Source organism: Shinella zoogloeoides (assembly GCF_030733845.1).
Taxonomy (GTDB): Bacteria; Pseudomonadota; Alphaproteobacteria; order Rhizobiales; family Rhizobiaceae; genus Shinella; species Shinella zoogloeoides_C.
In genome coordinates this window covers 377843-435513 of the sequence record NZ_CP132312.1, presented here as the reverse complement: position 1 = coordinate 435513, position 57671 = coordinate 377843, and the positions used below count along the sequence as shown (strand labels likewise).

The 57671-nt window shown below is 64.0% G+C and carries 42 protein-coding genes and 1 pseudogene (2 of these 43 running past the window's edge); 22 read left to right on the top strand and 21 right to left on the bottom strand.

Going from position 1 to position 57671, the window contains the following annotated elements:
- Both Q9316_RS22390 and Q9316_RS22385 read left to right on the top strand, forming a co-directional pair.
- On the top strand, window positions 1-3492 hold the 3' portion of the coding sequence (locus tag Q9316_RS22390; RefSeq protein WP_306035521.1) for a MupA/Atu3671 family FMN-dependent luciferase-like monooxygenase. 1131 nt of this gene lie to the left of the window's left edge; 3492 of the gene's 4623 nt are visible here — the last part of the coding sequence; the start codon falls outside the window, past its left edge; the stop codon is at window positions 3490-3492.
- A 1-nt stretch (window position 3493) separates the two neighbouring features.
- Window positions 3494-4144 (top strand): 4'-phosphopantetheinyl transferase family protein, encoded by a 651-nt coding sequence (locus Q9316_RS22385; RefSeq protein ID WP_306035520.1) that lies wholly within the window; start codon window positions 3494-3496, stop codon window positions 4142-4144.
- A 14-nt stretch (window positions 4145-4158) separates the two neighbouring features.
- Here the strand turns inward: Q9316_RS22385 and Q9316_RS22380 are convergent, their stop codons facing one another.
- Window positions 4159-4953 carry a WecB/TagA/CpsF family glycosyltransferase gene (locus Q9316_RS22380; RefSeq protein WP_306035519.1) on the bottom strand — a complete coding sequence of 265 codons (795 nt, stop codon included), beginning with the start codon at window positions 4951-4953 and terminating at the stop codon, window positions 4159-4161.
- A gap of 247 nt (window positions 4954-5200) precedes the next feature.
- On the opposite strand from Q9316_RS22380, the gene Q9316_RS22375 reads away from it, so the two are divergent.
- From Q9316_RS22375 to Q9316_RS22340, 8 genes and pseudogenes are all read left to right on the top strand, one after another.
- A complete protein-coding gene (locus Q9316_RS22375; RefSeq protein WP_306035518.1) occupies window positions 5201-6400 on the top strand; it encodes a glycosyltransferase family 2 protein in 1200 nt (399 codons plus the stop codon).
- Window positions 6401-6782: 382 nt separating this feature from the next.
- Window positions 6783-8222 carry an exopolysaccharide biosynthesis polyprenyl glycosylphosphotransferase gene (locus tag Q9316_RS22370; protein WP_306035517.1) on the top strand — a complete coding sequence of 480 codons (1440 nt, stop codon included), beginning with the start codon at window positions 6783-6785 and terminating at the stop codon, window positions 8220-8222.
- 179 nt (window positions 8223-8401) lie between these two features.
- Window positions 8402-8626 carry a hypothetical protein gene (locus Q9316_RS22365; RefSeq protein ID WP_306035516.1) on the top strand — a complete coding sequence of 75 codons (225 nt, stop codon included), beginning with the start codon at window positions 8402-8404 and terminating at the stop codon, window positions 8624-8626.
- Between the two features lie 243 nt (window positions 8627-8869).
- A complete protein-coding gene (locus tag Q9316_RS22360; protein WP_306035515.1) occupies window positions 8870-9982 on the top strand; it encodes a Gfo/Idh/MocA family protein in 1113 nt (370 codons plus the stop codon).
- A complete protein-coding gene (locus tag Q9316_RS22355) occupies window positions 9970-10902 on the top strand; it encodes an NAD-dependent epimerase/dehydratase family protein (protein ID WP_306035514.1) in 933 nt (310 codons plus the stop codon). Before Q9316_RS22360 ends, Q9316_RS22355 begins: the two co-directional genes overlap by 13 nt.
- Window positions 10899-12086, top strand: a pseudogene (locus tag Q9316_RS25835) (glycosyltransferase family 4 protein); the annotation flags it as partial. The gene Q9316_RS22355 and the pseudogene Q9316_RS25835, both read left to right, overlap by 4 nt.
- The gene (locus Q9316_RS25830; protein ID WP_443096513.1) at window positions 12060-13106 is read left to right on the top strand and encodes a glycosyltransferase; all 1047 of its coding nucleotides are present in this window, start codon (window positions 12060-12062) and stop codon (window positions 13104-13106) included. The pseudogene Q9316_RS25835 and the gene Q9316_RS25830, both read left to right, overlap by 27 nt.
- A 38-nt stretch (window positions 13107-13144) precedes the next feature.
- Window positions 13145-15208 (top strand): NAD-dependent epimerase/dehydratase family protein, encoded by a 2064-nt coding sequence (locus Q9316_RS22340; RefSeq protein ID WP_306035513.1) that lies wholly within the window; start codon window positions 13145-13147, stop codon window positions 15206-15208.
- 4 nt (window positions 15209-15212) lie between these two features.
- On the opposite strand, the gene Q9316_RS22335 is transcribed toward Q9316_RS22340, so the two are convergent.
- The 5 genes from Q9316_RS22335 to Q9316_RS22315 all read right to left on the bottom strand — a co-directional run bounded on the left by Q9316_RS22335 (window position 15213) and on the right by Q9316_RS22315 (window position 21579).
- Window positions 15213-16181, bottom strand: a complete 969-nt coding sequence (locus tag Q9316_RS22335; RefSeq protein ID WP_306035512.1) for a glycosyltransferase family 2 protein — start codon at window positions 16179-16181, stop codon at window positions 15213-15215.
- A 48-nt stretch (window positions 16182-16229) separates the two neighbouring features.
- Window positions 16230-17021: a hypothetical protein gene (locus tag Q9316_RS22330; protein WP_306035511.1), complete on the bottom strand. Its 792-nt coding sequence runs from the start codon at window positions 17019-17021 to the stop codon at window positions 16230-16232.
- 63 nt (window positions 17022-17084) lie between these two features.
- Window positions 17085-18557 (bottom strand): hypothetical protein, encoded by a 1473-nt coding sequence (locus Q9316_RS22325; protein ID WP_306035510.1) that lies wholly within the window; start codon window positions 18555-18557, stop codon window positions 17085-17087.
- A gap of 43 nt (window positions 18558-18600) precedes the next feature.
- A complete protein-coding gene (locus Q9316_RS22320; protein ID WP_306035509.1) occupies window positions 18601-19818 on the bottom strand; it encodes a polysaccharide biosynthesis/export family protein in 1218 nt (405 codons plus the stop codon).
- 234 nt (window positions 19819-20052) lie between these two features.
- Window positions 20053-21579: a hypothetical protein gene (locus Q9316_RS22315; RefSeq protein ID WP_306035508.1), complete on the bottom strand. Its 1527-nt coding sequence runs from the start codon at window positions 21577-21579 to the stop codon at window positions 20053-20055.
- Window positions 21580-21827: 248 nt separating this feature from the next.
- Between Q9316_RS22315 and Q9316_RS22310 the strand changes: the two genes are divergently transcribed.
- Both Q9316_RS22310 and Q9316_RS22305 read left to right on the top strand, forming a co-directional pair.
- On the top strand, window positions 21828-23357 hold the full coding sequence (locus Q9316_RS22310; RefSeq protein ID WP_306035507.1) for an O-antigen ligase family protein: 1530 nt from the start codon (window positions 21828-21830) through the stop codon (window positions 23355-23357).
- Between the two features lie 80 nt (window positions 23358-23437).
- Window positions 23438-24826 (top strand): glycosyltransferase family 4 protein, encoded by a 1389-nt coding sequence (locus Q9316_RS22305; RefSeq protein WP_306035506.1) that lies wholly within the window; start codon window positions 23438-23440, stop codon window positions 24824-24826.
- Window positions 24827-24831: 5 nt separating this feature from the next.
- On the opposite strand, the gene Q9316_RS25730 is transcribed toward Q9316_RS22305, so the two are convergent.
- Window positions 24832-27123 (bottom strand): SDR family NAD(P)-dependent oxidoreductase, encoded by a 2292-nt coding sequence (locus tag Q9316_RS25730; protein WP_371878049.1) that lies wholly within the window; start codon window positions 27121-27123, stop codon window positions 24832-24834.
- Window positions 27124-27230: 107 nt separating this feature from the next.
- Window positions 27231-29354: an acyltransferase family protein gene (locus Q9316_RS22290; protein WP_306035505.1), complete on the bottom strand. Its 2124-nt coding sequence runs from the start codon at window positions 29352-29354 to the stop codon at window positions 27231-27233.
- A gap of 1080 nt (window positions 29355-30434) precedes the next feature.
- Here Q9316_RS22290 and Q9316_RS22285 point away from each other — a divergent pair.
- Window positions 30435-31193, top strand: a complete 759-nt coding sequence (locus Q9316_RS22285; RefSeq protein ID WP_306035504.1) for a response regulator transcription factor — start codon at window positions 30435-30437, stop codon at window positions 31191-31193.
- A 279-nt stretch (window positions 31194-31472) separates the two neighbouring features.
- Here Q9316_RS22285 and Q9316_RS22280 read toward each other — a convergent pair whose 3' ends face one another.
- The 3 genes from Q9316_RS22280 to Q9316_RS22270 all read right to left on the bottom strand — a co-directional run bounded on the left by Q9316_RS22280 (window position 31473) and on the right by Q9316_RS22270 (window position 35808).
- Window positions 31473-33230, bottom strand: a complete 1758-nt coding sequence (locus Q9316_RS22280; protein ID WP_306035503.1) for an ABC transporter ATP-binding protein — start codon at window positions 33228-33230, stop codon at window positions 31473-31475.
- A gap of 103 nt (window positions 33231-33333) precedes the next feature.
- Window positions 33334-34926, bottom strand: coding sequence for a gamma-glutamyltransferase (gene ggt, locus Q9316_RS22275; protein WP_306035502.1), 1593 nt, complete (start codon window positions 34924-34926; stop codon window positions 33334-33336).
- A gap of 27 nt (window positions 34927-34953) precedes the next feature.
- A complete protein-coding gene (locus Q9316_RS22270; RefSeq protein ID WP_306035501.1) occupies window positions 34954-35808 on the bottom strand; it encodes a LysR family transcriptional regulator in 855 nt (284 codons plus the stop codon).
- An 89-nt stretch (window positions 35809-35897) separates the two neighbouring features.
- Between Q9316_RS22270 and Q9316_RS22265 the strand changes: the two genes are divergently transcribed.
- On the top strand, window positions 35898-36884 hold the full coding sequence (locus Q9316_RS22265) for a bile acid:sodium symporter family protein (RefSeq protein ID WP_306035500.1): 987 nt from the start codon (window positions 35898-35900) through the stop codon (window positions 36882-36884).
- Between the two features lie 36 nt (window positions 36885-36920).
- Here Q9316_RS22265 and Q9316_RS22260 read toward each other — a convergent pair whose 3' ends face one another.
- The 10 genes from Q9316_RS22260 to Q9316_RS22215 all read right to left on the bottom strand — a co-directional run bounded on the left by Q9316_RS22260 (window position 36921) and on the right by Q9316_RS22215 (window position 48443).
- The gene (locus Q9316_RS22260) at window positions 36921-37850 is read right to left on the bottom strand and encodes an XdhC family protein (protein WP_306035499.1); all 930 of its coding nucleotides are present in this window, start codon (window positions 37848-37850) and stop codon (window positions 36921-36923) included.
- Window position 37851: 1 nt separating this feature from the next.
- Window positions 37852-38439: a UbiX family flavin prenyltransferase gene (locus tag Q9316_RS22255; RefSeq protein WP_306035498.1), complete on the bottom strand. Its 588-nt coding sequence runs from the start codon at window positions 38437-38439 to the stop codon at window positions 37852-37854.
- Window positions 38440-38442: 3 nt separating this feature from the next.
- Window positions 38443-39816: a UbiD family decarboxylase gene (locus Q9316_RS22250; RefSeq protein WP_306035497.1), complete on the bottom strand. Its 1374-nt coding sequence runs from the start codon at window positions 39814-39816 to the stop codon at window positions 38443-38445.
- A 62-nt stretch (window positions 39817-39878) separates the two neighbouring features.
- Window positions 39879-40826 (bottom strand): amidohydrolase family protein, encoded by a 948-nt coding sequence (locus tag Q9316_RS22245; RefSeq protein WP_160786443.1) that lies wholly within the window; start codon window positions 40824-40826, stop codon window positions 39879-39881.
- Window positions 40827-40842: 16 nt separating this feature from the next.
- On the bottom strand, window positions 40843-41766 hold the full coding sequence (locus Q9316_RS22240) for an amidohydrolase family protein (RefSeq protein ID WP_306035496.1): 924 nt from the start codon (window positions 41764-41766) through the stop codon (window positions 40843-40845).
- 399 nt (window positions 41767-42165) lie between these two features.
- Window positions 42166-43329: a CobW family GTP-binding protein gene (locus tag Q9316_RS22235; RefSeq protein WP_306035495.1), complete on the bottom strand. Its 1164-nt coding sequence runs from the start codon at window positions 43327-43329 to the stop codon at window positions 42166-42168.
- Window positions 43326-45632, bottom strand: a complete 2307-nt coding sequence (locus Q9316_RS22230) for a xanthine dehydrogenase family protein molybdopterin-binding subunit (RefSeq protein WP_306035494.1) — start codon at window positions 45630-45632, stop codon at window positions 43326-43328. Before Q9316_RS22230 ends, Q9316_RS22235 begins: the two co-directional genes overlap by 4 nt.
- Entirely contained in the window at window positions 45629-46111 is a 483-nt protein-coding gene (locus tag Q9316_RS22225; RefSeq protein ID WP_306035493.1) for a (2Fe-2S)-binding protein, read from the bottom strand. The genes Q9316_RS22230 and Q9316_RS22225 overlap by 4 nt, the downstream gene beginning before the upstream one ends.
- Window positions 46108-46971, bottom strand: coding sequence for an FAD binding domain-containing protein (locus tag Q9316_RS22220; RefSeq protein WP_306035492.1), 864 nt, complete (start codon window positions 46969-46971; stop codon window positions 46108-46110). The genes Q9316_RS22225 and Q9316_RS22220 overlap by 4 nt, the downstream gene beginning before the upstream one ends.
- 77 nt (window positions 46972-47048) lie before the next feature.
- A complete protein-coding gene (locus tag Q9316_RS22215; RefSeq protein ID WP_306035491.1) occupies window positions 47049-48443 on the bottom strand; it encodes a nucleobase:cation symporter-2 family protein in 1395 nt (464 codons plus the stop codon).
- 161 nt (window positions 48444-48604) lie between these two features.
- Between Q9316_RS22215 and Q9316_RS22210 the strand changes: the two genes are divergently transcribed.
- The 8 genes from Q9316_RS22210 to Q9316_RS22175 form a co-directional block, all read left to right on the top strand.
- Entirely contained in the window at window positions 48605-49501 is an 897-nt protein-coding gene (locus Q9316_RS22210) for a LysR family transcriptional regulator (protein ID WP_306035490.1), read from the top strand.
- A gap of 168 nt (window positions 49502-49669) precedes the next feature.
- Window positions 49670-50470 (top strand): aldolase, encoded by an 801-nt coding sequence (locus Q9316_RS22205; RefSeq protein WP_306035489.1) that lies wholly within the window; start codon window positions 49670-49672, stop codon window positions 50468-50470.
- Window positions 50471-50691: 221 nt separating this feature from the next.
- A complete protein-coding gene (locus tag Q9316_RS22200) occupies window positions 50692-52002 on the top strand; it encodes an amidohydrolase family protein (RefSeq protein WP_306035488.1) in 1311 nt (436 codons plus the stop codon).
- A 51-nt stretch (window positions 52003-52053) separates the two neighbouring features.
- Entirely contained in the window at window positions 52054-53046 is a 993-nt protein-coding gene (locus Q9316_RS22195) for a BMP family lipoprotein (RefSeq protein WP_306035487.1), read from the top strand.
- 40 nt (window positions 53047-53086) lie between these two features.
- Window positions 53087-54067, top strand: a complete 981-nt coding sequence (locus Q9316_RS22190) for a BMP family protein (protein ID WP_306035486.1) — start codon at window positions 53087-53089, stop codon at window positions 54065-54067.
- 106 nt (window positions 54068-54173) lie between these two features.
- The gene (locus tag Q9316_RS22185) at window positions 54174-55235 is read left to right on the top strand and encodes an ABC transporter permease (protein ID WP_306035485.1); all 1062 of its coding nucleotides are present in this window, start codon (window positions 54174-54176) and stop codon (window positions 55233-55235) included.
- Between the two features lie 71 nt (window positions 55236-55306).
- Entirely contained in the window at window positions 55307-56239 is a 933-nt protein-coding gene (locus Q9316_RS22180) for an ABC transporter permease (protein ID WP_306035484.1), read from the top strand.
- 5 nt (window positions 56240-56244) lie between these two features.
- Window positions 56245-57671: the 5' portion of an ABC transporter ATP-binding protein gene (locus Q9316_RS22175; RefSeq protein WP_306035483.1), read on the top strand. Its footprint extends 118 nt past the window's final position; 1427 of the gene's 1545 nt are visible here — the first part of the coding sequence; its start codon is at window positions 56245-56247; the stop codon falls past the right edge of the window.

The following is a 57671-nucleotide window of genomic DNA, read 5'->3' as shown; positions in this document are numbered from 1 at the left end:
AAAAAATTCGATCTCGCCTATACCAGCGACGAAATCCTCGACCTCTGCGCCCGACATCCCGGCCATTTCGCTGGCTCCACACCCTTGCGCGTCGAGGCCGCCGAGGGCGTTATGGTCGCCGACTTCAAGAATGCCGTGCAGGATGCCCTCGACAAGGCGAGGACGCGGAAAACCTGTCTCGGCGACATCGTGGAACGTTATCCGCACCTGCGGGAGCCGCGCCTTTCCGTCGGCATCATGGATGGTGAAAGTGCCAATGGCAGCGAGCCACTGGGCACATGCGCCCTCGTCTTCCACTTCGGCGCGGAAGGCAGCCGACTTGTCTATGACGCCACCCGTCTCAGCGAAGAGCGGGTAGCGGCCCTTGCGCGGCGTCTCGGCGTTCTCGCCGCACATTTCGACGAGGGCTCCACGCAAATAGCCGAACTGCCGCTTCTGTCATCGGAAGAACGGCAGAAAATCCTCTACGACTGGAACAGCACGGACTGCACCTATGAGCGCACCGCCTGCGTGCATGGCCTGATCGAACGGCAGGTCGATCGCATGCCCGAGGCGGCCGCCCTCTGCTTCGGTGACCGCTCCCTGACCTATCGCGAAATGGATGAACGGGCGAACCGCATCGCCCATGCGCTCATCGCGCGCGGCGTAGGGCCGGATGTCCCGGTAGGGCTGCACCTGCCGCGCTCACCCGATCTCGTGATCGGCGCGCTGGCGATCCAGAAGGCGGGCGGGGCCTATGTGCCGCTCGATCCCGATTTCCCCGCGGACCGGCTCGCCTTCATGGTCAAGGATTCCGGCGCGAAGATCGTGCTGACCGAGCGCAGCCATGCCGGTTTCGCGGCGCTTTCCGGCGTGGATACGCTCTGCATCGAGGACGTGCTGGCAAGCGAGCGGCGGACAGAGCGTCCCGCGGGCGGCGCGGCGCCGGAGAACCTTGCCTATGTGATCTACACGTCCGGCTCGACGGGCCTGCCGAAGGGCGTGATGGTCGAGCATCGCAACGTCGTCAATTTCTTCGCCGGTATGGACGAGCGCATCGCGCGTGGCGGCGATCGTCAGGACGTATGGCTGGCGGTAACCAGCCTCTCCTTCGACATCTCGGTCCTGGAACTCTTCTGGACGCTGGCGCGGGGCTTCAAGGTGGTCGTCCACGTCAACGAGGCAAGCCGCGGCAAGGCGGCGCGCTCGCCCCGCACCGCCGCCGGCAGGCCCATGGACTTTGGCCTGTTCTACTGGGGCAACGACGCGGGTGCGGGCCCGGCGAAATATCGCCTGCTGCTCGAAGGCGCGAAGTTCGCCGACCGCAACGGCTTGCAGTCCGTCTGGACGCCCGAGCGGCATTTCCACGCCTTCGGCGGCCCCTATCCGAACCCTTCCGTCACCGGCGCGGCCGTGGCCGCCGTGACGAGCAACCTTTCGATCCGCGCCGGCAGCTGCGTCCTGCCGCTGCATCATCCCTTGCGCGTCGCCGAGGAATGGGCGGTCATCGACAATATCAGCAACGGCCGCGTCGCCCTTGCCTTCGCCTCCGGCTGGATGCCCGAGGATTTCGTGTTGCGCCCCGAAAACGCCCCGCCGCACAACAAGGCGAGCATGATCCGCGACATAGAAACGGTGCGCAAATTGTGGCGCGGCGAAAGTGTCGATTTCGATTTCGGCACCGGCCAGGTCGGCGTCGTCACCCAGCCGCGTCCCGTCCAGAAGGAATTGCCGATCTGGCTGACGACGGCGGGCAATCCGGAAACCTATCGGGAAGCCGCCCGCCTAGGCGCCAATGTCCTGACGCATCTTCTCGGCCAGTCCATCGACGAGCTGGCGGACAAGATCCGCATCTACCGTGAAACGCTCGTCGAGGTCGGGCGCAACCCGGCGAACCATAGCGTCACCGTCATGCTGCACACGCTTCTCGGGGATGACCGGGAGGAGGTGCGCGAACTGGCGCGCGAGCCGATGAAGGACTACCTGCGCAGCGCCGCCGCGCTCATCAAGCAATATGCCTGGGCCTTCCCCGCCTTCAAGAAGCCGCAGGGCGTTTCCCAGCCGATGGACATCGACCTCCAGTCGCTGGCGCCGGAGGAGATGGACGCCATCCTCGAATTCGCGTTCCTGCGCTATTTCGAGGACAGCGGCCTGTTCGGCACCGTGGAGGATGCAAGAACGCGCATCGAGCAGATGGCGGCCATCGGCGTGGACGACATCGCCTGCCTGATCGATTTCGGCCTGCCGTCCGATGTCGTGCTCGAACGGCTGGAACCGCTGGCACAGGTGGTCAGAGACGTCCGCGCGCCGCGCCATGAGGACGCGGAGGCCGCTGTGCCCCTGTCGGAGCAGATCGGCAGGCATGGCGTGACCCACCTGCAATGCACGCCCTCCATGGCGCGCATGTTCATGATCACGCCGGAGGATCGCAAGGCGCTGGGTGGGGTGGAACACCTGTTCATCGGCGGCGAGGCGTTGCCCGGCTCGCTGCTGGCGGAACTGGCCGATGTCACCGATGCCGACGTCGAGAACATGTATGGGCCGACCGAGACGACCATATGGTCGTCCACCGGTACGGCGAAGCCGACGGACGGCGTCGTGCCGCTCGGCAGGCCGATCGCCAACACCCAGCTCTACGTGCTGGACGAAGCGCGAAACCCGGTTCCGCCAGGCACGCCTGGAGAGCTTTACATCGGCGGTGACGGGGTGACCCGCGGCTACCTCAATCGTGCGCAGCTGACCGCCGAGCGCTTCCTGCCCAACCCCTTCGCACCCGGCCGCATCTACCGCACCGGCGACCTCGTGCGCTTCACCGATGACGGGCAGTTGCAATTCCTCGGCCGGGCCGACCATCAGGTCAAGGTGCGCGGCTACCGTATCGAGCTTGGCGAGATCGAGGCGAAGATCGCCGCCTTCCCCGGCATTCTCGAAACGGTGGTGATGTCGCGGGAGGACAAGGCGGGCGACGTGCGTCTCGCGGCCTATCTGCGCACCGCATCGGGCACCGTCGATGACGAAGCCCTGCGGCAGCATCTGGCGGCGTCTTTGCCGGACTACATGATCCCCGGCCATTTCATCACGCTTGCGGAATTCCCGCTGACGCCGAACGCCAAGGTGGACCGCAAGCAGCTTCCGAGGCCCGAGGATGTCAGCAAGGCATCGACGGCGGCGATCTTCACCCCACCCACCGATGCCTTGCAGCAAACGATTGCCGAGACCTTCCGGCGGGCGCTCGGGCTTGAGCGCGTCGGCATTTTCGACAGCTTCTTCGCGCTTGGCGGCCATTCGCTGCTCGCCGTCCAGGTCCATCGCGACCTGAAGGCGAACGTCGCGCCTGACCTCACCATCACCGACATCTTCCGCTTCCCGACCGTATCGGCGCTCGCCGCCCATCTTTCCGATCGCGGCAAAGCCAGCGAAGAACTCAGCAAGGTCGCGGATCGCGCCGCCATGCGCCGCAACGCGCTCGGTCAGCGCCGTGCGGATCAGCAGCGCATCCGCGATATGGTGTGACATGCTGCTAAAGGGTATGTTCTCCGCGGCAATCCGCACGGACGAGCGTGAGATCGCCGCCGTGGAGGGAACGCCGTTTCCGGAAGAAGAGATCGCCATGGCGGGCGCCATCGCGCGCCGTCGCCATGAATTCGCAACGGGCCGGGCCTGTGCGCGCGATGCCATCGGGCAACTCGGCCGGCCGCCGATGCCGCTGCCGATGGGCAGAGACCGGGCACCCCTCTGGCCGGACGGCCTTGTCGGCAGCATCAGCCACAGCCGTTCCCATTGCGCGGCGGCGGCGGCCCTGCGATCCGACGGTTTCCTTGCGCTTGGCCTCGATATCGAGGAGGCCGAGCCGCTGGACGAAGACTTTGCCGAGGAAATCTGCACGCCGCAGGAACGCGCCTGGCTGGCCGGGCAACCCTCCCACCACCGCGGCCTGCTGCTGAAGGCGCTCTTCAGCGCGAAGGAATGCGCCTACAAATGCCAGTATGCGCTCAGCGGCGCCCTGCTCGATTTCCAGGATCTCGCGGTCGATATGGATCTCGGCGAGGAGCGCTTCACGGCACATTTCCTGAGAGATGTACCGCCCTTCAGGCGCGGCGACCGCCTGGCCGGCCGCATTCGCCTACGGAGCGCCCACATCGTGTCGGCGATGTCGATCGCCTGAACAGCGCTTCCGGCCTATCCCGGCCGTTTCGGCCGCCCGACGAGTTCGCCCGTGAACAGCATAAGCAGCGGCAATACCGAGGACGCATAGCGGTGCCAGAGGCGCGCGGGATCGGACAGGAGCCGGTGCATCCATTCAAGCCCCACCCGCCGCATCCAGAGCGGCGCGCGTCTCTTCGATCCCACCAGGAATTCCAGTGCGGCGCCGACGCAGAAGGCCGTTCCGCTCGCATCCGGCCGCAAGGCGAGCGCGGAAGCGATCTTCTCCGATTGCGGCGAACCGATGCAGATGAAGATGAATCGCGCCTCGTCGCCGGCGACGAACTCCACGCAATCGCGCAACGCCTGCTCATTGGTGAGGACGCCCGAAGGCGGCACGAAAGAGCGGAACCGGATGCCGGGATAGGTCCGTTCCAATGCCCGCATCAGGGCCTGATTGGGGGCGATGACGCTGATGACGTCGCCGCTCTCGATCACTGACCTGAACAGGGTAGCGGTCAGGTCGGACCCCGTCACCAGCGGCAGCCGGACGGAAACGAGGCGGCCGAGCGCCGCGATCGGCCGGCTGTCGCACAGGGACAGCCAGGCCTTGTCATAGTATCGGCCCAGTGTGCGATCCTTGTTCAGCCGCACGACATGATCGACATTGGGTGTCACCACGTAGCGGAAGCGGACGCCCGGGCCCGAGGCCTTGAGGAGATCCACGACGGTTTCGGACGTGAGCGGATCGAAGGGCGCGCCGAGGAACGAGATGCGCTCCCGTTTACCGGAAAACGCCATGGCATGCGGATGCGTCTCTACGATTGCCATCAACCAGACTCCCCGACCTGCGGCCCGCCGCCGCGTTCGATAAAAGTCTAACTTTCGGGGTGGCCGGCTCAATTCTCCCGGGCCGCATCAAAACGGGTGAGCAAGGCGCAACACGCACCGTCACCGACAAGAAAGCACTAGCTTCGCTTCACCCGAAGGTCTTAGCCGGGAGCATTGAGGGGTATTTTCGCATCCTCTTACACTCTCCTTCGTGGAACCCGCAGAACCATGCGGGCCGGGGGTTCGTATGCTGGATGCTCTCCTCAACACCGTCGCCGTTTTCCTGTCGGCGTCCCTGTCCGTTCCGACAATGGTCTACGCCGCCGAATGTACCGCGGCGGTTGCCCTTCCCCGCAGGCCTGCCCCGAGAGCGGGCGACCGCCCTGCCGTGGCCGTGGTCGTGCCTGCCCATAACGAGGAGAGCGAGATATGCCGGACGCTGGCGAGCATCCGGCCGCAACTGCGCGCCGAAGACCGGCTGGTCGTCGTCGCCGACAACTGCGACGACCGCACGGCGGTGCTGGCGCGCGGCGCCGGGGCGCGGGTCATCGAGCGGCAGGACCTGGTGCATCGCGGCAAGGGCTATGCGCTCGCGGCCGGAATTAGCGCCTTGGCCGAAGCGCCGCCGCCGGTGGTCATCCTGATCGATGCCGATTGCCGCGTCGGCCCGGATGCAATCGACATATTGGCACGCGCGGCGCTGGCTTACGGTCGACCCATTCAGGCCCGTTACCTGCTGACGGCCCCTCCCGGGGCTTCGGTCCGGCAGGCGGTCGCAGCCTTCGCCTTCCTCGTCAAGAACCGGGTAAGGCCACTGGGGCTGAAGGCGCTCGGTTTGCCTTGCCAGCTCACCGGGTCGGGCATGGCCTTTCCCTGGGCGGTGCTCGCCAAGGCCCGGCTTGCCAATGCGCATCTGGTCGAAGACATGAAGCTCGGGCTCGATCTGGCCCGCGCAGGCCATGCACCGCGCTTTTGCGACGATGCTCAGATCACCAGCCAGTTTCCGGCGTCGCTGAAGGGAACGCAAACCCAGCGGCAGCGCTGGGAGGCCGGACATCTCGGCATGGGGCGCTTCGCGCTCATGGCCCTGCTGGATGGGACCACCTACCGAAAGCCAAACTATTTCGCCATGCTGCTCGATGTGATCGTGCCGCCGCTATCGCTTCTCGCCCTGCTTCTCGCCGCCGTGCTGCTTGCCACAGCCGGACTGGCGATGATGGGCTTTTCGCTGGCGCCGCTGGCGATCGCCGCCTTCAACCTGGCCCTGCTTCTCGGCGCAACGGCGCTTGCCTGGTCGGCATTCGGCCGCAAGACGCTGCCCGCCCGTTCGCTGCTGTCCATTCCGGCCTATGTCTTCGGGAAAATAGGCCTCTATCCACGTCTCATGCTGGGCCGGGTTCGGGACGGCTGGATCAGGACGGACCGCGCGCGGCACGATGGCCGCTGAGAGGCCGGTTATCGTCCACTCCCCTGTGGAGCGGGCGCCGCGCCTTCTCGACAAGTGCCCGGTGGAACGGGAATAGACCGCACATAGCCGCCGCGCGCGCCCTCAAACACCGGCGCATAGCTCTCTTGACGGTGGTTTCCTTCGGCGCAGCTACCTCGGAAGTAGCAATTTCCTGCAGGCCGTGGGGCGCTTCTTCTCCTTTTGATATTGCGCGGCATCCTGCCATCCACCGAAAGCCTGATCCTGCCCTCCGCCTCCGTAGAGGCTGAGCGCCTCGTGCTTCCCAGCAAGGTAAACGTCGCCCCTTAAGGCGTAGCGCTCGCCGCGTTGTTGGCCCTCCAGAGCCCATGATAATCTTGGCTTCGAGTGTGGGGGTTAATAAATGGTTATGCATATCGACCCTGTAGCAGGGCTTCCCTATTCGTCGCTCCGACAGCTGCGCGCACGGCGCGCGCTGAGCTACGAGGCTATTGCCTACATCGCCGCCGCGGTTGATTTCATATGGCTATTCGGCGCCAGCACGCTCGGTTACTTCACCTACGAATACCTTGCCTTCGGCATCTATGAAGACTGGTCGCTGCATGTCGGGATCGGACTGGTGGTCGCCACCATCTTTGTCCTCGCCATGAGCTGCGCGCAGGCCTATCAGCCCGAAAAGCTGATCGTGCCGGGACAGCAGATCTTCAGCATCTGCGTGCTCTTCACCGGCACGCTGGCTTTCCTGTTCACCGTCCTCTTCTTCCTGAAACTCGGCGCGACTTTTTCGCGCGGCGCCACGCTGTTCGGCGCATCCGGGGCGCTGGCGGGTCTCGTGTGCATCCGCTATCTCTGGCACTACCGCCTGCCGCATGCGATCGCCCACGGCACGTTCCTGATGAAGCAGGTGCTGCTGGTCTGCCGCAGCGATTTTTCCGTCGATGGTCTGGAGAAGAAGGCTGCGGAGAGCGGACTGGCGATCACGCAGATCATTCGTCTTTCAGATGAGGATGCGGCAAACCCTGTTCCCGGCGAGATTCTCCGGAGCGTCGGCTCGGGCGACATCGACGAGATCCTGATCGTCTGGAGCGAGGCCGACAGCACGGCGTTGGAATCCTGCCTGACGGCGCTCCGGCGCTCGAGCCTTCCCGTCAACGTGGTCTTCGACGGCATTCTCGGCGGCATCGTGTGCTACGGCTGTGAGCGTATCGGCGGCATGGCGGCCTTCCAGACGCAGCGCCCGCCGCTGACATTCCTCGAACGCTGCCTGAAGAGGAGCTTCGACATCGCCTTCGCGCTGGTGTCCCTGATCGCCCTTTGCCCGATGCTTCTCATCGTGGCGCTGGCGGTCAAGATCGAGAGCCGCGGGCCGGTCCTGTTCGTCCAGTCCCGTAACGGACACGGCAACCGTCCTTTCCGCATCCTGAAATTCCGCAGCATGACCGTGATGGAAGACGGCAGCGAGGTGCAGCAGGTAACGAGGAACGACAAGCGCGTGACCCGGATCGGCCGGTTCATCCGCTCGACCAGCATCGACGAACTGCCGCAGCTCTGGAACGTGCTGCGCGGCGACATGTCCGTGGTCGGTCCTCGCCCGCATGCCCTTGCCCATGACGATCTCTACAGCAGCCTGATCGAGCAATACGCCTTCCGCCGGCATGTGAAGCCGGGCCTCACCGGCTGGGCCCAGGTGAACGGATGCCGCGGCGAGACGCCGACGGTCGACCGGATGGAGCAGCGCATCAACCATGACCTCTGGTACATCAACAACTGGTCGTTCTGGCTGGACGTGAAGATCATCTGTCGCACGGTCGTCTGCATCCAGGACATCAGCAAGGTCTACTGACACTCCTCCGAAACCCGGCCCTGCGGCCTTCGCAAGATCATCCATGCAGGCTGCCGAATGATGGCGGTTCCCCGATGCTCGACGCAGGCGACGTATTTCATAACCCTATGTTAACCAAACGGCCTATAGAGATAGAGGTACGGCACGTGCCAAAGTCAGCAACTCTACCGGCTAACACGATGTTCCTCGCCTTCCTCGTTGGCATGTTGACTGGCTTCTATTTTGCGCCGATCGCGCTCGTTCCGGTTTCCGCTACATTCCTTGCGATAGCAGCAGGCCTCTGGGCCCTCGCCGACGATCTCGACATGGAAAAGCTCATGCTTTCCGCCCTCTACCTCGTCATCCTGAATGTCAGCTACCTTCTCGGCGCAATGGTGCGGCGCTGGTGGTCCGCCCGTCGGTAAGGCTCCGCCGCGGGTAGGCATCCACCTTTGAGGGAGCCCGGCACGGCCGCCTTACCCTTTTGTGCAGCCCCCCGCCGTCACGGCGTTTTGGTATACATCATTTAATCGAGAACCGAGACGGGGCTACTGGTCTGGGGCAGCGTTCAGCAGGTGCGTCGGCCCCACGCCATCATCCCGATCATCGGTTCCGCAGGGGTCACAAGAGTGGGGTTCATGCAGAACGGGCGGGCGCGCAAATCTGTCATGTTGACCGGCTGCGGCTTCGTCGCCGACCTCTACATGCGCTCGTTCGCAAGTTTTCCGGACATCGTTCCGCTCGGCGCCTATGACCGGCAGCCGGAGCGGTTGGCCGCCTTCTGTCGGCAATGGAACATCCCGCCCTTCGCAACACTCGAAGATGCCTTTGCCGCGGCAGACGAAAAGACCGTTTTCCTCAATCTCACGAACCCCGCCGAGCATTATGCGGTGAACCGCGCCATTCTCGAAGCCGGGTTCGCCTGCTGGTCGGAGAAGCCGCTGGCAATGGCCATGCCGGAGGCAGAAGCGCTCCATGCGCTTGCCGAAAAGAAGCGGCTCATGCTCGCTTCCGCCCCCTGCTCCGTGCTGGGCGAAGCGGCGCAAACCCTCGGCCACGCCCTGCGCCACGATCTCGCCGGCCAGCCGCGCCTCATCTATGCCGAGCTGGACGACGGCTTCATTCCCCAGGCCCCGCTTGAGAAGTGGCACAGCGAAAGCGGCGCGCCCTGGCACTATCAGGATGAATTCAGGACGGGCTGCACGCTGGAACATGCGGGTTACTATCTCAGCTGGCTCATCGCGTTCTTCGGGCCGGTCGAGAGCGTCACGGCCGCTTCGGCTACCACCCAGCCGGACAAGCGGGGCGTGAGCGATTGCGCCCCCGATTTCTCGACGGCGACGCTCTTTTTCAAGGACGGCATCGTCGCGCGGCTGACCTGCTCTATCACGGCGAGCCACGACCACCGGATCAGGGTCTTCACCGACAAGGGCGTGCTGGAACTCGACCGCGCCTGGGACAATTCCGCTCCCCTCCGCTTTCGCCGCCGCTTCGCGCTGCGCCGGCGGCTGGTGGAGAGCCCGTTTCGCTCGCGGCTGCGGCTGAAGGGCCCGACCCATCCCAAAGTCGGGCGTCGCGGCGCGGCCTCGATGAATTTCGCACTCGGGCCCGCCGAGATGCTGGCGGCGCTGCACGAAGGGCGGCCCTGCCGCCTCACCGCCGACTTCGCCCTGCATCTCAACGAGGTCACCCTTGCCATCCAGTCGGCCGGCCAATGGGGCGGGGCGAAGAAGATGCAGACGAGCTGCGCGCCGATGGAGCCGATGCCATGGGCGGTCTGAAGGTCTGCATCACCGGGGCGGCCGGTTTTCTCGGGCAGGCGGCGGTCAGCGAGGCCCGGCGGCGCGGCCATGGCGTGTGCGCCGTCGTTCGCCACATATCCCAGGTTCCACTTGCATGGGCGGCCGATCCGGCGATCAGGGTCGTCGAGGCCGATCTTTCAAAACCCGGAAGGTCCGTGCAGCAGGCTGTCGCGGAAGCCGACAGCCTGCTGCATCTTGCCGCCCGCATGCGGGGAGACGATGCGCAAATGCGCGCGGGCACGCTCGCGCCCACCCGCGCCCTGCTTGCCCTGCAGCCCCGCCGTTTCGTTCTCGCAAGCTCGCTTTCGGTCTACGACGCCACGGCACTGCCGCCGCACGATGCGCTTGACGAAACCTGCAGGACCGAGCGGAGGCCAAACCTGCGCGACGCCTATTGCCGCGCGAAGCTGGCGCAGGAGACCCTTGTCCTGCAATCCGGGACCAATGCCTGGATTTTACGGATCGGCATTCTCTACGGACAGGGCCGGCTCTGGAACGCCCATCTAGGCCTCCGCCTCGGTCGGCTCGTCATCGGCCCTGCCGGCGGACAGTTGCCGCTCTGCCATGTGCGAACGGCGGCCGCCGCGCTGGTCCGGGGTGCCGAACAGGCCCCGCGCGGCATCGAGATCGTCAACGTTCTCGACGATCAGTTACCGGAGCGCGGGGTCTATATCGCCGCGCTGAGGGCGCGCGGCGACGTCAGCCGTCATTTGCCGGTCGGATGGAGCGTGCCCTATTTTCTCGCAGGCCTCGTGCGGGACCGCGGCCCCGGCCTGTTGCGGCGGCCGGTGGTCGCCGCCCGACTGAAGCCCCTCACCTATCCCAACCGGCGCATGCAGGCGCGGCTCGGCCCCCTCTCCACCGCCGACTGGCACGCCGCCATGGAGGAGCCCGCATGACCGCCGTCATCGCCTTCCTGACCGGGGAATATCCCCGCGCCACCGATACCTTCATCCAGCGCGAGGTGGCGGCCCTGCGCCACCACGGCCTCACGATCCGCACCTGTTCCATCCGCCGAACGGGCCCCGAACATCTGGTCGGGCCGGAGCAGAAGGCCGAGGCCGAAGGCACCTTCCATGTGCTGGAAGCCACTTCGCGTCCCCTGACGCTCCTCAAGGCGCATCTTGCCGCCCTGCAGCATCCGCTGCGCTATGTCCAGGGTCTGCGGCTGGCTTGGGAGACAGCGCCCAAGGGCGTGAAAGGCCGCCTCTACAATCTGATCTACTTCGCCGAAGCCGTCGTGCTGGCCGAGTGGATGGCGAAGAACGGCGTCACCCATCTGCACAACCATATCGCCAAATCGAGCTGCACCGTCGCCATGCTGGCGAGCGCGATTTCCTGCATTCCCTACTCCTTCACGCTGCACGGACCGGACATCTTCTTCGAACCCTATCACTGGCGGCTTGACGCGAAGATCGCACGCGCCCGCTTCGTGGCCTGCATTTCCGAATTCTGCCGGTCGCAAGCCATGCTGTTTTCGGCTTCGGAACACTGGGACAAGCTGCATATCGTTCATTGCGGCGTCGATCCCGCGCGCTACGAACGATCAAGGGCTACTTCCGGTCGTGAGCTGCTGTTCGTCGGCCGCCTGGCGGCGGTCAAGGGACTGCCGGTGCTGCTCGAGGCGATGCGCCGGCTCCCGGATCTCGACGGCCTCCGCCTGACGGTGATCGGCGACGGGCCGGACCGCAAGGCACTGGAGGCACAGGCGGCGGGCCTGCCTGTGCGGTTTCTCGGCTACCGCTCGCAGGACGAGGTGGCGGACGCGCTGGCCGAGGCGGATGCCTTCGTGCTCGCCTCCTTCGCCGAAGGGCTGCCGGTCGTGCTCATGGAGGCTCTGGCGGCACGCCTGCCGGTCATCGCCCCGCAGATCGCCGGCATTCCGGAGCTCGTTCAGGAAGGCGTGACCGGCGCCCTGGTGCCGCCGGGCGATGCCGCATCGCTCGCCGCCGCCATCCGGCGCGTTTTCGCCGACGGCGCCGAAGCGCGCCGCATGGGCGAGAACGGGCGCAAGCGCGTGGCGCAGGACTTCAACAGCGTGACCGAGGCGGCAAAGATGATGCGCCTTATCGAGGCGAGCGCCGCCACGACAGAACTTGTGGAACAGCCCGTACCGGACACGAACCGCGCCGAAGACCTGACGCTGGGCGCCGTGGTGATCGGCCGGAACGAAGGGGAGCGGCTGAAGGCCTGCCTCACGTCGCTGGTGCCGCTCTGCCGGCGCGTGGTCTATGTCGACAGCGGCTCCAGCGACGACAGCACCACCTTTGCCCGCGATCTCGGCATCACGGTCGTCGAACTCGATCCGGCAGCCCCGTTTTCCGCCGCAAAGGCGCGCAATGCAGGCTTTCAGGCCCTCCTTGCAGGCGGGCCGATCGATCTCGTGCAGTTCGTCGACGGTGACTGCGTGGTGATGGCGGAATGGCTGAAGGCCGGTGCGGCGGCCCTGGCCGAAAACCCGCAACTGGGCCTCGTCACCGGCTGGCGCTCGGAACGGTATCCGCAGGCGAGCGTCTACAACGCCATGTGCGAGGTCGAGTGGCACCGGCCCGCCGGCGAGATTTCCACCTGCGGGGGCGACATGATGGTGCGGACGCAGGCGTTCACCGCCATCGGCGGTTTCAACCCGGCCGTGATCGCGGCGGAGGACGACGAATTCTGCCTGCGGCTCGGCAAGGCCGGCTGGCGATTGCAACGCCTGCCCGTCTCCATGACGCTGCACGATGCGGCCATGAGCCGGTTCGGCCAGTGGTGGAAGCGCTCGGTGCGCAACGGTCACGGCTTCGCCCAGCTCGGCGACATGCACCCGCCGCATCTCCAGCGGGAAAGGCTGCGTGTCTGGCTCTACGGCCCGATCCTGCCGCTGGTCTTCCTTTTGGGCTATTTCACGACGCCGTGGCTGTCGCTCCTCGCCCTCTCGGCCTATGCACTCTCCTTCACCAAGACGGCCCGCGACCTCAACCGGAAGGGCCTCGGCCGGAGCCTCGCGATCAAGCAGGCGGCTTTCCTGACCTTGTCGAAACTGCCCAATCTCCTGGGAATGCTCACCTACTACCGGCGCAGCTGGGCCGGGCGAGACATGCGCATCATCGAATACAAATAGGAACGCCCATGCCCGCCCGGACAGCAATCAGAGTTGGAATGATCGGCGCAGGATATATCTCGACTTGGCATGCCGATGCCATTCGCGCGACCGCCAGCGCACGCCTTGCCGCCGTCTGCGACCCGGCCGAGGATGCCGCCGGGCAGATGGCCCGTACCTACGGCGTGCCCGCCTTCACGGATCTGGATGCGATGATCGCCTCCGGGGTGTGCGATGCGGTGCATATCCTGACACCGCCGAATCTGCATTGCGACCTCGCCGTGAAGTGCCTCAAGGCCGGGCTGCATGTGCTCGTCGAAAAACCGGTCGCCTTGTCTGCGGGCGAAGTGGAAACCATCGCCGCCGCCGCGCAGGCGGCGGGCCGCAGCTTCGGCGCCAGCCACAATTTCCTCGGCCTTCCCGCCTATGAAAGGCTGCAACGGCTGAAGGAGGCGGGAGAGCTCGGCCTTGTCTCCAGCGCCCAGATCAACTGGTCGCTGCCGCTCGCGCCGCTGCGCTCTGGCCCGCACGGCATCTGGCTCATGCGCGACACGCGCAATCTCCTGCTGGAACTCGGGCCGCACCCCTTCTCCTTCGCCGTCGACCTCTTTGGCTCGCTCGACATCGAACATGTAAGCCTCGGGCAATGGATCACGCTGCCGGGCGGCGAGCGCAGGCCGCAAAGCTGGCGGATCCTGGCGAAAGCCGGCAAGGTCGACGTCACCATCGCGCTGTCCCTCGTGGAGACGGTGGACGACCGGTCGGTCACGGTGCGCGGCTCTTCCGCCATAGCCCGCCTCGACTATGCGGCCGATACCCTTGTCGTCTCGGCCGACAACACCGCCGATCTCGTGGCGAACGCCTTCCTTAAGGAGATCGGCAAGGCCGGATCCCATTTGCGCGAGGCCTTCGTCAACGGTTTGCGCCAGACCGCCTCGCTCAACCGGAAAAGCCCCTACGGACTGAGCTTCCGCAACACGATCGAGGCCTTCTACCAGGGGGTTCAGCGCGGCGTGCCGGACAGGCGCTTTTGCCCGGAGGCGGCCCTGAAGGTCATGCAGGCAATCGATGCCAGCCTTGAAAAGCTGCCCGCCGCGCAGGCACCGGTCCCGGCCTCTCCGCACCGGCCCAACCCGAGCGTCCTCGTCATCGGCGGCACCGGCTTCATCGGCCGCAATCTGACCCGGCGTCTCGTGCAAAGGGGGATCGATGTGCGCGTGCTGTCGCGCGGCAGGCTCGGCCCCTTCGCCGATATCGCCGACCATGTCGAAACCGTTGGCGCCTCGCTGAGGGACGAGGATGCGCTGGTGCGCGCGATGGAGGGCATCACATGCGTCTTCAACCTTGCCAAGTCCATGGACAAGAGCTGGGATGCAGCACTCGAAAACGACGTCGGCATCGCCCTGCGCGTGGCCCGCGCGTGCCGGAGAGCCGGCGTGGCCCGCCTGGTCTATACCGGCACCATCGCGTCCTATGACATGTCCGAACAGCAGCGCCCGATCACCGAGGACACGCCCTTCGGCGACCTGTCTTCGCGCAATCTCTACGCCCGCTCCAAGGCGGAATGCGAGCGGCGGCTCATGGAAATGCGGCACACGGACGGGCTGCCGCTCGTCATCGCCCGCCCGGGCATCGTCGTCGGCGACGGCGGGCCGTTGCAGCACTGGGGCATCGGCCGCTGGCATGGCCCCGGTGCCGTGAAGCTTTGGGGGAACGGCACCAACATCCTGCCCTTCGTACTGGCCGACGACGTCTCAGATGGTCTGATCGCCATGATGGAACGGCCGGAAGCCATCAACGAGAGCTTCAACCTGACCGGCGAGCCGCTCTTCACCGGCCGCGATTATTTCGCGGCCATCCATCGCCGCGCGGGTGCGAAGCTCAACGTCAAAGAGTCCAGCCTTACCGCCCTCTGGCTGGCGGATGGCGGCAAGTATCTGCTCAAGCGATATGGATTGCGGCGCAAGGATGCCGTGCGCCCCTCGCTCGCCGACTGGAAATCGCGCGGGCACCTCTCGCCGTTTAACAATGAAAAGCCCAAGCGCCTGCTCGGCTGGCGGCCAGAGGCCGATAGGGAGGCCTTCCTGCGCCGCGCCATCGACGAGGCGCATCTTTTCTGGTGAAGGGTCAGGGCGCTTTCGGCAGGCCGAGATGGCGCAGGAAATCGCTGAGGAGATAGGGAGGATCGGTGACGGGTCTGCGCTGGATCCATTGCCGCACCTGCCACAGGAACTGCCCCCCGATCCAGGCCAGGTCCGCACCCGCCGCATAAAGGCGGCCGTGATGCTTGGCGTAATAGCGGCGGCGGGATTCGAACCAGTAGGGCGGACGACGCGGCCGCTTTCCGTGACGGAGGGTCACGCCGGTCGACTGCCCGACGAGATGCACCACGCGGCTCTGCGGCACATGCCAGCATTCCCATCCGCGCTGCGCGGCACGCCGGCAGAAATCCAGTTCCTCATAGTAGAGGAAGAAATCCTCGTCCATGACGCCGATCTCGTCGATCACCTGCATGCGCACGATCATGCTGGCGCCAGACACCCAGTCGACGGCGATGGGTTCCTTGCTGAACTCCCGCACGACGCGCCAGCGCTGGAAAAGCCGGGTCATGGGGCCGAAACGGATCTGGCTCTCGAATTCATTTATCGGCGAGGGAAACCGGAAAGCGCATGCCTGCTGCGTTTCGTCGGGATCCTCCAGCCGGCTCCCGGCGATGCCAGCCCGCGGTGAAGCGTCCATGAATGCGACGAGCGGCGCCAGTCCGCCGGCGCGCGGCACCGTGTCGGGATTGAGAAACAACACGTAATCCGGCCGGCCGAACCGGGCGATGGCATGTTCCAGGCCGCGGTTGTTGCCATAGGCGAAACCGCCATTGACGGAAAGCGGCAGGAAGCCGACCCGATCCGACCAGCCGTTCCGCTGGATGGCGGTCGCGATGATCTCGCAGGAATCGTCCCCCGAGGCACCATCGACGACAACGACCCCCGTATTGTCAGGAACGGTTCCGGATACGGCGAGCGCGGCGAGACAGTCCACCACCATGGACGCAGTCCGGTAGTTGACGATGACGACAGCCAGTTTCGGAGAGGAATTCATGAGACCTCCGCAAGTTGGGTCGATGCCCTAGCGAACCACTTGTGGCGCTCAAAGCCCATGTTTGCCGCTCTTGTTCAGCACGAACTGGATGTTCTTCCTGGCCCCGAGCAGTGTTTCGCAGACTTCGATATCGGAAAGTTTCGAACCGCCCGTCGCCAGCACCATGACGATGGAATCGGCCTCCAGAACGAGGGGAACCGTTTCATCCGTCTCCAGCACCGGCGCGACGTCGAAAATGATCATCGTCGGCTTCAGAAATTGCTTGGCATGCTCGATCTGCGTCTTGAAGCGCTGCAGGGCAGCAGCCGCGGACAAGCGTCCGTCTCCCCAGCAGGGAAGCAGGAAATGCGTTCGCATATTGCCGAATTCCAGCGTGGTCAGCATGCCCGTCATTGCCTCGTCGTCGGCCAGCCTGGTGATCGGAGAAGGCAATCCCAGCAGGCGGCCCAGCGCCGGGTCGCGCATGTTGGCGTCCACGAGAAGCACGTTGGCATCGGGAATACGGGCAAAACTCAGTGCGAGATTGAAGGCGGAAACCGTCGTGCCGCAGCCGGCCGTGGGCGATGTGACGGCGATCGTGTATGGCGGCTGCCCCTCGGCATTGTCCCGCAGCAGATTACGCAGCATGTCGTAATAGCGCGTCATCCGGTGGCTGTTGTCGAAGGCAATCACCCGCTGGGATTTCAGGAAGGTCACGGACGGCCGCGTGATCTCGGGCGCGCCGCGCCCCACGGGCGAACCGTCCGTTGCGACGAGAGCCCCGAAACCTTCGGTATTGGTTGCCCCGAGCCGGGCAAAGTCGGTCTCCGCCGACAGCGATTCCAGTCTGGGCCGAAGCAAGATTTTTGTCGTCGTGTCCATAAATCCGCACTCCCGGATCAAGCGGAATAACGCATTGAACGCTCATATGCCTCGCGGTGCGCGCTTGCCGCCGAACCAAGACCGAAACAGGCCCGGTCGCTTGGGATCCCATTCCGGTATCAGCACGAGAGCCCGCCCCTGGAGCAACTCTTCAAGATCGAACGCGCCGCGCACCGTTTTGCGCATGGCGTCCGCGAGATAGAGGCCGGCAAGGCCCGCAAGGCCCGCCAATCCCAAAACGACGATGGCCACCACCCGCCAGGAATTGGTCGAATAGACCGGCACGTAGGGCGCCTCGATCAGTTCGATGGGTGAAGCCGTCTCGCTTTGCTCCAGCCGTTCACCGAGGCGGGCCGTTTCATACCTGTTGGTCATGTCCTGCAGGCTGCGCGACAGGCTTTCCTTCTCGGCGCGGATCGTGTCGAACTGGGCCCCGACTTCCGGCGCGCGCGCGACGGATGCATTGAGTTCGGCGATGCGCGCGACCAGGCGCTGGCGCTGTTCGTTCAACGCATCCTGTCGGATGCCGGTGTTGCTGACCCGCTCGGCGATCAGTGCCAGCGCCTCCGGCAGATCCGATACCTGCGCGTTCGTGGGCAGAACCGGCTCCTCGCCCGGCTTTTCCCGGCCGACCTGGATTTCCAGCTCCATTGCCTTCTGCTTCAGAGCGACCAGTTCGGGGTGGGTCGGCGAGTAGGTCAGCGATTTCTGCGCGATTTCCTCCTGCACGGCGACAAGCTGCGTGCGCGCGCGGGACGGCAGGCTGGATTGCTCTATGCCCAGCCGCAACTGTCCCTCCAGAAGGCTGCGCTCCGCATTGAGCGCGGAGATCGATTGCTCCAGCGTGGTCAGTTCCTGGCCCTTGGCCTGCAACTCGACCAGCACGGCGGAAATCCTGTTCGGCAAGGCGTCCTGATTGGCCGTCAGGTAGCGCGTCCACTCGGCCTCCCGCGCCGCCATACGGGCGCTGAGCTTCTTCACCTCCTGTCCGAGGAATTCCACGGCCTCGGCAGCACGCGCCACGCGGGCACGCCTGTGCTCGTCGATGATGCGATCCGTCAGGTCTTTCGCCACATTCGCCGCGACCTGCGGATCATTGTAGTTGAAGCCGATGCGGATCGAGGCGCTGCCGCCATATTGCGCCGTCGCTTCCGCGACCATCGTGTTGAGGACGAGGTGGTCGCGCACGAGTTCGGCCACCTTGACCTTCGGAAGCGTCGCCCGTGCCTCGGGAAAGAGATTGAACTTGATCGCAAGGGAAAGCAGGCTCTCGCGCGTCAGCAGGCGCTGCTCGATGAGTTGCAGCCGCTCATTCGCCACCGTGGGGTTGACGAGCGTGGTCGGCATCTGCTGGAATTCCATGCTCAGCAGACCTTCGGAATAATAGTTCCGCGACATATTGGACATGAAGAATGCGCCCGCAGCGAGAACGACCGCGACCGGCAATATGAAATACAGAGGCCGTTTGATAGCCACTTCGATATAGTAGTAGATGTTGCGGACTATCTCGTTCATGCAAGCCTCGCCTGATCCCGTAGTCTGAAAAGCGAAAATCGTTCTACTGTGTCTTCGACGTATCGACCGGTTCTGCGCTTGCGGTTCCCAACGTCCCGTCCGATTGCGCCCCGACCTGCTGACTGGCTTCGCCGACGCTCATGTAATGCACCCGCACAAGGTCGCCGGCTTCGACCAGGGTTGTCTCTGCGGCCGGGAACTCCGTTGTCTTCCCGTCGATCGAGCGAATGATGCTATAGGCGAGCTCCTGCGTTACGCCTTGCGAACCCGAGCCCGACCCCGCGCTCTCGCCATAGATTCCCAGGATGCCTTCGTTGTTGATGATGCCGGCGCGCGTTTCCTCCATCAGGCGGCGCGCCTCCTGAATTTCGACAAGCAGCTGCGTCTGCCGCTCTTCCATCCGTGTCTTGAAAAGTGCTTCCTCGGCGGCGATCGTACGGTCGGCGGTCGCCATTTCCGCTTTCAGCTGGCTGAGCCGGCCTTCCAGTTCGGCGACCTCGCTTTCCCGCTCAATCAGCCGGGAAGCCTCCATTCCACCTTTTGCGATCAGTTTCGCGGTGGTGTCGTAGCGCTGCTTGGCCAGGCTAATCCGCCGCTCGACCGCTTCGATCTGCTCGCGCAGCGCGGCATTGCCTTCACCGCCCAATCGCCCTGCAAGCTGGCGGGCATCCTCCTGCGTAGCCAGGGCCTGGCGGCGGGCATCCATCAGCATCTGCTCCTGCATCAGCAACGGATCGCTGCTTCCCGACTGGCTGATAATGGAGGTCTCCCCTCTGATCTCGGCCTCCAGCCGCATGATCCGGGCGCCAAGCATCCGCTCCTGCTCGCGGGCCACCTCGATCGCGCGACGGACGGTCACCACCCGGTCCTGATCCGTTGCCGACACGACAGCGCGATAACGCCCGCCGGCGACGCTGATCGTGTGCAGCACCGTCATGCCCGCGCGATAGGGATAGGAGCCGGGGGTCATGACGTCTCCCACGACATAGATCGTCTGGAGATGCTGCGGATTGGGTTGCAGCATGATCGTCAGGTTCACCGAATTCTTGAAATAGACGCGCAGCCTATCGGAAAGGGCGACTTCCAGTTCTTCCAGGGAAAGCCCTTCCCCCTTCAGGTGGCCCGCCAGAGGGAAAGACAGCCAGCCATCCGGGCCGACGACGACCTGCCGGCGAAGGCCTTCCTGCTCGGATACCCAGATTGCGATCGTGTCGCCGGGTTGCAGACGATAGGCACTCTGGCCGCTCGCACTCGCCGTCATCAGACAGAGAAGCATTCCCGCCAAACCTAGCATCCAACGCATAGCACACCCCGGATCAGCCATCTTTCCCGCTCTAGAGCCTGGATAGGCACATCTAGATCGTATGTCCGTCTGCCGTCCCTGAAAACAAAGCCCAATGGCGTAGGTTCAGGTCCTCAGGAAGCGGTACCGCGCGGCCGCGCGGTGAATAGGCATCATCCTTTCGAACAGCATTCGCATGCCGGCAATCCGCCATCACCGCAGGAAGGAACGTGCCGCCTCCCATTTCACATGGGAGCCACCTTCATATTCCAGAAGTCCCCAGCTTCCCCATTTGCTCGGTTCGGACATGGAGGAGAACAGGGCATATACGCCGCCGCCGGCATTCCACCAGTTCTCGAGATGGGCGGCGTAGAGCACGCCCATGCGAGGATCGCGATTGGCCGCGATGAAGAGCGCAGTCAGCCTTTCATCCTCTTCCGCGCCGCCGAACCCGGCCAGATGCTGTCCACCCTCATAGGCGACCAGTTCGACACCGAATTGCCGCGCAATGCCGGCCTGGGCGTGGATCAGGCGTTTGTTTTCTCCCGCCACCTCCTGGGTGAGCGCGTCGAACAGCGTATCGAGCGACCATGCGCCGACCTCCCGGACCCGCTCTGGCGCGCCCAGTCCTGCCCCGAAATAGGGCGCGATCGCCAGAACGTCGGCATGGTCTTTCACGCCCTCGAAGGACAGGATCGTCGTGCTCGTCCACTCGTTGGCGGAATGCGCCGCGTAGACACCGATCACACGGTCGCGGGCCGCGCCGAAGACATCCTCCCAGATGGAAAGAATTTGCGTCGTCCGCCGCGCGTAGAACCTCAGTTGCGCCTCGTATGCATGGGGCGACAGCCCGAGCTTCAGGCCCTGCTCGGCGGCATAAGCGGCCTGCGGGAACATCGAATTCCACAGCTCGTTCGAATATTCGACATAGACCGAAAGGTTAGGGTCGAGCTTGTCGCGAACCAGTTCGGCGAAACCACGGATATAGCCGTCATCCGCCAGATGGGGCATGTTGAACCAAGGGCGGGCCTGCTGGAGATTGCACAGCTCCACCATGTCCTCGACGGGAACGCCAAGTTCGTCCACGTGCCCGAAAACCCCGCGCATCGGACGTTCTCGCCAATCGCGCTGCTTGGATTTGTTGGTATTCATCCAGTCCATGAAGCGCAGGGCCGTCATGCCGGTGAGGCGATCGAGAAAGACATCTCGAAAAGTCGAAGCCGGCTTGCCTTCCCCTTCCTGTACGCGCAGGTCACGCAGCGGATCGTTTTCGTCCGTAGCGACCAATTGCGCAGTGAAGGCTGCTTCGTTGTGAATGTTTCTCACCCGGTCGATGCCGGGCCGACGCGCTTCCAGCCGCGCGCCGCCGAGATATTCGAGCTTGCCCTTGCCGTCATACAGGACGAACAGCTCGTCCGGCAGGTGCTCCCGGCGGTTCCAGACGAGGAAGCTCTCCAGAACGGCATTGGCCGGGATGACCTTGGGATACCGTTTCACCGTCATCGGCGGCAATTCGGCGTCCCAGGTAAAGGGTGCTCCCTTTACCTGAACGCGCCACCGGGAAGCGCCATAGGCGAGATTGGAGAACGGGCGCTCGCTCGCCCAGTAGGACAGGCCGGCAAGATTGAGCCCAAGCGGTCGCGTTCCGGTAGCGGCCGGCGCGGCCGCAGCCTTGCTCACCGGGAGAAACGGCAGAAGGCCGGCCACACCCAGTTGCGTCAGAAAGGTTCGCCGGTCCATCGTCGATTCTCCTTCGCCATGAACCACCGCCGGCGCGTTGGGATCTCAACGCCAGCCCGCCGCTCCCTGATTAAGAAGCCACGCCTCCGTCAAGGCAAGCACCGCGGCTGCCCATCGGCTTATCCATGGGGACGATCCGCCCTACTTCATTTGGTCAAGGTGCTGGCGGGAGCCCGCTTGCGATAGGATCGCGGACGGTAGCCTTGTGAGCGGGAGCCTTCCCGAACGCTTCAGGGGACAAAGGTCTCATGCCGGACTACTTGAAAGCGCTGATCTACATCCTGATCATTTCCACGCCGGTCTTCATGCTGGCGAGGAAAGTGGCCGTCCCGTTCGTACCGCTTTCCGAATTCCGCCTGTGGCGCAACTGCTGGTACGCCGCGACCTGTGCGGTCTTTCTCGCCAGCAATTTCCTGCTCTTCGCCCTTGGCATGCTTGTGCTCAGCGTGGTCATTCTGAAGCGTTCCGCCAATCCGCTGCATCTCTACATCGTCCTGCTGTTCGTGACGCCCTGCATTACGGTAGCCGCAGGGATTCCCGGTCTCTTCGGCAAGATCCTCGACGTCAATCCGCCTCGCCTTCTCGCACTGTTCATCCTTTTGCCCGTCGCCGTCGAACTATGGCAGGACAAGAGGAACCGGATTCTAGCCCCCGCCGACATGCCGGTGGGCGCGTTCGTCGCGCTCATTTCGCTCCTCGCCATACGCGACCCGCTTCCGACCTCCATCATGCGCATCGTGATCGGCTATCTTCTCGACATCGCGCTGCCCTATTTCGTGTTCAGCCGCGGCCTGCGCAACGCGCAGGACATCAACAGGGCGTTGTTGGCCTTCGCCGTCGCGACGATGCCCTTCGCGGCCATCGGCGCATTCGAGGTCTTGAGAAGCTGGCGCCTCTACAATATCGCTGCGGAAAACTGGGGCAGCTTCCTTACCGTGCCCTACCTTTTCCGCGACGGCATGCTTCGCGCCGCCGTGACCGCCATCGAGCCGATCGCCTTCGGCTTCGTCTGCATGGCCGGCGCCGGGTGCCTGCTTGCCGTGCGGGCCAACGCCGTTTCCACCTTCTGGCGCCTCGGTGCATTGGGCGTGCTGGTCGGGGGATTGCTGGCAAGCATTTCGCGCGGTCCCTGGCTCGGCTTCACCGTCTGCTGCCTGGTCATGGCGCTCGCCAAACCGAAATTCAGCCTCAAGATCATGATTGCCGCCGCGCTGCCGGCGTTGGCGCTGGTCTTCGTCCTCGGACGCGGCATCGACCGCTTCCTCAATCTCCTGCCGTTCATCGGCAATGCCGATCCGGGAACCGTCAGCTACCGATCGGAGCTTTTCGAAAATGCCCTGATCGTCATCGAGCGCTCTCCCCTGTTCGGCTCGATCACCTTCCTCAACGAGCCAGAAATGCAGCGGATGATCCAGGGGCAGGGCATCATCGACATCGTGAACAGCTACCTGCAGGTCGCGCTGGAATTCGGTCTTGCCGGCCTTGTCCTTTTCACCGGATACTTCGCCTACATTGCCGTGAAGCTTGCCGTGGCGTTCCGGGCCGGGGAAACGACCGACATCAACCACGCCGCCCTTCTCGGCATCCTCGTCGGCATGCTGTTCACGATCTCCACAACCAGCAGCGTCACCTTCATACCCTATGTGTACTGGGCCTTTTCCGGCCTTTGCGTCGCCGCTCTCAAGGTCGCGCCAGAGCACGCGGCGAGCGCTTCCAAGGATGCCTCGCGCATGGTGTCGACGCCGCCTTCCCGCATTCTCGGCAAATACCGGACGTGACCCGCCTCGCGGCGATTTCCTACACGAATACAAGGATTCATACGCCTTTTTCATGAAGGACCGCTGCGGATGCCTGCATTGTGTATCGTTTCGCCGCGAATACACTGGACAAATCGGTCGGCGGCTGCCCGGCCCGAAACTGGGGAACAAACGTGGCGGAAGAACCTCGCGTGGTCATTGTCGGCGACAATGCCTCGTTCCACTTCGGTGGCGAGGCTTCACTGCCGCTACATCATTTCATGGGCCTGCGGCGGCGCGGGATCGAGGCCTGGCTGATCGTTCACGAACGGACCCGTGCCGAATTGACCGCCTTGCTGGGAGCGGATATCGACCGCGTCACTTTCATTCCCGATCGGGCCATCCATTTGATCTGCTGGAAGCTCGGCCGATTCCTGCCCGCACAGGTTTCGTACTTGACGCTCGGCTGGATCAGTCGCCTCGCCACCCAGCGCACCGCGCAACGCCTCACCCGTGCCCTTGTGCGCGAGCGCCGCGTGACCGTCGTGCATCAGCCGACCCCGGTCTCCCCGCGGGAGCCCTCGCTGCTCTACGATATGGGGGCGCCGGTGATCATCGGGCCGATGAATGGCAACATGGCCTATCCCGCCGCCTTCCGGGGATCGGTCTGGGGACAGTCCATGCTGAGCCGCATCATCGGCGCGGCGCGCCGCATCTCGGACCTCTTTCATCGGCTGATGCCCGGCAAGATACGCGCGCAGATGATCATCGTGGCCAATGCCCGCACACAGAACGGCCTGCCGAAGGCAGTCCGGGGCGAGGTGCGCAAGCTGGTCGAGAACGGCGTCGACCTGACGGTCTGGACCCCTCGTGGCCAGCATGGGCAGGAGCGCAACGCGAAGCGCCCGCCGCACTTCGTCTTCATGGGCCGGCTGGTGGACTGGAAGGCGGTGGATATCGCCATCTCTGCGCTTGCGAGGATGGAGCACCCGGACGCCACCTTCGAGATCATCGGCGACGGGCCGATGCGTCCGGCCCTGATGGCGCTGGGGGAGAGGCTCGGACTGAAAGACAGGCTACGCTTTTCCGGCTGGCTGTCCCAGGCCGATTGTGTCGAAAAGCTGGATACGGCGGATGCGCTTCTGTTGCCCAGTATCTACGAATGCGGCGGCGCGGTCGTGCTCGAGGCCATGTCCTGCGCCCGTCCCGTCATTGCGACCGCCTGGGGGGGGCCGCTGGATTACCTCGACGAGGGCTGTGGCATTCTGATTCCCCCGACCTCGCGCGAAGCGATGATCTCAGGCTTTGCTGCGGCCATGGACCGGCTGGCCGCTGATCCGGACCTGCGCAGGGCGATGGGCGAGGCCGGCAGAACGCGTATTCTTCAGGACTATTCCTGGGACGCCAAGGTCGAGGTCATGCTGGGTATCTACAGCTCCACCGCAAATCTCCGTCCATCGGCCCCGACATCGTACCGCCTGCTCCTGTCGGCGATCTCGCTCCAGGCGTGATCGTCTCATGTCGTCAGCAGCAACTGCCGAGGGGCGGCCTGCTGCCGCATCAGGATGCGATCGCGAATGCGGCGCTTGAGCGAACGCGGCTCCAGGATCTCGCGGTCGCGCTCAAAAAGCGCCCCGTTCAGCGACCGGTCGCGCCAAAGCGCCAGTTCGACGCCCCAGCGTGCAGCTTCCCTTGGATCCAGTCCGTCGGGCCTGCCCATTTCCGTTGCCAATATGCCCGGCATCCATGTCGTCATCACGATATCCGGAAAGCGGTCGGAAAGATCGGCCGCCAGCGCCTTCATCAGGATCCGCGCGGCGCCCTTGGAAACGCTGTAGGCGGAGCTTGCCGGCTGCGGCGCGAGGTCCGCAAAACTGCCCACATTCACGATGCGCCCCACGCCGGAGCGTGTCATGCCGGTCAAGGCCGCATGCGTGCAGGCCACCACGCCGCCCAGGTTGACGGCCACCGTCTTCATGAAGCTCTCCGGCGTCTCGTCCATGAAATCACGGCGGGGATAGACGGCGGCGTTGTTGATGAGGATCGTCACGTCACCGATCGTCTGCGCGATCTCGGCGAAAGTGTTTTGAACCGCCGCGGCGTCGCCGACATCGACGACCCTGGGAATGAACAGACCTTCAGCCGCTCGGCTCGTGGTTTCCTCGAGCGCCGCCTGCCGGCGGCCCAAGCCGACGACACGAACGCCGCGCTCCGCCAGCTCGATCGCCAGGGCCTGTCCGAGCCCGGCACCTGCCCCCGTCACCACGGCCACGTCGCCGCGCACACCCGCATTGGAATTTTTCATCAGCATCGGGCTCTCCATCGGCGTCGCATCGGAAAGTTTCTCGCTGGCCAGTTCGGCCGCCAGCCTGTCGCCCACCCTCAACGCGTTCGCCGCGATCGTCAGGCTGGGATTGATCCCCATCGAAGTCGGCATGAAGGAGGCGTCGACGACATAGAGGTTGCGCACGTCGTGCGACCGGCAATCGCGGTCGAGAACGCTGGTGCGGGGATCGTCGCCGAAACGCAGCGTGCCGCAGCAATGCGCGAAGTTCAGCTCCGGCTGAAAGGAAAGGAACATGAAGCGCAGCCCCCGCAACTTGCGCTTGACCATCTGCCGGTAGGCGCGGCGCCGTTCCTTCAGCTCGTTGGGAATACGATATTCGAAACGCAGGCGGCCGGGATCCTCTTCGTCCAGCACGACCCGGTTTTCCGCATGAGGAAGGTCCTCGAGGATGCCGACGAAGACCTTCGCACGGCCGAAGAACCGTGCGGCGAGAAAGGCGGGAATGCGCAGGAACGGCCGGATCGCCTTCAGCCGGCGCACGATCGACCGGTCGAAGAGATTTTTCAGGTAGTGCGTGATCTCGCCGTAGGAGGCGTCCACTCCCATGGCCTGGAACGAACCGAACCTCTGGCCCTTGGCATAATAGAAATCCCGCATAGCCAGGGAGCGGGTCGGTCCATCGGATGGGGCATCGCGCTTCGGCCAGATGGCGATCATCTCGGAGAGATGGAACATGAGGTTGCGGCCCACCAGCCCGCTGCTGTTGGCGCAGCCCTCCGGCCAGGCCTCCGATTTCGACGCCAGAAGCAGCCGGGGCGAGCCGAGCGCGCCCGCCGACAATACATACCGCCTCGCCCGCAGGTTCAGGATTTCGCCGCCCCGCTGCGCCACGATATGGGTCACGCTATCTCTTTCGCCGTGAATGGCCTTGATCTCGCAATTGTCGAGCAGCGCGGCGTTCTCCCGCCTCAGGGCCGGCTCGACGCCGGCCGAGCGCCCATCCATCTTGCAGGAACGGGGACATTTGTAGCCGAAGCACATGGTACAGCCGGACAGGAAACGGACCCCGAGATGGATGTGATAGGGGTGCAGGCCGATCTTTTGGAACGTTTGCTGCATCTCGCTGTCGCCCCGGGGAAGCTCGGGGGCGGGCAGCAGATTGGAATCCGGCTCGCTGGACAGAGGATCGACGCTTCCGCAGACGTGATACATCTGCTCCGTTCTCTCGAAATAGGGCAGAAAGGCATCGTAGCGTTCCGGCCATCCGCCGCTCGGATGCGGCCGTTCCTCCGTATGGTCGATATCATGCCGTTCGGGCCGCTCCAGCGTCGCCGCGTAAAAGGCCGACGAGCCGCCGACCCCGGCGCCCAACGGGCCATGGAACAGCGATTCCCGACCGTCGATCATGGCGTTCAGCGGCTTGGGCCAATAACCCCGCACATGCCGGGCTTGCTCGTCCTCGACATCGCTTCTCAGCGATTGCTGCTCGGCCCTGGGGCCGAAGGGCCCCTTTTCGACCATCAGGACGGAAAGGCCCTTTTCGGCGAGGCAGCGTCCGATTGTGCCGCCGCCAATGCCCGTTCCAATGACGATGACGTCCCAGAGTTTCTCCACGACCTCTGCTGTCATCATCGCGTCCTTGTTTGCATGGCAACTTGCCCGGCGTCGTCCATGACGGGATCGAACATATGTCGAAGATCGATCGCGGCGGAATTGGTGATGTGATTGTTGTCGAAGTAGTAGGATCGGCCATTGTGTAGCACCGAGCAGCGGTCGGCGGTGCAAAGCCTCTCCCAGGAAGGGAGCCAGGTGATCCTGTTTTCCGCAGCCAGCGTCTGGAACGGCCGTTCCGAAGGCGCGGTACGCCGCGTCAGGTCGGATTTCGAGACCGTGAACCGCGTGGCCGCGTCCGCTTGCGCGTCGCGGCCCGAATGCGCCAGCATGCGCGCCACTTCGCGTGAATCGTAAAGCGAGACCTCCGGCACCTGCTGCAGCACGAAGACGTCGAACCGCCGCGTCAGTTCGTCGACGGTGGCAAGCACGGTCTGCTCGAAAATCGCGTGCTGCCCGGCATTGCCGGCGGGCTCGCCCTCATTCGACATAAGGCGGATCGTGTTGGCGACGTCGCGCCCCACGCCGGAGCCCTCTGCATAATAGGCCCACCGGCCGATCAGCAGCAGCTTGTCGACGCCGTTGAGCTGGACAAGTCCCTTGCGGATGCGGTCATTGGCCCGCGTGCAATCCTCGTCCTGACTGCGGGTGGCGGCGCTTTCCTCCTTGCGGATGTCGAAAAGCGGTGGGCAGCCTGCCCGCCAGATGATCAAGCCCGCGCGGTCCTTCTCGTCGGCAAGCCTGGCCAGCCCTTCCTTGAACGCCCGGACATGGGAATCGCCCCAGACCACGAATGTCGGGGCCTTTTCCGGGCCGATCGGGCAGACTTCCACACCCTCCAGCGCGCCTGAGGCGGGAACGTAGCATCGGCTCCAATCCTGCAGGAAGTCTGCGGAAGCATCGATATGCATGCGAATGGACGGGGCGAAACGCTCCGCCATGCCGTCACGAAGGTAGGCACCCGCGCCTGCCGCCAGCAGGATGACCGAGGATACGGCAACACCGGCAAAAATAGCCGGAGGCCTTCTGAACCGCATTTGCCGGAACGGGCGCTCGATAAAGCGGAAGGACAGCCAGGACAGGGCGACCAACGCGGCAAACAGGACCGTGACCTGGAACGGCCCCGCGATGGGCGCGTCGAGGTAATATTGCAAAAGCGTCAGGACGGGCCAATGCCATAGATAAAGAGAGTAAGAAATCAGGCCGAAAAACACCGCAGGCGGCGACGAGAGCATGCGGTTGACGACATTGTCGCCGCGACCGCCCAGAATGATCAGCACCGCGCCGCCGACCGGGACAAGGGCCTGCGCGCCGGGAAAGCCCGGGCCGGCCGTACCAAACACGATCGCTCCGCACAGCAGCGCCAGCCCGACCCAGGATATAGCCGGAGAACGCTTTCGATCCTCCCCCACGCGATGGACGAACATCGCCAGCAGGACCCCGGCGAGCAGCTCCCAAAGGCGGAACGGCAGCAGATAGAAGGTCGCGACATGCGCAAGCGGCGTGACGAGGACGCATAAGACCAGCGATACAGTAAAGACGACACCGAGCGCTGCCACGAGTAGAGCGCGCCGCCGGCGCAACAGCAGCATCAGCAGCGGCAGGAGAATATAGAACTGCTCCTCGAGGGACAGCGACCATGTGTGCAGCAGGATCTTGCTTTCGGCGGCGGCGTCGAAATAGCCGGCATCGCGAAAGAACTGCACATTGGACAGATAGGCCACGGACGCGATGAGGTACTTTCCGAATTCGCGGAATTCGAAAGGCAGCAGGACGATGTAGCCGACCAGGCTCGTCGCGGCCGCCATCGCCACATAGGCCGGCGCAATCCGCAGGATGCGCCGGACATAGAACATCTTCAGCGAAATCGTGCCCTGCTCGCAAAGTTCGCGCCAGAGAATCCCGCCGATCAGAAAACCCGAAATGACGAAGAAGATATCGACGCCGACAAATCCGCCGCCAAAGCCCGGCAGGCGGAAATGATAGAAGACCACCGCCAGAACGGCGATGGCCCTGAGCCCGTCGATCTCGCGGCGGTGTCCCGCGCTCCGGGCATCCGTCTGCACTTCCCGCGGCAGGAACAAGGGTGCCGCGCCATGCGCGGACTGTCGTCGGGAGCCCAGCAAATCGAACAAGCTCATTGCATCACCCGGAACCGGAAATAATGTCCACGCGCGTGTGTTGATAGAGGGGAATGAAATGGCAACTCGACCGCAATCGTCAAGAAATCGATCGAAGTAGATTTACACACGCTGGGTGGTAAAATTGGCACCCGCATACGTCTTTCGGATAGGAAAGCATGCGGAGATGGTCGGATGATCCGGCTTGTTCTTTCAAACCGGTGCGCTGCGCTTACTTGAAGCCGCGAGCCGTAAATGAAAGCGGCAGGGAGCGAAAAAATGCGCGAGCAGACTATTCCGATTGAAGTAGCTCCCGTGACTGATCGCCTTCGCCGGATTGCCCGTCCTGTTTCCCATGCCTTCCGATAGAAAAAGGCTTAACGGACAAGCTGGCGACCATGCGCGACAACGACCATACCGCTACGGATATTGGCGGATGCGAACGCAACTCATGGACAAAAGAAGTATGGGCCGTGCCCGAGGCTTAGCCACGGTTACCTCTAAAGCGGTAGGGGAAAACAGCCGTCTTCGGCGTCTGGCCACCGAATGAATCTCATCCGGCAAACGTCCTCGACATAGTGCAATGCGTTCAGAAATGAAACGCCTCGCCTTTTCGAGACCATCGTCAGCCGTCGCAGCCAAGCTATATCTGCGACCCAACCGCACATAACAGCCGGGGAGATCAGCATAGACCCAAAATAATTCAGGTATGTAGCGCCTGATACCAACAGATCAAGAAGAAATATGAAGAAACACGCCATTAATTACAGCATCTTGGAGGCGGAAATTGATATTTCGCCCAACGCATTTCTATACTATTATTATCCAATTAAACTCCAATGGTATATTGGAACTCCTGCGTAACGCGACTTATCGGCATCGAAATTAACCGAAACCAAGAACCGATACGAAGGAGCTATACAGGCCAAGTGATTTACGATAAATTAGGGATATCTTTTGGAATTAGTATTTAGCCGCCATCTGGTTTTTTAACTAAAAAGTTTCGAAATGACGCGGCAAAACGCAGGCCTTGGGTGGGTACAAATCACATCGTGAAAAGTAAAGGTCAGACCATGTGTCTTGGCGTGGAGTATCGTGATCATGACATCAACACAGATAAATACAGGTGGGACAAAGCTTTCCGATCATAGATTCAAAGACATCTCTGCAGTGAACGGGAGATCCCTTCCGATAGGTTTTTCCCCGCGGGAAAAATCCGTCATGATACTGGACCGGAGGGCCCTGGACGGGCAGTGCCTGGCAAGATGCCTGGCATCGCAAAAAGTTGAAATGGAATTCATCGCAGTTACATCGACCGAGAACTGGAAATCCTTGAAGGACGATGTATCTCCCCTCGCCGCTATCCTCCTCAATATTGGAGGGGAGAGCGCCGGTGATCCGTCCGTCGCCGAGAAGGTGAGAGCACTTTCGATGGAATTTGGAGTTCCCGTAATCCTTCTTGCGGATTCCGTGGACCTCCTGCAGATCATGAAAGCCTTGGAATTCGGTGCAAGAGGCTACATCCCGTCATCGGTAACGATCGACGTCTGTATCGAGGCCATAGCATTATCACTGGCGGGAGGCGTCTTCCTCCCCGCAAGCAGCGTGCTTGCGATGCGCCAGGTGCTCGTGACCGAGACCCCGCCTCTGCGCCCGCTCGACAGCATGTTCACGACCCGGCAGATCGAAGTCGTGAATGCGCTGCGCCGCGGCAAGGCGAACAAGATCATCGCCTACGAACTCAATCTGAGAGAAAGCACCGTCAAGGTGCACATAAGAAACATCATGAAGAAGATGAAGGCGACCAACCGGACCGAGGTGGCCTACAAACTCAACGAGCTGTTTCCGCTCGATGCCTAGAGCAATTCCAGAAAAGCACAGCAGTTTTGCGTCCGGAATTGCATAAAAACAAAAGAAAGAGCCTTTTCGCGATAAGGAGAAAAGCGGAAATGCTTTAGCGGATCAGCAAGCTTATCGGCACCGGTGGGAAATGCCAAAGCCTTGATTTTAGCCGATCACCACGATCGGCCTGGCGATGACGGAGAAAAATTGCTGAGCAGGTTCCAAAGGCCTGCTCAGCAATTTGCCATTCAGGGCATCTTGTAAGGGTGAACTCGGCCCGCTGACCGAGGCGCGTGACTATCCCTTGAGCTGGAATGGATGAACCGATCCGCTCTCCGTCTGGGCGGCTTGGAGGTTCCTGTAGCGCCCATTCTTCCTGGCGATGAGATCGGCGTGGCTGCCGCTCTCGACGATGCGGCCGTCGTCGACGACGAGGATGCGATCGGCGTTCGCGATGGTGGCGAGGCGGTGGGCGATGACGAGGGTCGTGCGGCCTTCGGAAAGTTCGGCCAGCGATTGCTGGATGGCCCGTTCGGTTTCCGTGTCCAGCGCCGAGGTCGCCTCGTCGAGGATGAGGATCGGCGGGTTCTTCAGGAAGATACGGGCAATCGCGAGGCGCTGCTTCTGGCCGCCCGAGAGTTTGACGCCGCGCTCGCCGATGACGGTGTCCAGACCCTCCGGCAGGTTGGCGATCACGTCGTCGAGGCGCGCCCGGCGGGCGGCATCGCGGATCTCCGCCTCGCTGGCCTCGAGCCGGCCATAGGCGATGTTCTCGCGGATCGTGCCGGCGAACAGGAAGACGTCCTGCTGCACGATGCCGATATTGGAGCGCAGCGACCGCAGCGTCATGTCCCTGATGTCGATGCCGTCGATGGCGATCGCGCCCGACGCGATCTCGTAGAAGCGCGGCAAAAGCGAGCAGATCGTCGTCTTGCCGGCACCCGAGGGGCCGACGAAGGCAATGGTCTCCCCCGCCCTGATGGCGAGGTCCAGCCCGTCGAAGATCGGCTTGTCGTCGCGGTAGCCGAAATGCACGTCGCGGTAGGCGATGTCGCCGCGAAGCCGGCCCGCATCCCTTGCCCCCTCGCCATCCCGGATGTCGGGCTCGGTATCGAGGAACTGCGTATAGCGCGTGAAGCCGGCAATGCCCTTCGGATAGGTCTCGATGATCGAGTTGATCTTGTCGATCGGCCGGAAGAAAACGTTGATCAGCAGCAGGAAGCCGACGAAGCCGCCCGGGGAAAGATCGCCGTGCACCACGAACCAGGCACCGGCCAGCATCACCACCACCTGCACGAAGCGCATGGAGAGGTAGGAGAGCGAGGCGGAGGCCGCCATGACCCTATAGGCCTGCATCTTGGTGACGAGATAGTTACTGTTGCTCTCGGCAAAGAGCTTGCGCTCGTGATCCTCGTTGGCAAACGCCTGCACGACGCGGATGCCGCCGACATTCTCCTCGATGCGCGCGTTGAAATCGGCGACGCGGCCATAGAGCGCATGCCAGGTGGTCGTCATGCGGGAGCCGTAATGCGTCGTCACCCAGGCCGTCAGCGGCACGATGACGACGGTGATCAGCGCCAGCGGCACATGCACCCAGAGCATGAGCACGAAGGCGCCGATCAGCGTCATGACGGCGATGAAGAGGTCTTCGGGGCCATGATGGGCGACCTCGCCGATCTCTTCCAGGTCCTTGGTGAGCCTTGCGACGAGATGGCCGGTCTTCTGGTTGTCGAAGAAGCCGAAGGAGAGCTTTTGCAGGTGGTCGAACGCTTTGCGGCGCATCTCCGCCTCGATGCGCACGCCGAGCATGTGGCCCCAATAGGTGACGATGACCTGCAGGCCGGCATTGAGCAGATAGATCAGGAAAAGCCCGACCGCGGCAAGCGCGATGACGTCGAGCTGGCCGGTCGGCAGCAGGCGGTCGATAAAGAGCGTCACCGCCACCGGAAAGGCAAGCTCCAGCAGGCCCGCCGCCACCGCGGACGTAAAGTCCAGCGCGAACAGGCGCCGGTGCGGGCGGTAGTAGGCGGCAAAACGCTTCAGGAGATCGGACATGGGAAGCAGGCTTTCGGTATCGTCTTATAGCTTAGACGATCGACTAACCCGTTTCTTCCTCTTTTGCCGCAAGAATTTTGCCCGCCGCATGGTTTTTATTCTCTCACAGGCCCAGTGCGATTCCATCCTTGCGCGATTCCGAGCCGCCGATCAGCGTGCCGTTCTCCCAGTCGATGCAGATCGCCTGCGCGCCGCCGATGGGGCCTTCCGCCGGGACGATCGAGAAGCCGCGGCGTTCCAGTTCCTGCGCGCTCGCCGCCGGCAAGGTGTGTTCGGCCTCGACGAACGTACCACCTGAACGCGGAATGAGACGCGGCAGGTCGATCGCCTCCTGCAGGTCCATGCCGTAGTCGAAGACTTTCGAGATGAGATGCGCATGGCCCAGCGCCTGATAGTAGCCGCCCATCACGCCGAAGGGCATCTCGACGCGGCCGCCGCGGGTCACCATGCCCGGGATGATCGTGTGCAGCGGGCGCTTGAGCGGTGCCACCACGTTCGGATGGCCGGCCTTCAGCGAAAAGCTCTGGCCGCGATTGTGCAGGACCACGCCGGAGCGCGGCGCAACGAGGCCGGTGCCGAAGCTGTCGAACACCGAGTTGATGAAGCTGACTGCGTTGCGGTCACGGTCGACCACGGAGATGTAGACCGTGTCGCGGTGCAGCGGCATTTCGAAGGGCGGGAGATCGGTGAGCGCATGGCGCAGGTCGATCATCGCCGCCAGCCGGTCGGCGAGGCCGTCCGAGAGCAATTCGTCCATGGGTACGTCCGCCTTGTCCGGATCGGCGACCAGGGCATCGCGCGCGGCATAGGCAAGCCGCGTCGCCTCGATCTCGATATGCAGCCGGTCCGGCGATTGCGGGTCGCCCTTGGCCTCGAAGCGGCTGAGGATGTTGAGGATGAGCAGCGCGATGATGCCCTGGCCGTTCGGCGGGCATTCGTGAATGGTGTAGCCGCGGAAATCCGTGGCCACGGGCGTGACATAGTCCCCGCGCGCGGCGGCAAAATCCTCCATCGTGTGCAGCCCGCCGAGGGAGCGGAGATAGGACACCATGTCCTCCGCGACCGGCCCGGTATAAAAGCCGTCGCGTCCCTCGGCCGCGATGCGCCTCAGCGTCGCCGCAAGCTCCGGCTGCCGGTGGACCTCGCCGATGCGCGGCGCCCGGCCGGCCGGCAGGAAGATGCGGGCGGCATTCTCATCGGCGGCGAGGACCTCCTCCTCCAGCAGCCAGTCGCGGTGAACCCGCGGGCTGATCGCATAGCCTTCCTCGGCGAAGCGGATGGCAGGCGCAAGCACCTTATCGAAAGCGAGCCGGCCGTGATCGGCGTGGAGCCGGGTCCAGGCATCGATCGCGCCCGGAATGGTGACCGCCGACGGCGACTGGCGCGGTACTTCCGTAAGGCCCCGCTCATTGAACCATTCGAGGGTCAAGGCGGCCGGCGTGCGGCCGGAGCCGTTGTAGGCGATGACCTTGTCGGAACCACCGGGCGAAAAGAGCACGAAGCAGTCGCCGCCGATGCCGGTCGAACCCGGCTCGACGGCACATTGCACCGCCGAGGCAGCGATAGCCGCGTCCATGGCATTGCCGCCCGCCTCCATGATCTGGAGCGCCACCAGCGTGGCGGAGGGATGCGAGGTCGCCGCCATGGCATGGCGGGACACGGCGACGGACCGCGTCGCCTTTTCGAAATTGCGCATGCTCTTCGTCCTCCAGGCTGTCGTTCGTTATGTCAGGAAGCCCTTGCCGAAACGCTCGCGCGCCTTGCGGGAGAAGGCCGAGATGGTGGCATGGTCGGCCGAGCGCGCGGTGACGAGGACGAATTCCACATCTTCGAGCGCCGGCAGCAAGGGCGGCGGTATTTCGCGAAGGCCCGCCGGCGCCAGGCTGCGCGGCTGCACCAGCACGCCCATGCCTGCCCGCGCGGCAGCCGTCAGCCCGCTGAGGCTCTGACAGGAGCAGACGATGCGCCAGGGCGTCCGGCCGCGCTCCAATGCCTCCATCAGGAGTTGGCGCGTGAGGCTCGGCGGCGGGAAGACGATCAGCGGCAGTTCCGGCTTCGCTAGCACCGCCTCCGGATCGCTCGCAAGCCAGACGAGCGGCTCGCGCAGAATGGCATCGCCGCGCTGCTCGCCGATCCGGCGCTTGGCCATGACGAGATCGAGTTCACCACGATCCTGCATTCCGGCAAGCGTCTTGGAGAGCGCGACGGAGAGCTGGAGGTCGACCGAGGGATAATCCGCGATGAAATCCTCAAGAAGGCCCGGCAATTGCCCGCTCACCAGATCCTCCGAAATGCCAAGACGGAAGGGGCCGCGCGGCGCATCCGCATCGAACTGTGCGACCGCCTGCCGCTCGAGCGCTAGAAGCTGGCGCGCATGCGGCAGCAGCGCCTCCCCTTCCGCCGTCAGCCGGACGGCATGGGTATCCCGGTCGATGAGCCGCCGGCCGAGCCCCCGCTCCAGCCGCTGGAGGTGCTGGCTGACCGTCGATTGGCCAAGATTCAGCCGCTCGGCGGAGAGCGTGAAGCTCTTCGTCTGCGCCACCATCACGAAACTGCGCAACTGGACGAGATCAAGCATATCACAAAGCTAGATAAGCCTTATCGTTTGCATCGAGAAACAGGATAGCTAAACTTACAGGCCTGTCGAGGCCCACCAATCGAGTAGCGATGAAAAAACTTCTCCCCGATACTTTCACCTGGCTCCTTGTCGCCGCCGTCATCCTCGCCTCGCTCCTGCCGATCTCCGGCGAGCCGGCGGCGTGGTTCGGCATCGCCACCAATGTCGCGATCGCCCTCCTTTTCTTCCTGCATGGCGCGCGCCTTTCCACGGATGTGGTGATCGCGGGCTTCCTGCACTGGCGCCTCCAGCTCTTCATCCTCGTCACGACCTTCGCGGTGTTTCCATTGCTCGGCCTCGGGCTCGGCCTCTTTTCGCCCTGGCTGATCGAGCAGCCGATCTATCTCGGGCTGCTGTTCCTCTGCGTCCTGCCCTCCACGGTCCAGTCGTCGATCGCCTTCACGTCGATTGCCGGCGGCAACGTGCCGGCCGCGATCTGCGCCGCCTCGACCTCGAACATTCTCGGCATTTTCCTCACGCCCGCCCTCGTCGCCCTGCTCTTCTCGGCCGGCGGCCATGTCGGCATGTCCTTCGACATGGTCTGGAAGATCATGCTGCAGCTCTTCCTGCCCTTCGTCGCGGGTCAGGTGCTGCAGCCGTTCATCGGCAAATGGGTGCGCTCGAAGAAGAGCCTGCTGACGCCCTTCGACCGCGGCTCAATCCTCATGGTCGTCTATCTCGCCTTTTCCGAAGCGGTAACGGAGGGAATCTGGCACAGGGTCGCGTTGGAAGATCTCGCGCTTCTCATCCTCGTCGACAGCCTCCTGCTCGCCGTGGTCCTCGTCATCACCAGCGTCGGCGGCAAGCTGCTCGGCTTCAACCGCGAGGACCGCATCACCGCCGTCTTCTGCGGCTCGAAAAAGAGTCTGGCGAGCGGCGTGCCGATGGCGAGCGTCATTTTCGCCGGCCAGTCGATCGGCGCGATCGTTCTGCCGCTCATGCTGTTTCACCAGATCCAGCTCATGGTCTGCGCCTGGCTCGCCCGCGTCTATGCCGATAGGCAGAAGTCCGCGGAGACCGCGCCGGCGCCGGTCTGACCGCCGGCCCGTACTATTTGGCGGGTTTGGGCGCCGTCAGCAGGACGACCGGGCCGCGGCAATATCCGCGACGACCGAAAGCGCGAGCGAATGGGAGTCCCGCGCCTTGTCGAAAATCCCGATCGGCGCCTTGATACGGGCGAGGTCGGCTTCGCTGCAACCCCGCTGCCGCAAGGCGGCGCAGCGCTTCTCGTGGGTCCGGCGGCTGCCGAGCGCGCCGATATAGAAGACGCCGGAAGCGAGCGCACTTTCGAGGAGGGGCAGCTCACGATCGATGTCGTGGAACAGCAGCGCGACGGCGGTGTCAGCGTCGAGCTGATCGGCCGAGATGGTCTGGCCCCGCCCCACCACGAGGACATCGTGGCCGGCCGCAGCGGCAATGCGCGCCACGGCCCCGGCTTCCATCGGCGTTCCACCGATAAGGAGCCTCGGCTTCGGGCGATAGGCCCGGACGAAACAATCCCCTTCCCAGCCGCTCGGCCCCTCGCCCGGTTCGAAGGCCAGCGTCTGCGCTGCCGGCTGGTAACGCAGGCGGACGGGCATGCGCCGCTGCAAAGCCGCCAGGATTTCGCGAAGAACGGCGCTGTCACGCAGGACATGGATGGCGAGCGTGATGCCGCCGCCGCAGGGCAGCACTATGTCGAAGAAGGGCGAGCCCTCGCCGAGCCGGAGGTTCCGGTCCAGGCCTTTCCCGAGCGCGACCAAGGCGTCCGCCGCAACGGCGGCCTCGGTACAGCCGCCGGAAACGAAGCCGCAATAAAGGCCGTCCTCCCGCACTGCCATCTGCGCACCGATGGCGCGGGCGGCACCCCCGCGGATTTCGACGAGCGTGACCAGCGCGGCGCGATAGCCCTCGTCGATGGCCTCGGCGGCGAAGGCGAGGATTTCCGCCGCATCGTCCGAGAGGAAGGCGGCGCGGGGTTCGGGCGCGAGCGTTTCCGGGTCGGGAGCGATGCGGGCAGTCATGTTATTCCACCCCGCCCTGCGTTCCCTGCCAGCGGCGGACGATGCCGGGGTCGAGGTCGAAGAGATCGAGCACCCGGCCGACGGTGTGGTCGACCATTTCCTCAAGGCTTTGCGGCCTGGCATAGAAGGCCGGCACGGGCGGGTAGATGATGCCGCCCATTTCCGTCACCTGCGCCATGTTCCTGATATGGCCGAGATGCAGCGGCGTCTCGCGCAGCATCAGCACCAGCCGGCGGCGCTCCTTCAGCACGACGTCGGCGGCGCGCGAGAGCAGGTTGTCCGTCGTGCCGGTGGCGATCTCCGCCATGGTCTTCACCGAGCAGGGCGCGACGATCATGCCGAGCGTCTTGTAGGAGCCGGACGAACAGACCGCACCGATATCCTTGTTGGAATGGGTGGTCGTCGCCAGCGCTTCCAGATCCTGCCTGGTGAAATCCGCCTCGGCCGCGAGCGTGATGCAGGCGGCACGCGACATGATCAGGTGCGTCTCGATTTCGAGGTCGCGCAGCACTTCGAGGATGCGCTTGCCGTAGATGACCCCGGAAGCCCCCGAAATGCCGACGATCATGCGTCTTGGCCGCATCGACATGACTTATCCCGCCGATTTGAGAAGCGCGGCGGCGCGCGCGGTCGCCTCGTCGCTGATGCGGGCGCGCACGCCATGAAAATTCGGGCCGCGGGTCGCATCGAGGCCCATGCGGGACGTCGTGCCGATGCCGCTTGCCGAGGGGTCGAGCGCATTGCCCGGCAGACCCTCGATGATGACGACATCCTTGTGCGGCTGGAAATGGGTGGCGAGCGCCCAGAGCACTTCTGAATCCTTGGTGATATCGACGTCCGCGTCCACCACCACGACATTCTTCAGGTACTGGTCCCAGCCGAGCAGGCCGAGCATGACCTGCCGCGCCTCGCCCTCGCGGGTCTGGTTCATGGCGATATAGGCATGGAAGTGGGTGCCGGACGACGGATAGTGCACGGCGGTGATCGAGGGGAAACGAGCCTTCAGCTTCTCCACCACCTCGGCCTCGCGCGGCACGCGGCCGAGATTGAGGTGCTCGGCCGAATTGCCGCCCGCGACGGAGACGAGCATGGCATCGCGCCGGCGCAGGATGGTTTCGACGGTGAAAAGGTTGTTGGTCGAGCGGTCGGAGGAATAGCCGGTGAACTCGCCGAACGGGCCTTCCGCGACGTGCGCCTCGGGATCGATCACGCCTTCCAGCACGATCTCGGCATGGGCGGGAACGCGGATGCCGTATTTCGGCGTGCGCACGACCTGCAGCGGCTCGCCCATCAGGCCGCCGGCGACGTCGCGCTCGTCCTCGCCGAAGGCAAGGCGGGCGGAGGCGGCGATCATGAACAGCGGATGGCCGCCGATCACCATGGCGACCGGCATCGGCTTGCCCTTCTCCTTCGCCATGTTCATCAGGCGCCAGAGATGGCCGCGCGAATGCAGCGAGGTCGCGAGCGAATTCTTCGAGTGGATCATCGCGCGGTGATAGCTGAGATTGCCGGCTCCCGTTTCAGGGTGCTCGCCGATGATGATGCCTGATGTGATGTATTTCGCGCGGTCCGTGTCGAAATGCTTGAGCATCGGCAGCGCATGGAGATCGACGTCATCGCCGGAGATGATCTCCTCGGTGATGGGGCCGCTTTCCAGAACTTCCGGCGTGAACGGCCGGTTGGAGCGGGCCTGATAGGCCTCATGCAGGTTTTCCGCGGTCGAGCCGAGCAGGCGGGCGATGCGCTCGCGCGAGGCGAAGATATTGCAGACGACCTCGGCGCCGATGCCGCTGACGTTCTTCAGGTGCAGCAAGGGATGCTGCCCCTTGTCCGCAAGGGTCCAGATCAGCGCGGTGGCGTCCTGATCGTCCGAGACCGGCCGGGCGATGGTAATGACGTCCTCGGGATGTTCCGCCCGGTAATCGGCCAGGAAACGGCGGACGTCTTGCTTGTGGTACTCTGTCATGTCTCGGCCTCGGATCACTGCGGGTGGGTAGCGGCGCCCCGGAGGGCGCCGCCGTGTTCAAATCAAGCCGGCTGCAGCAGATGCTTGCCGGTGGCGCGGTCGACGCCGGCATAGCTGTCCGTCAGGCGCGCCTGGGCGTCCTTCAGGTCGCGCGGCGGCGGCGAGGGATCGATGCCGACGAGCTTGGCGATGTTGTTGCCGAGATAGCCTTCCAGATCGTCCTCGGAGAGGTTGATGCCGTGCGGCGGGTCCTTGCAGAGCACTTCCAGCTCACGCAGCCACATGCCCGGATCGTTCGGCGGGCTGTCCGTGCCGAAAACGATCTTGTTCTTCGGCAGCTGCTGGGCGAACTCGACGATGCGCGACTGGAAGCACCAGCCGGACTCGCAGTAGACGTTCGGCGTATCCATAGCCATCCAGAAGGACTCGAACGAGTAGTTGCCGCCCGTCTGGATGCCGAAGTGACCGATGATGAAGTTGACCATCGGGAACTCGCGGATGATCGGGTAGAACATCGTCGGGATCGTGTAGGGGCCGTCGCCGGTGTGGATGAGGACGACGACGCCGAGCTCGGCGCACTTCTTCATCGCCGGACGCAGCCATTCGAGCGCACGGTCGGGACGATAGCCATGCATGTTGGCATGCAGCTTCAGCATCTTGAAGCCGTATTCCTTGACGTGGAATTCCAGCTCCGCAGCGCCGTTCTCGGGCCCCCAGCGCGGGTTGTAGTTGAAGTTGCCGATGAAGCGGTCCGGGTACTTCTCGCACAGCTCGGCAATATAGGCCATGTAGTCGCGGATGCCTTCGCGGCCCTTGCGGTTGCCGTCACGGTAGCCGGTGTTGCCCGGCGGCGGCTGGATGAAGCCCATGTCGATCCGGCGCGGCTTGCCGTTGATCATGTAGGGGCCGTCCATCAGCTTGAGCATGCGCTCGCCCGTGAAGGGCGTACCCGTATGACGCCACGCCTCGTCGACGAGGTTGGTCGGGTGAAGATGGGTATCGATGATCATTGTTCACTCCGTTCTTTTACGCGGCGATCTGGACGCCGTGCTGGCGCAGATACGCCTCGGCTTCCTCGACGCTTGCCGGCGGCGCGGTCGGCTCGAGGCCGATCATGCGGGCGAGGTTGTTGCCCAGGTAGTCTTCCAGATCGTCCTCGGAGAGGTTCAGGCCCTGCGGCGGCTCGTGGCAGAGGACTTCCAGAAGGTTGATCCACATGCCCGGCTCGTTCGGCGGGGTGTCGGAGCCGAAGAGGATCTTGTGCTTGGGCAGGACCTTGGCGAATTCGACGATACGCGACTGGAGGCACCAGCCGGATTCGACGTAGACGCTCGGCGTGTCGAGGGCCATCTGCATCGGCTCGAACACGTAGACGCCGCCCGTCTGGACGCCGAAGTGGGCGAGGATGAAGTTGATCTCCGGGAATTCGCGGATGATCGGGTAGAACTCGGTCGGGATCGAGTACGGGCCGTCGCCGGTATGCACCTTCACCATCAGGCCGAGCTCGGCGCACTTCTTCATGGCCGGGCGCAGCCAGTCGAGCGCGCGGTCCGGGCGGTAGGCGTGCATGTTCGCCTGGAGCTGGACCATCTTGAAATCGAATTCCTTGGCGTAGCGTTCGATTTCGTCGACGCCGTTCTGCACGCCGTAACGCGGATTGTAGACGAAGCAGCCGAGGAAGCGGTCGGGATGCTCGGTCACCATCTTTTCCGTGTAGCCCATGTACTGGCGGATGGCGGCCTTGCCTTCCAGGTCCATGATTTCATGGGTGTAGATGGTGTTGCCCTGCGGCGGCTGGATGAAGGCCTTGTCCACGCGGCGCGGCTTGCCGTTCACATAGTACGGGCCGTCCATCATCTTCAAAAGCTTGTCGCCGGTGAACGGCGGTCCGTCGTGGCGCCAAGCCAGGTCCACCAGATCGGTGGGGTAGCAGCTTAGGTCGATTATCATTCTTGTTCTCCTGTCGTAGAGGGTCCGGTCGATGCGGGGCCGCGCGGCAATGCCATGCCGGCCGAAGCCGGGCACGGATCCGCGATCTCAGGAAATGCCAAGGACAGAGAAGAACGGCCTGCAGCGCGCCCAGAGCGAGCACGAGCGACGGGTGTTCCTTTCGTAGTCAGCATCGACATTGCGGCCTCATCTTCCAACAGACGGTGAGCAATTGTCGGTGCTTCTACTCGGCGCCAGAAGACCATGCGACTCGCTTTATGTCAATAAAATAATCAATCTAAGCCATTATTTTTAAAGGGATATTCTGAAAAACAGCAATGACCGCCCGCGCGCTGGAGGGTGCGCGGGCGGTTCAGACAGAGGACTTGTGCAAGGCGTCTTGCGACGGGAGAAGCGCCGTCAGGCCGCCAGGCAGGCGCGCAAGTTTCTGTCGATGCCGTCACGGTCGAGATTGCGGCCGATGAAGACGAATTTCGATTTCGGCGTGTCCTCGCCCCAGGCGTGGTCCGGCCGGAAATCGACCAGCTTGTGCACGGCCTGGAGCACGAAGAAGCGGTCGTCGTTCGCCACCGAGACGATGCCCTTGGTGCGGAAGATGTCGTCGCCGTGCTCGCCGAGATAATCCTTCAGGAAGCCCGCGAGCTTCTCGCCGTCGAAGGACTGCGGATAAACGAACGAATGGGACTTCACCGTCGCGTCATGGCTATGGGGCCGCAAAGCCGTCTGGTGGCCGTGCCCATGGTCGTGATCGGGATGATCGCAGGCCTCGTCGTGGCAATCGTGATGATGCGCGTGGTCGTGGTCCGGGTGGTCGCAGGCCGCGTCGTGGCATTCGTGGCTGTGATGGCCATGCGCATCGCGGTCGTCGTCCATGTCGATGTCGAGAATTTCCGCCCGCTCGCGTACATAGGACGGCCGGAAGCCGTTTACGCCGAGGATGTTGGACAGGTCCACCTTGCCGTAGGTCGAACGCAGGATCGGCGCCGTCTGGTTGAGCTTGCGGAGCGATCCCTCGAGCGAACCGAGGGCTTCCTCGGAGGCAAGGTCGATCTTGTTGACGAGGATGCGGTCGGCCGCAACGATCTGGTTGACCGCCTGGTTGTCGCTGCCGTCGAGCACCGGATCGTAGAGGTGCTGGTCGATATGCATGGCGTCCACCAACGTCACGACGGCGTCCAGCTCCACTTCCTCGGCGACGCTGCGATCGACGAAAAAGGCGGTGGCGACAGGCGTCGGGTCGGCAAGGCCCGATGTCTCGACGATGATATGGTCGAACTTGTCCTTGTGGCTGAGCAGCTTCTTCATGACGTCGATCAGGTCGTTGCGCACATCGACGAAGCAGCAGATGCAGCCGTTCTGCATCTGGAAGATCTCCTCGTCGGAGGCGAGCACGAGGTCGCTGTCCACGTCCACTTCGCCGAACTCGTTCTCGATGACGGCGATCCGGTGGCCGTGGCGCTCGGTCAGGATGTAGTTGAGCAGCGTGGTCTTTCCCGATCCGAGGAAGCCGGTAAGGATCGTGATCGGGAGTTTCTTGGTTGCCGGTTCGATATGCATGTTCATGCGCCCTTCTCCCTCAAGGCTTTCAGAATGTCTTCCGGGGTGATCGGATAGTGGTGGAAACGCACGCCGATGGCGTCATGGATGGCGTTGGCGATGGAGGGGCCGATCGCGATGATCGGATCCTCGCCGACGCCCTTGGCGCCCCAGGGGCCGCCCGGATCGGGCGCGGCTTCCAGGATGACCGTCTCGATGTCGGGCATGTCCATCGACAGCGGCATCTTGTAGTCGACGAGGCCGGCATTGAGCGACCGGCCGGTCTTCTTGTCGATCACATAGTCCTCGGTCAGCGTGTGGCCGATACCCTGCTGGATGCCGCCCTCGATCTGGCCTTCGGCCGCGATCGGGTGGATGACCCGGCCGACATCGTGCACCGGTACCACGCGCTTGACCTCGACGATGCCGGTTTCCGTATCGACGTCCACTTCGGTGAAGTGCGCAGCGAAGGAATAGGATTTCGTCGGCTCGTAGGTGCCGTTCGCGACGATGTTGGCGGCGGGAATGCCGCGGGACGGACCCATGGCTTCCGCAACCGACATGACGCGGCCGGGATCGGCGATGAGGAACACCTTGCCTTCGGTCATGTCGACCTCGGCCGGCGAGACCTGCAGCTTCATCGCCGCCCGCTCGAGAACCGCGGTGCGGACCTTGCCGGCGGCCATCTTCGCGGCGGTGCCGACGAGATAGGTCGTGTGGCTGGCGAAGGCGCCGATATCCCACGGCACCACGTCCGTATCGCCGTGGATCGTGCCGACATCCTCGAAGCGCACGCCGAGTTCCTCGGCGACGATCTGCGCCAGAGCGGTATGCGCGCCGGTGCCGAGGCCGGCCGCGCCCGTCAGCAGCGTCACCGTTCCGTCCTCGTTGACCTTCACGGTGGCATTGCCCTGTTCCTTGATGCCCGGATAGGCGGAGGAACCGTGCATCTCGCAGCCGATACCCCAGCCCTTGCGGATATGCGGGCGCTTCGGGTCCGGCGTGCGGTCGCGGTTGCGCAGGGCCTTCCAGCCGATCTTCTCGACGCCGTGCTGGATGCAGATCTCCAGCCCGTGCCCGAGGATCGGATGGCCTGACGGCGCGATGTCGCCCTCGCGCACCACGTTCTTCAGTTTGAGCTCCGCCGGGTCCATGCCGAGCCGCTCGGCGGCCTCGTCCATCTGGATATCCAGCGCGTAGTAGCTCTGTACCACGCCATAGCCGCGGAAGGCGCCGTTGATCGGCGTGTTGGTATAGACGCAGCGTCCTTCCAGACGCACGTTCTCGCAGCGATAGAGCGAGGTGGCCGCGGTGGTGCCGACGATGGTCACGCCCGGACCATGCGAGCCGTACGCGCCCGAATCGTACACCAGCTTCATGTCGCGCGCGACGAGGGTGCCGTCGTTCTTGAAGCCCTGCTTCAGCCAGATCTTGCAGGGGTGACGCGAGCGGCCAGCGACGAAGGTCTCGTGGCGGGTGAATTCCATCTTCACCGGCCGGCGCGTCTCCTTGGCGAGCAGCGCGCAGAGGAATTCATGCTGGAACAGGTCCTGCTTGGCGCCGAACCCCCCGCCCATGTGGTCGACCAGCACGCGTACCTTGGTCAGCGGCAGGCCGAGCACTTCGGCAAGGATGCCGCGCACCATGAAGGAGGTCTGCGTCGAGGTCCAGAAAGTCAGCTTGTTGGAACCGTCCCAGTCGGCGATGCAGACATTCGGCTCCATATAGGCCGGATGCGGCCGCCCGCCGGAAAAGGTGCCTTCGAGCACGAAATCCGCCTCGGCAAAGCCCGCATCGACATCGCCGCGCTTGACGCGCACCGGGTCGAGCACCAGGTTGCCGCCCGGCCCGACGTCGTGGATGAGCGGCGCGCCGGGCTGCGCGGCGTCTTCGGGCTCGAAGACGGCCGGCAAGGGCTCGTATTCCACCTCGATCAGATCCAGCGCCTCGTCGGCGATCTCTTCGCTAATCGCGGCGACGGCGGCGACGCCCTCGCCCCAGAAACGCACCTTGTCGTCGAGGATGTACTGATCCTTGGTGCAGGAGGCCGAGCGCGGATGCGGCGAACCGTAGTGCAGCACGCGCGGCACGTTCTCATGGGTCAGCACTGCCTTGACGCCGGGATAGGCAAGCGCCTTGCTGACGTCGATGCTCTTGATGCGGGCATGGGCGATGGCGGCGCGCTTGATCTTGCCGTGCAGCATGCCGGACAGCTTGATGTCGCCGGTATATTCGGCCTCGCCCGTCACCTTTTCGAGCACGTCGTCGCGCTTGACGCTCTTGCCGATAATCTTGAAGTCGCGCTTCTCGATAGGGGTCGTCATGTTCATGATCTTGCTGCCTCCATCTCGCGCGCGGCGGACTTGATCGCGTCGAAAATCTTCGTGTAGCCCGTGCAGCGGCAGATATTGCCGGAAAGGCCGAAGCGGATGTCTTCGTCGGTCGGGTTCGGGTTGTCGTCGATCAGCTTCTTGGCCATCATCAGGATGCCCGGCGTGCAGAAGCCGCATTGCGAGGCGCCGTGCCGCATGAAGGCATCCTGCAGGGGATGCAGCGTATCGACGCCCGACTGGAGCCCTTCGATGGTCTCGATCGTGCGGCCTTCCGCCTCGACGGCGAGCATGAGACAGGCATTGACCGGCTCGCCGTCGACGATGACGGTGCAGGCACCGCAATCGCCAACGTCGCAGCCCTTCTTGGTGCCGGTGAGGCCGACGTCGTCGCGCAGCGCGTCGAGCAGCGAACGGCAGGTATCGACCGCCATGTCGCGCGCCTCGCCGTTGACGGTGAATTCCACGATCCGTTTCATGCGAATGTCTCCAATGCCTGTTTGATCGCGCGGCCGGTCAAGACGCCGACCATGTCGCGACGGTAATCGGCGCTGGCGCGCACGTTGCTGATCGGCGTGCACTCCTCCATCGCCTTGTTCGCGGCGTTCCTGACGGTCGCCGCGTCGAGCGTGGTGCCGCGCAGCATGTTTTCCGCCCCGGGAGCGCGCAGCACGGTCGCGCCGACGGCGCCGAGCGCGATGCGGATGTCGCTGCACACGCCGTCCTCCATGGAGAGGCTGACGGCGACGCCGACGGTGGACAGTTCCATCGCCTTGCGGCGGCCGTGCTTGAGATAGGCCTTGCCGGTATTGTCGCCGGCCGGCGGCACGGTGATGCCGGTAACGATCTCGCCCTTGGCGAGCACGGTCTTGCCGGGGCCGGTGAAGAACTCGGCGAGCGGCACGACGCGCATATTCGTCGGGCTGTAGATGTGAATGAAGGCGCCGTCCGCGATCAGCGGCGGGATCGTATCGGCCGACGGCGAGGCGCGACAGACATTGCCGACGACGGTGGCGCGGTTGCGCACCTGGATGGAGCCGAGCGAGGCGAGTGCGTCGCGCAGGTTGGGGTAGCGCTCGCGCACCAGCGCCAGGCGCTCCAGGCGGCCGACCGTCACCAGCGCGCCGAAGGTCAGCCCGCGCGTCTCGTCATAGGTGATATCGGACAGGCCGGGGATACTCTTGATGTCGACGACGTTGCGCACGCGGCGCAGCCGCTCCCGGATCTCGACCAGCAGGTCCGTGCCGCCGTTGAACAGAAAAGTGTCGTCACCGAGATCGGTGAGAAGACGGGAGGCCTGCTCCAGCGTTTCCGCACGATGGTATTCAAAGCGCCTCATGGCGTTCCTCTTGGATTTCGGCCCTTCGGGCTCGGGGCTCCGGCGGCCGTGGCCGCCGGACTAATATTTGTGGCTTTTCAGGCGAGGTCGGCAGCGGCTGCGCCGTTCTTGACCTCGGGCTCATCCGTCTCCTTCGCGGGCACGCCGTTGAAGAGGATGTTGAGCAGGGCCGCCGCGAAGGTGCCGACCAGCACGCCGCTGTGCAGGAATTTTCCGAGTGCGGCAGGAAGCTGGGCGAAGATATTGTCCGCAACGACCGGCACCATGGCGAGGCCGACGCTGACCGCGACGATGTAGAGGTTGCGCCGGTTGGCCGCGAAGTCCACTTTCGCCAGAATCTTCACGCCCGTCGCCGAGACCATGCCGAACATCACGATAGCGGCACCGCCGACGACGTAGCTCGGAATGGACGCACTGACGAAGGCCACCTTCGGCAGCGAGCCGAGCAGGATCAGGATGACGCCGCCCGCGGCCACGACCCAGCGGCTGAGCACGCCGGTGATCTGCAGCAGGCCGACATTCTGCGCATAGGTGGTGTAGGTGAAGGTGTTGAGCAGGCCGCCGATGATGTTGCCGACGCCGTCGGTGCGCAGGCCCCGGGTCAGTTCGGTCTGGGTGATCTTGCGCCCGGCCATGTCGCCGACCGCCAGGAACTGGCCGGTCGATTCGATCATCATCACCACCATGACGGCACAGAGCGAGAAGATCGACCAGAACTCGAAGATCGGCCAGCCGAAGGCGAGCGGATGGATGATCTGCACCCAGCCGGCATCCGTCACGCCGTGGAAATCCACCTTGCCGAAGGCGATGGCGATGGCAAATCCGATGCCGATACCCATCAAGACCGCGAGGTTCGCCAAGAAGCCCTTCAGCACACGGGTGAGCAGCAGGATCGACACGAGGACGATCGCAGCGACGGCAAGCGCGAACGGCGCGCCGTAGGCGGGGTTCGGGATCATGCCTTCGGGACTGCGGATCATCGGCTGGCCGCCCGCGGCCCAGTTGACGCCGACGCGCATCAGCGAAAGGCCGATGACCAGCATAACCGTGCCGGTGACGACCGGTGGGAAGAAGCGCACCCATTTTCCGAAGAAGGGCGCGGCGAGAATGGTGAAGACACCCGAGCCGATGACCGCGCCGATGACGCCGGGCATGCCAAGATCGGGATTGGTGCCCGTCGCGATGATCGACGGGACGGCGGTGAACGAGATGCCCATCATGATGGGCAGCCGGATCCCGACATAACGGCCGAAGCCGAGCGCCTGAATCATGGTGACGATGCCACAACAGAACAGATCCGCGCTGACGAGCATCGCGATCTGCTCCTTGGGCAGGTGCAGGGCTGTGCCGACGATGAGCGGTACGGCGACCGCGCCGGCATACATGACAAGAACGTGTTGCAGGCCCAGAGCAAAAAGGCTCGGGATGGGGTACATCTTCTCGACGGGATCCGTCATTGCAGGATTGGACATTCGCTTTCCTCCCAGCGAACAGTGTTCCGGCGCGGTGGGGGCATCTTGGCCTCATGTTTTATCACCGCACGCCGTACGAGGTGGATCATGCGGCTGGCCAAATCAGCAAACAATCGGCATAATTATATTTATTCATCTAGAAACTGAATGAATGGGTCGGCATGGACATCACGCTGAAGCAGCTTCGAGCCTTCGTCACCGTTGCCAATCTCGGTCAGTTCACGCTGGCGGCGGACAAGCTGGGCTCGTCGCAATCGGCGGTCAGCACGCTGGTCCGGCAGCTGGAAGCCAACCTGAACCTGCGCCTATTCGACCGGCATACGCGGCTTCTGCGCCTCACCCAGGCGGGCATGGACATCCTGCCGATCGCGGCGCGCGCCGTTGCCGACATCGAAGGCATGGTGGAAAGCTCACGGGAACTGAATGCGCTCAGGCGCGGCAAAGTCACCATGGCGGCCGGCACGGTCCAGGCCGCCCTGATGATGCCGCAGCTCGTGCACGGCTTCAACAAGCTCTACCCCGAGATCGCCGTCGAACTGCACGACGTCGCGGAGAAAACCGTGCTCGAACAGGTCGCCAACGGATCGGTGGACCTCGGCATCGGCACGGTGCCGGAGGACGACACGGAACTCATGGGCACGCGGCTGACCACCGACGAGTTCCTGGTCGTGCTCCACGCCGACGATCCCCTCGTGAAGCTGCCGGAACTGCGCTGGACCGACCTTGCCGACCGCAAGCTGATCGGCCCGCAACGCGGCAATCCGATTCGCGACCGGCTGGAGAACGAACTGACGCGCAACGGGATCATCCTGCCGCTCGACAAGGCGATGCAGGAAGTGGCGCTGCCGCTGACGATCATCGGCATGGTGGAGGGTGGGCTCGGCGTCGCGATCATGACCTCCGCCGTCACGCGGCTGGCGACCTCGATGGGTCTCGTCGTGCGCACGCCGACCGAACCGCATATCAAGCGCGAGGTCAGCCTGATCCAGAAACGCACCCGTTCCCTCTCTCCCGCCGCCCGCCGCTTCCGGGACTTCCTGCTGAAATCCGTGCATTGACCGCTCAAAAATTTGCGCGTTATCTGGCGGCGCTGCTGGACTGCGCAGGACGCAGGCAGGCAGGGCGCGGCAATCGAGTGCCGCGCGCGGAGGCCGGCGCCCATGCGCTCCCGGTCAGCCGCCGCTCCCAGCCACGCCAGACCCAGCCACGCCAGACCAGGAGCACCCATGGCTCACTCCCTGAAAGACCGTGCCGAACAGCCCCACGAATCCACCCGACCCAATCGCCCCGATCTTTCCTCCGACGCCATCTGCGCCGCCCGGGAAGACCTTGCCGCCTGCTTCCGCATGGCGGCGCGCAACGGTTTCGAGGAAGGCATCTGCAATCATTTTTCCGCCGTCGTGCCGGGCCATGACGATCTCTTCATCGTCAATCCCTACGGCCATGCCTTTCGCGAGCTGACAGCCTCGAAGCTGCTGATCTGCGATTTCAACGGCACCGTCGTCGAGGGCGACGGCGAGCCCGAGGCGACCGCCTTCTACATCCACGCCGAGATCCACCGCCGCCTGCCGCGCGCCAGGGTGGCCTTCCACACGCACATGCCCTATGCGACCGCGCTTTCCATGACGGACGGCCCGCCGCTGATCTGGGCCGGGCAGACCGCGCTGAAATTCTACGGGCGCACCGCCGTGGACGAGAACTACAACGGCTTGGCGCTCGACTACAGCGAGGGCGCGCGCATTGCCGGCACGGTCGGAGAGGCCGACATCGTCTTCCTGAAGCACCACGGCGTCCTGGTGCTCGCGCCGACCATCGCGGAAGCCTGGGACGATCTCTACTACCTCGAACGGGCGGCGGAAGTTCAGGTTCTCGCCATGTCGACGGGCCGCACGGTTTCGCCGGTGGATCCGGCGATCGCCGAGGCCGCCTACCGGCAGATGCGCGAGGGCGACGAGGACTCCGCCCGCGCCCACCTTGCCGCCATCCGCCGGCAGCTCGACGCGGAAGAACCGCAATATCGGCACTGAGCATCTGCGAGGCCTGCGCCCTGCCGGGTTCAGAGGGCGCGGGCCGACAAAATCTTCAATATATTGATTTAACTTGATTTTATTCGACAAATATTGCGCCCGCGAGAAATCTTAGCACCCGCGATTGTTGCGAATTTTTTATCAAACAATTCAAATAATGAATTTGTTTAAATTAATGGCGCGTGCTTACGTTTGTTTCATAACGAAAAAGGTGGGGACGAATGGTACGTGAAAATCCAACTGCGTCGCTCGCAAATCTGACCCCCGGTCAGCCCTTTGCACTTACCGGCGGAAGCGTCATCCATGCGGACGGTTCGCAATCGGTCAGCGATATCATCGTGGGGGCCGACGGGCGCATCGTCGCCGTCGAGCCGTTCCTCGACGCCACATCCTACGGCGCTTGCATCGACATTTCCGGCATGCTGGTTTCGCCCGGCTTCCTCGATGCCCACCAGCATCTGGACAAGACCGGCGTCCTGCGCTTCACGCCCAACCCGTCCGGCACGCTCCAGGGCGCCCGCGAAGCCTTCGCCAAATATGCCCGCACCGCCGGCCCCGACGATATCCACAAGCGTGCGACGCGCACGGTCGAACGATGTCTTTCCCGCGGCACGACGGCCATTCGCAGCCATATCAACGTCGACAAGGATGCCGGCTTCCACGGCATCGAGACGCTGGCCGGCATCCGCGATGGCGCGAAGGACCGCATCACCCTCCAGCTCGTCGCCTTCATGACGCCCCATCCGGGCCAAGATTTCGACTGGCTGGACAAGAATATCGACGGCGCCGTGGCGCTGGCCGACGCCGTCGGCGGCACGCCCGCCGTTTCCGAAGACCCGCCGCGCTATCTCGACATCCTGTTCTCCGCCGCCGTGAAGGCCGGAAAACCGGTCGATCTGCATCTCGACGAGCACCTCAAGGCCGACGTGCACCTGCTGGACGCCGCCCTCGAAAGGGTCGAGCGCTTCGGCATGCAGGGGCGCACCGTCTTCAGCCATATCTCGGTGCTGAGCGCCCTGCCGCGCTCGGAGTTCCAGCGCATCGCCGAGCGCATGCTGGCGCTCGATGTCGGCGCCGTGACGCTTCCGGCCGCAAACCTCTACCTGCAGGGCCGCGACTACGAGATGCTGCCGCCGCGCGGCCTGACGCGGGTCGCCGAACTGCACCGGGCCGGCGTCACCATCGCCACGGCCTCCGACAATATCCAGGACCCGTTCGTGCCGACCGGCTCGGGCGACATGCTGGAGATCGCCCGCTGGACGCTGCTTGCCGGACATCTGCGCGGCGACGAGCTCGCCGCGGCCCACCGCATGATCACGACGGCCCCGGCCCGCCTGATGGGCCTTGGCAAGGATTATGGCCTTGCGGCCGGCGCCCGCGCCGACTTCATCGTCACCGACTGCCTGGACACCGACACGCTGGTCGCCGGCGGACCGGACCGCGCCTTCGTCTTCTCGAAGGGACGCCTTGTCTCGCAAACCGCCACCACGTCCGTGCACATCGAACGTGCCCGCTTGAAGGAGGATGCATAACCGAACGGCGACTCCGGGGGATTGGAACTTCAATCTAATGGGAGGAATGGAATGAAGAAGACTGCAATTTCACGTCGTTCGTTACTTGCATCCGCTCTCGGCCTGGCCTTCGCCGGTATATCCTGGCAAGTCCCGGCGCATGCCGAAGACTTCAAGATGGGCCTTCTCGTGCCCGGCAGCGTCGCGGAGGAAGGCTGGAACCGCATCGCCTACGACGCGCTGAAGCGGGTCGAGAAGGAGCTCGGCGCCAAGATCAGCTATGTCGAGCTGCCCGACAATCCGGCCGCCTTCGAAAAGGCGTTCCGCGACTATGCGAGCCATGGCTATCAGGTCGTCCTGGGGCACGGCTTCCAGTTTCAGGATGCGGCCTTGACGACGGCGGAGGATTTCCCCGAAACCGTCTTCCTCGTCTCCTCGAGCTATGTGCACGAAGGCAATGTCATCGGCCTCAACACCGATGCCAGCCAGCCCTTCTATCTCATGGGCGTGATCGCCGCGAAGACGGGCAAGGGCGCGGGCCTCATCGGCGGCATGGAAATACCGCCGATCGCGCATGCCTTCGAGGGTTTCGCAAAGGGCGCCAGGAGCGTGAACCCGGACTTCCCGGTATCGACCGTCTTCATCAACAGCTTCACCGACGCGAGCGCCGCCAAGGAAGCCGCCGTGAGCATGATGTCCCAGGGCGCCGATTTCGTCGTTCCCAACGCCAATGCCGCCGGATTGGGCGTCATCCAGGCCGCGCAGGAAGCGGGCACGCAATACGGCACCTTCAGCGTCTACAGCGACTACACGGAGGTCGCCCCCAAGAACATCCTCGGCACCTTCATCGCCGATTACGGCCAGGGCATCGTTCGGATCGTGTCCGCGATCAAGGATGGCAAGGTGCCGGAAAGCAACGTCGATTTCGGCCTGAAGGACGCCGACGTCATCAAGTTCAACTTTAACGACGAGGCCGCCAGATCGATACCCGCGGACCTGCGCAAGCACCTGGAGGAGGTGCGTGCGAAGATCGCTGCGGGCGAGGTCCAGACACGCGCGAAGTAAGCGCCGGCCCTGAAAAACCATCAAAATGGGAGGAAGAGCAATGAGACTTTCAAGAAGAATGTTCCTGGAAGGAGTGGCGGCGCTGTCCATCGCCGTATCCGTTCCGGCAATGGCGCATGCCGAAGACTTCAAGATGGGCCTTCTCGTGCCCGGCAGCGTTTCGGAGGAAGGCTGGAACCGGATCGGCTACAACGCGCTGAAGGGCGTGGAAGAGCAGCTCGGCGCCAAGATCAGCTATGTCGAGCTGCAGCAGAACCCGGCCTCGTTCGAAAAGGCGTTCCGCGACTATGCCAGCCAGGGCTACAAGATCATCCTCGGCCACGGCTTCGAATTCCAGGATGCCGCGCTGGAAGTGGCCCTCGACTATCCGGACACCTATTTCCTGATCTCCTCAAGCGCCATCCATGAAGGCAACGTCATCGGCCTCAACACCGATACCAGCCAGCCCTTCTACCTGATGGGCGTCATCGCCGCGAAGATGGGCCGCAAGGCCGGCCTTGTCGGCGGCATGGAAATCCCGCCGATCCAGCAGGCCTTCGCCGGCTTCAAGAACGGCGCCAAGAGCGTCAATCCGGACTTCCCGATCAGCGAGGCCTATATCGGCAACTTCACCGATACGACGGCCGCCAAGGAAGCCGCGCTGAGCATGATCTCGCAGGGCGCGGACTTCGTGGTGCCGAATGCCTCGGGCGCGACCGTCGGCGGCTACCAGGCCATCTCCGAATCCGGCCCGGACGTGCGCTCCTTCTCGATCTTCAGCGACTTCACCGAAGTCGCGCCCAACAACATTCTCGGCCTCTACGTCGCCGACTATGCGCAGGGCGTCGTGGAAGTCGCGCGTTCGATCCAGGATGGCAAGCCACCGACGGAAAACGTCGTCTTCGGCCTCAAGGACCCGAAGGTCATCTCCTTCACCTTCCGCGATGACGGCCCGGTCTCGGTGCCGGAAGACATCCGCGCCGAGGTCAAGGCGATCAGCGAGAAGATCGCTGCCGGCGAGATCAAGACCGACGGCCAGTGACCGACGGGCGCTGCGGCCGGCCCATCCGGCCGCAGCGCTCCCTTTCGCGCCACACCAACATTCGGACCGATCCATGGAACAGGTAAACCAGGGAGTGCGTGAGAACGTGTATCCTCAAGCAGCCCATACCTTTTACCGGACGCTCTCGCAGATCGCGATCAGCGCCGTTACCCCCATCGCGGCAGTCCTCGTCGCCCTTGCCTGCGGCGCCCTTCTTTTGTGGCTCAACGGCTTCAACGGCAGCGATGCCTTCACCGTCATGGTCTTCGGCTCGTTCCAGGACATGCGCTCGGTGGGCGAGATCCTGCTCAAGGCGACCCCGCTCATCCTCATCGGCGCCGGCCTCTGCGTCGCCTTCCGGTGCAGCATCTGGAACATCGGTGCCGAGGGACAGCTCTATGTCGGGGCAATCGCCGCGACCTTCGTCGGCACCAGCATCGACGGCCTGTCCGTCTGGGTCCACGTTCCGCTTGTCATGGTGGCGGGCGCGCTGGCCGGCGCCGCCTGGGCGGGCATTGCCGGCTTCCTGAAAGTGCGCTTCCAGGCAAGCGAGATCGTCACCACGATCATGCTCAACTACATCGCCCTCATCCTGACGAGCTATCTCGTCACCGGACCGATGCGCGATGCGAGCGCCGCCTATCCGCAATCGGCCCGCCTCGTGCGCGAGGCCTGGACGCCGCGCATCGTCTCGGACATGCGCCTGCATATCGGCATCCTCGTCGCCATCGTGCTGGCGGTCGCACTTTATATCTTCCTGCAAAGGAGCAGCCGCGGCTTTGCGCTGCGCGTCGTCGGCCTCAACCCGCATGCCGCCCGCTATGCCGGCATGGATGTGCGCCGCAACGTGATGATCGCCATCTGTATCAGCGGCGCGATGGCGGGCCTTGCCGGCGCCTTCGAAGTGGCAGGCGTCACCCACCGGCTCTACCAGAACATCTCGCCGGGCTATGGCTTCGAGGGCATCGCCGTCGCGCTGCTCGCCAACAACAATCCCCTGGCGGCGATCCTGTCGGGCGGGCTGTTCGCAACCCTGCGATCCGGTTCGGAGGTTCTCCAGATCACCTCGCAGGTGCCGCAGGTCCTCGTGCTGGTCATCCAGGGCATCGTCATCCTGTCGGTCGTCGCCTTCGCCAAGTTCCGCGAAATAATGCGGATCCTGCGCTAGGCGGCGATTGGAAATCAAAGGCTTAACCCGCCCTCCGCGAGGGACGGACATGATCCAAAGGGGTCCGTTGCATGGACGACATGATGTTTCTCACCTTCCTCGCGACGCTGGCCGGCGCCGCCTGGAGGCTTGCCACGCCGCTGATCTTCGCCTCGATCGGTGAGGTCTTCTCCGAACGGGCCGGGGTGCTCAATATCGGGCTGGAAGGCACGATGCTGGTCGGCGCCTTCTGCGGCTTCGCAACGGCTTTCGCGTCCGGCAGCGTCCTGCTCGGCCTTCTCGCCGGCGTCATCGGCGGCATGCTGTTCGGGCTGATCTTCGCCTTCTTCACCATCACCATCAAGGCGGACCAGATCGTGGTCGGCGCGGCGCTCAACCTGCTCGGCATGGGCCTCACGGCCTTCCTGTTCCGCACCTACTACGTCTCCACCGGCAAGGGCATCGAGATTGCCCAGCCGATCCACATTCCCTGGCTCAGCGACCTGCCCTTCCTCGGCGAGGCCTTCTTCCGGCAGAACCTGATCGTCTACAGCACCATCCTCGTGGCAATCCTTGCCGCCGTCGTGCTCTACCGCACCTCTTTCGGCCTGACGCTGCGCGCCGTCGGCGAGCATCCGAAGGCGGTCGATGTCGCCGGCCGGAACGTTGCGGCCTACCGCTACAGCGCCGTGCTGATCGGCACGGGGCTTGCCGGGCTCGGCGGCGCCTTCCTGACGCTCGGCCACTCCAACCAGTTCGTCGAGGGCATCACCTCGGGCCGCGGCTTCATCGCGCTTGCCGTGGTCGTCTTCGCCCGGTGGTCGCCCATCGGCGCCTTCTTCGTCTCGCTGCTCTTCGGCCTGTTCTATGCCCTGCAGCTCATGCTCCAGGCCCAGGCGTCGATCGTCGTGCCCTACCAGTTGCTGCAGGCGCTTCCCTACATCATGACGATCATCACGCTCGTCGTGGTCCGCGGCAAGGGTGCCGCGCCGAGCAAGCTCGGCCAGCCTTACGAAATGAGGTAACGGACATGTCCCAGAAACCCTTCCTGCGCATCGACAACATCCACAAGCGCTTCGGCCCCATCGTCGCCAGCGACGGCGTGTCGCTGGAAATCGAGGAGGGCGAGATCCACTCGCTGCTCGGTGAGAACGGCGCCGGCAAGAGCGTGCTGATGAGCATGATCTGCGGCATGGTGCGGCCGGACGAGGGCGAGATCGTCTACAAGGGCCAGTCCGTCCGATTCAACAGCCCCCGCGAGGCGATCCGCCAGCGCATCGGCATGGTGCACCAGCATTTCATGCTCGTGCCCAACCTCACCGTCGCGGAAAACTACATCCTCGGCCAGGGAACGGCGCTGCGGCTCATCAACGACATGGACAAGGTCCATGCGAAGATTCGCGAACTGTCAGACCGCTACGCGCTCGACGTGCGGCCCGACGCGATCATCGAGGACCTTTCGGTCGGCGAGCAGCAGCGCGTCGAGATCCTGAAAGCCCTGTTCCACGGCATCGACCTGCTGATCCTCGACGAGCCGACCGCCGTGCTGACGCCGCAGGAAACCGACCGGCTGCTCGCCCTGATGGGCGATCTCGTCAAGGACGGAAAGACCGTCGTCTTCATCTCCCACAAGCTCGATGAAGTCATGCGCGTCAGCAACCGCATCAGCGTCATGCGCGACGGGCGCGTGGTGCACACCGTCAACGTCGCGGACACCAACGCCCGCGACCTCGCCCGCATGATGGTGGGCCGCGACGTGCGCATGGAACTGCCGCGCAGTCCTGCGGCCCCCGGCCCGCTCGTGCTGTCGGTCGAAAAACTCACCTGCCGCAGCGAAACCGGCCTGCCCGCCGTGCGCAATGTCAGCCTTGACGTGCGCGCCGGCGAGATCGTCGGCATCGCCGGTGTTTCCGGCAACGGCCAGACCGAGCTGTCGCTGGCGCTGTCCGGCCTGCTGCCGGTCGATTCCGGCCGCGTCATCCTCAACGGCAAGGACATTACCGGGCTGGACCCGTCCCGCATCAATGCCAGCGGTTTTTCCCACATCCCCGAGGACCGGCACAAACACGGCATCGTGCTCTCCCTCTCGCTCAGCGAGAACACCATCCTGCAACGCTACGACCAGGCGCCGTTCGCAAAGCGAGGCATGCTGAACCGGCGCACGATCAGCACGCATACGCAGGATCTCATCAAGCGCTTCCGCGTGAAGTCGCGCGACGAGGACCAGCGGATCGGCGATCTCTCGGGCGGCAACCAACAGAAGCTGGTGGTGGCGCGGGAACTGGCGCGCAACCCGGATTTCATCCTCGTCAACCAGCTTGCCCGCGGCATTGATATCGGCGCGATGGAATTCGTGATGGAGGAGATGCTGAAGCAGCGCGACAACGGCCGCGCCATCCTGCTGATCTCCACCGAGCTAGAGGAGCTTTTCGCGATCTGCGACCGCATCCTTGTGAT

Coding starts and splice junctions, on each gene's coding strand:
- Q9316_RS22205 (WP_306035489.1), top strand. CDS start 49,670: ATGGCTCACTCCCTGAAAGACCGTGCCGAACAGCCCCACGAATCCACC.
- Q9316_RS22220 (WP_306035492.1), bottom strand. CDS start 46,971: ATGAGGCGCTTTGAATACCATCGTGCGGAAACGCTGGAGCAGGCCTCC.
- Q9316_RS22280 (WP_306035503.1), bottom strand. CDS start 33,230: ATGTCCGATCTCCTGAAGCGTTTTGCCGCCTACTACCGCCCGCACCGG.
- Q9316_RS22240 (WP_306035496.1), bottom strand. CDS start 41,766: ATGATAATCGACCTAAGCTGCTACCCCACCGATCTGGTGGACCTGGCT.
- Q9316_RS22195 (WP_306035487.1), top strand. CDS start 52,054: ATGAAGAAGACTGCAATTTCACGTCGTTCGTTACTTGCATCCGCTCTC.
- Q9316_RS22285 (WP_306035504.1), top strand. CDS start 30,435: ATGACATCAACACAGATAAATACAGGTGGGACAAAGCTTTCCGATCAT.
- Q9316_RS22290 (WP_306035505.1), bottom strand. CDS start 29,354: ATGAGCTTGTTCGATTTGCTGGGCTCCCGACGACAGTCCGCGCATGGC.
- Q9316_RS22210 (WP_306035490.1), top strand. CDS start 48,605: ATGGACATCACGCTGAAGCAGCTTCGAGCCTTCGTCACCGTTGCCAAT.
- Q9316_RS22260 (WP_306035499.1), bottom strand. CDS start 37,850: ATGACTGCCCGCATCGCTCCCGACCCGGAAACGCTCGCGCCCGAACCC.
- Q9316_RS22365 (WP_306035516.1), top strand. CDS start 8,402: ATGTTCCTCGCCTTCCTCGTTGGCATGTTGACTGGCTTCTATTTTGCG.
- Q9316_RS22355 (WP_306035514.1), top strand. CDS start 9,970: ATGGGCGGTCTGAAGGTCTGCATCACCGGGGCGGCCGGTTTTCTCGGG.
- Q9316_RS22225 (WP_306035493.1), bottom strand. CDS start 46,111: ATGAAACGGATCGTGGAATTCACCGTCAACGGCGAGGCGCGCGACATG.
- Q9316_RS22320 (WP_306035509.1), bottom strand. CDS start 19,818: ATGACGGCGAGTGCGAGCGGCCAGAGTGCCTATCGTCTGCAACCCGGC.
- Q9316_RS22325 (WP_306035510.1), bottom strand. CDS start 18,557: ATGAACGAGATAGTCCGCAACATCTACTACTATATCGAAGTGGCTATC.
- Q9316_RS22230 (WP_306035494.1), bottom strand. CDS start 45,632: ATGAACATGACGACCCCTATCGAGAAGCGCGACTTCAAGATTATCGGC.
- Q9316_RS22335 (WP_306035512.1), bottom strand. CDS start 16,181: ATGAATTCCTCTCCGAAACTGGCTGTCGTCATCGTCAACTACCGGACT.
- Q9316_RS22340 (WP_306035513.1), top strand. CDS start 13,145: ATGATCGGCGCAGGATATATCTCGACTTGGCATGCCGATGCCATTCGC.
- Q9316_RS22310 (WP_306035507.1), top strand. CDS start 21,828: ATGCCGGACTACTTGAAAGCGCTGATCTACATCCTGATCATTTCCACG.
- Q9316_RS22315 (WP_306035508.1), bottom strand. CDS start 21,579: ATGGACCGGCGAACCTTTCTGACGCAACTGGGTGTGGCCGGCCTTCTG.
- Q9316_RS22250 (WP_306035497.1), bottom strand. CDS start 39,816: ATGACAGAGTACCACAAGCAAGACGTCCGCCGTTTCCTGGCCGATTAC.
- Q9316_RS22380 (WP_306035519.1), bottom strand. CDS start 4,953: ATGGCAATCGTAGAGACGCATCCGCATGCCATGGCGTTTTCCGGTAAA.
- Q9316_RS22270 (WP_306035501.1), bottom strand. CDS start 35,808: ATGCTTGATCTCGTCCAGTTGCGCAGTTTCGTGATGGTGGCGCAGACG.
- Q9316_RS22360 (WP_306035515.1), top strand. CDS start 8,870: ATGTTGACCGGCTGCGGCTTCGTCGCCGACCTCTACATGCGCTCGTTC.
- Q9316_RS22375 (WP_306035518.1), top strand. CDS start 5,201: ATGCTGGATGCTCTCCTCAACACCGTCGCCGTTTTCCTGTCGGCGTCC.
- Q9316_RS25730 (WP_371878049.1), bottom strand. CDS start 27,123: ATGGTCGAAAAGGGGCCCTTCGGCCCCAGGGCCGAGCAGCAATCGCTG.
- Q9316_RS22370 (WP_306035517.1), top strand. CDS start 6,783: ATGGTTATGCATATCGACCCTGTAGCAGGGCTTCCCTATTCGTCGCTC.
- Q9316_RS22245 (WP_160786443.1), bottom strand. CDS start 40,826: ATGATCATCGATACCCATCTTCACCCGACCAACCTCGTCGACGAGGCG.
- Q9316_RS22200 (WP_306035488.1), top strand. CDS start 50,692: ATGGTACGTGAAAATCCAACTGCGTCGCTCGCAAATCTGACCCCCGGT.
- Q9316_RS25830 (WP_443096513.1), top strand. CDS start 12,060: ATGATGCGCCTTATCGAGGCGAGCGCCGCCACGACAGAACTTGTGGAA.
- Q9316_RS22255 (WP_306035498.1), bottom strand. CDS start 38,439: ATGTCGATGCGGCCAAGACGCATGATCGTCGGCATTTCGGGGGCTTCC.
- Q9316_RS22235 (WP_306035495.1), bottom strand. CDS start 43,329: ATGAACATGCATATCGAACCGGCAACCAAGAAACTCCCGATCACGATC.
- Q9316_RS22265 (WP_306035500.1), top strand. CDS start 35,898: ATGAAAAAACTTCTCCCCGATACTTTCACCTGGCTCCTTGTCGCCGCC.
- ggt (WP_306035502.1), bottom strand. CDS start 34,926: ATGCGCAATTTCGAAAAGGCGACGCGGTCCGTCGCCGTGTCCCGCCAT.
- Q9316_RS22190 (WP_306035486.1), top strand. CDS start 53,087: ATGAGACTTTCAAGAAGAATGTTCCTGGAAGGAGTGGCGGCGCTGTCC.
- Q9316_RS22180 (WP_306035484.1), top strand. CDS start 55,307: ATGGACGACATGATGTTTCTCACCTTCCTCGCGACGCTGGCCGGCGCC.
- Q9316_RS22385 (WP_306035520.1), top strand. CDS start 3,494: ATGCTGCTAAAGGGTATGTTCTCCGCGGCAATCCGCACGGACGAGCGT.
- Q9316_RS22215 (WP_306035491.1), bottom strand. CDS start 48,443: ATGTCCAATCCTGCAATGACGGATCCCGTCGAGAAGATGTACCCCATC.